At 70.0% G+C, this 57,671-nt stretch carries 47 protein-coding genes (1 of these 47 running past the window's edge); 30 read left to right on the top strand and 17 right to left on the bottom strand.

The features are described from left to right. The 3 genes in view from ACFVKT_RS38745 to ACFVKT_RS38735 are tightly spaced (at most 58 nt apart) and all read left to right on the top strand, a layout consistent with a single transcriptional unit that may run on beyond the window. On the top strand, nt 1-607 hold the 3' portion of the coding sequence (locus ACFVKT_RS38745; protein ID WP_385741180.1) for a hypothetical protein. Its footprint begins 494 nt before the window's first position; the window shows 607 of its 1,101 coding nt (coding positions 495-1,101); its start codon lies beyond the left edge, outside the window; its stop codon occupies nt 605-607. A 32-nt stretch (nt 608-639) separates the two neighbouring features. Then, on the top strand, nt 640-1,752 hold the full coding sequence (locus ACFVKT_RS38740) for a hypothetical protein (RefSeq protein WP_385741253.1): 1,113 nt from the start codon (nt 640-642) through the stop codon (nt 1,750-1,752). A gap of 58 nt (nt 1,753-1,810) precedes the next feature. Further along, entirely contained in the window at nt 1,811-3,082 is a 1,272-nt protein-coding gene (locus ACFVKT_RS38735; RefSeq protein ID WP_385741250.1) for a hypothetical protein, read from the top strand. Between the two features lie 117 nt (nt 3,083-3,199). Here the strand turns inward: ACFVKT_RS38735 and ACFVKT_RS38730 are convergent, their stop codons facing one another. Next, nucleotides 3,200-4,696, bottom strand: a complete 1,497-nt coding sequence (locus ACFVKT_RS38730) for an oligopeptide:H+ symporter (RefSeq protein ID WP_385741177.1) — start codon at nt 4,694-4,696, stop codon at nt 3,200-3,202. 488 nt (nt 4,697-5,184) lie between these two features. Between ACFVKT_RS38730 and ACFVKT_RS38725 the strand changes: the two genes are divergently transcribed. After that, complete coding sequence (locus ACFVKT_RS38725; RefSeq protein ID WP_037748267.1) at nt 5,185-5,862, top strand: response regulator transcription factor; 678 nt, start codon at nt 5,185-5,187, stop codon at nt 5,860-5,862. Nucleotides 5,863-5,993: 131 nt separating this feature from the next. Then, nucleotides 5,994-7,271 carry an ATP-binding protein gene (locus ACFVKT_RS38720; RefSeq protein ID WP_385741174.1) on the top strand — a complete coding sequence of 426 codons (1,278 nt, stop codon included), beginning with the start codon at nt 5,994-5,996 and terminating at the stop codon, nt 7,269-7,271. Between the two features lie 62 nt (nt 7,272-7,333). Here ACFVKT_RS38720 and ACFVKT_RS38715 read toward each other — a convergent pair whose 3' ends face one another. After that, nucleotides 7,334-7,897 carry a GtrA family protein gene (locus tag ACFVKT_RS38715; protein ID WP_385741171.1) on the bottom strand — a complete coding sequence of 188 codons (564 nt, stop codon included), beginning with the start codon at nt 7,895-7,897 and terminating at the stop codon, nt 7,334-7,336. A 195-nt stretch (nt 7,898-8,092) separates the two neighbouring features. Here ACFVKT_RS38715 and ACFVKT_RS38710 point away from each other — a divergent pair, with 195 nt between their 5' ends. The 4 genes from ACFVKT_RS38710 to ACFVKT_RS38695 all read left to right on the top strand — a co-directional run bounded on the left by ACFVKT_RS38710 (nt 8,093) and on the right by ACFVKT_RS38695 (nt 12,262). After that, on the top strand, nt 8,093-9,232 hold the full coding sequence (locus ACFVKT_RS38710; RefSeq protein WP_385741168.1) for a 5-(carboxyamino)imidazole ribonucleotide synthase: 1,140 nt from the start codon (nt 8,093-8,095) through the stop codon (nt 9,230-9,232). Continuing rightward, nucleotides 9,229-9,753, top strand: coding sequence for a 5-(carboxyamino)imidazole ribonucleotide mutase (purE, locus tag ACFVKT_RS38705; protein WP_385741165.1), 525 nt, complete (start codon nt 9,229-9,231; stop codon nt 9,751-9,753). Before ACFVKT_RS38710 ends, purE begins: the two co-directional genes overlap by 4 nt. 5 nt (nt 9,754-9,758) lie before the next feature. After that, nucleotides 9,759-10,943 (top strand): dipeptidase, encoded by a 1,185-nt coding sequence (locus ACFVKT_RS38700; RefSeq protein WP_385741163.1) that lies wholly within the window; start codon nt 9,759-9,761, stop codon nt 10,941-10,943. 170 nt (nt 10,944-11,113) lie between these two features. Further along, nucleotides 11,114-12,262 (top strand): dipeptidase, encoded by a 1,149-nt coding sequence (locus tag ACFVKT_RS38695; protein ID WP_385741160.1) that lies wholly within the window; start codon nt 11,114-11,116, stop codon nt 12,260-12,262. A gap of 3 nt (nt 12,263-12,265) precedes the next feature. Here the strand turns inward: ACFVKT_RS38695 and ACFVKT_RS38690 are convergent, their stop codons facing one another. Then, entirely contained in the window at nt 12,266-12,655 is a 390-nt protein-coding gene (locus ACFVKT_RS38690) for a VOC family protein (protein WP_385741157.1), read from the bottom strand. A gap of 26 nt (nt 12,656-12,681) precedes the next feature. Next, nucleotides 12,682-13,041: a VOC family protein gene (locus tag ACFVKT_RS38685; RefSeq protein WP_385741155.1), complete on the bottom strand. Its 360-nt coding sequence runs from the start codon at nt 13,039-13,041 to the stop codon at nt 12,682-12,684. A gap of 82 nt (nt 13,042-13,123) precedes the next feature. Between ACFVKT_RS38685 and ACFVKT_RS38680 the strand changes: the two genes are divergently transcribed. Continuing rightward, nucleotides 13,124-13,630 (top strand): CGNR zinc finger domain-containing protein, encoded by a 507-nt coding sequence (locus tag ACFVKT_RS38680; protein ID WP_385741153.1) that lies wholly within the window; start codon nt 13,124-13,126, stop codon nt 13,628-13,630. 182 nt (nt 13,631-13,812) lie between these two features. Here the strand turns inward: ACFVKT_RS38680 and ACFVKT_RS38675 are convergent, their stop codons facing one another. Then, on the bottom strand, nt 13,813-15,156 hold the full coding sequence (locus tag ACFVKT_RS38675) for a UDP-glucose dehydrogenase family protein (protein ID WP_385741151.1): 1,344 nt from the start codon (nt 15,154-15,156) through the stop codon (nt 13,813-13,815). Nucleotides 15,157-15,364: 208 nt separating this feature from the next. Here ACFVKT_RS38675 and ACFVKT_RS38670 point away from each other — a divergent pair, with 208 nt between their 5' ends. The 3 genes from ACFVKT_RS38670 (at nt 15,365) to ACFVKT_RS38660 (ending at nt 19,346) form a co-directional block, all read left to right on the top strand. Continuing rightward, nucleotides 15,365-16,522 carry an acyl-CoA dehydrogenase family protein gene (locus ACFVKT_RS38670; protein ID WP_385741149.1) on the top strand — a complete coding sequence of 386 codons (1,158 nt, stop codon included), beginning with the start codon at nt 15,365-15,367 and terminating at the stop codon, nt 16,520-16,522. 702 nt (nt 16,523-17,224) lie between these two features. After that, a complete protein-coding gene (locus tag ACFVKT_RS38665; protein ID WP_385741147.1) occupies nt 17,225-18,265 on the top strand; it encodes a tyrosine-type recombinase/integrase in 1,041 nt (346 codons plus the stop codon). A 1,006-nt stretch (nt 18,266-19,271) separates the two neighbouring features. Further along, nucleotides 19,272-19,346, top strand: a complete 75-nt coding sequence (locus tag ACFVKT_RS38660; protein ID WP_385741247.1) for a four-helix bundle copper-binding protein — start codon at nt 19,272-19,274, stop codon at nt 19,344-19,346. Between the two features lie 66 nt (nt 19,347-19,412). On the opposite strand, the gene ACFVKT_RS38655 is transcribed toward ACFVKT_RS38660, so the two are convergent. Next, on the bottom strand, nt 19,413-20,687 hold the full coding sequence (locus ACFVKT_RS38655) for an LCP family protein (RefSeq protein ID WP_385741144.1): 1,275 nt from the start codon (nt 20,685-20,687) through the stop codon (nt 19,413-19,415). A 120-nt stretch (nt 20,688-20,807) separates the two neighbouring features. On the opposite strand from ACFVKT_RS38655, the gene ACFVKT_RS38650 reads away from it, so the two are divergent. Further along, nucleotides 20,808-21,356, top strand: coding sequence for an acyl-CoA thioesterase (locus tag ACFVKT_RS38650; protein ID WP_385741142.1), 549 nt, complete (start codon nt 20,808-20,810; stop codon nt 21,354-21,356). Nucleotides 21,357-21,442: 86 nt separating this feature from the next. Here the strand turns inward: ACFVKT_RS38650 and ACFVKT_RS38645 are convergent, their stop codons facing one another. Beyond that, the gene (locus ACFVKT_RS38645; protein ID WP_385741244.1) at nt 21,443-22,804 is read right to left on the bottom strand and encodes an LCP family protein; all 1,362 of its coding nucleotides are present in this window, start codon (nt 22,802-22,804) and stop codon (nt 21,443-21,445) included. Nucleotides 22,805-23,019: 215 nt separating this feature from the next. Between ACFVKT_RS38645 and ACFVKT_RS38640 the strand changes: the two genes are divergently transcribed. Next, the gene (locus ACFVKT_RS38640; RefSeq protein ID WP_385741139.1) at nt 23,020-24,063 is read left to right on the top strand and encodes a glycosyltransferase family 2 protein; all 1,044 of its coding nucleotides are present in this window, start codon (nt 23,020-23,022) and stop codon (nt 24,061-24,063) included. A gap of 66 nt (nt 24,064-24,129) precedes the next feature. Here ACFVKT_RS38640 and ACFVKT_RS38635 read toward each other — a convergent pair whose 3' ends face one another. From ACFVKT_RS38635 to ACFVKT_RS38620, 4 genes are all read right to left on the bottom strand, one after another. Further along, nucleotides 24,130-25,911: an LCP family protein gene (locus ACFVKT_RS38635; RefSeq protein WP_385741136.1), complete on the bottom strand. Its 1,782-nt coding sequence runs from the start codon at nt 25,909-25,911 to the stop codon at nt 24,130-24,132. A 123-nt stretch (nt 25,912-26,034) separates the two neighbouring features. Next, nucleotides 26,035-27,792: an LCP family protein gene (locus tag ACFVKT_RS38630; protein ID WP_385741133.1), complete on the bottom strand. Its 1,758-nt coding sequence runs from the start codon at nt 27,790-27,792 to the stop codon at nt 26,035-26,037. A gap of 248 nt (nt 27,793-28,040) precedes the next feature. Further along, complete coding sequence (locus ACFVKT_RS38625) at nt 28,041-29,333, bottom strand: LCP family protein (protein WP_385741130.1); 1,293 nt, start codon at nt 29,331-29,333, stop codon at nt 28,041-28,043. 231 nt (nt 29,334-29,564) lie between these two features. Continuing rightward, nucleotides 29,565-30,320 (bottom strand): TIGR03089 family protein, encoded by a 756-nt coding sequence (locus ACFVKT_RS38620; protein ID WP_385741127.1) that lies wholly within the window; start codon nt 30,318-30,320, stop codon nt 29,565-29,567. Nucleotides 30,321-30,459: 139 nt separating this feature from the next. On the opposite strand from ACFVKT_RS38620, the gene ACFVKT_RS38615 reads away from it, so the two are divergent. Beyond that, a complete protein-coding gene (locus ACFVKT_RS38615) occupies nt 30,460-31,866 on the top strand; it encodes a peptidoglycan recognition protein (protein ID WP_385741125.1) in 1,407 nt (468 codons plus the stop codon). A 118-nt stretch (nt 31,867-31,984) separates the two neighbouring features. Next, a complete protein-coding gene (locus ACFVKT_RS38610; RefSeq protein WP_385741123.1) occupies nt 31,985-33,067 on the top strand; it encodes a sugar phosphate nucleotidyltransferase in 1,083 nt (360 codons plus the stop codon). 306 nt (nt 33,068-33,373) lie between these two features. Here the strand turns inward: ACFVKT_RS38610 and ACFVKT_RS38605 are convergent, their stop codons facing one another. From ACFVKT_RS38605 to ACFVKT_RS38590, 4 genes are all read right to left on the bottom strand, one after another. Beyond that, nucleotides 33,374-34,375 carry a DNA-3-methyladenine glycosylase family protein gene (locus ACFVKT_RS38605; RefSeq protein WP_385741121.1) on the bottom strand — a complete coding sequence of 334 codons (1,002 nt, stop codon included), beginning with the start codon at nt 34,373-34,375 and terminating at the stop codon, nt 33,374-33,376. A gap of 234 nt (nt 34,376-34,609) precedes the next feature. After that, on the bottom strand, nt 34,610-35,923 hold the full coding sequence (locus ACFVKT_RS38600) for a coenzyme F420-0:L-glutamate ligase (protein WP_385741118.1): 1,314 nt from the start codon (nt 35,921-35,923) through the stop codon (nt 34,610-34,612). Between the two features lie 65 nt (nt 35,924-35,988). Then, nucleotides 35,989-36,948 carry a 2-phospho-L-lactate transferase gene (gene cofD / locus ACFVKT_RS38595; RefSeq protein ID WP_385741116.1) on the bottom strand — a complete coding sequence of 320 codons (960 nt, stop codon included), beginning with the start codon at nt 36,946-36,948 and terminating at the stop codon, nt 35,989-35,991. Nucleotides 36,949-36,990: 42 nt separating this feature from the next. Continuing rightward, on the bottom strand, nt 36,991-37,539 hold the full coding sequence (locus ACFVKT_RS38590; RefSeq protein ID WP_385741113.1) for a cysteine dioxygenase: 549 nt from the start codon (nt 37,537-37,539) through the stop codon (nt 36,991-36,993). Nucleotides 37,540-38,229: 690 nt separating this feature from the next. Here ACFVKT_RS38590 and ACFVKT_RS38585 point away from each other — a divergent pair. From ACFVKT_RS38585 to ACFVKT_RS38575, 3 genes are all read left to right on the top strand, one after another. Continuing rightward, nucleotides 38,230-38,493 (top strand): WhiB family transcriptional regulator, encoded by a 264-nt coding sequence (locus ACFVKT_RS38585; protein ID WP_003975777.1) that lies wholly within the window; start codon nt 38,230-38,232, stop codon nt 38,491-38,493. A 256-nt stretch (nt 38,494-38,749) separates the two neighbouring features. Next, the gene (locus ACFVKT_RS38580; protein ID WP_385741110.1) at nt 38,750-42,421 is read left to right on the top strand and encodes a glycosyltransferase; all 3,672 of its coding nucleotides are present in this window, start codon (nt 38,750-38,752) and stop codon (nt 42,419-42,421) included. Further along, nucleotides 42,418-43,902 carry a DUF5719 family protein gene (locus tag ACFVKT_RS38575; protein ID WP_385741107.1) on the top strand — a complete coding sequence of 495 codons (1,485 nt, stop codon included), beginning with the start codon at nt 42,418-42,420 and terminating at the stop codon, nt 43,900-43,902. The genes ACFVKT_RS38580 and ACFVKT_RS38575 overlap by 4 nt, the downstream gene beginning before the upstream one ends. 55 nt (nt 43,903-43,957) lie before the next feature. Here ACFVKT_RS38575 and ACFVKT_RS38570 read toward each other — a convergent pair whose 3' ends face one another. Further along, nucleotides 43,958-44,407: a metallopeptidase family protein gene (locus ACFVKT_RS38570; RefSeq protein ID WP_385741241.1), complete on the bottom strand. Its 450-nt coding sequence runs from the start codon at nt 44,405-44,407 to the stop codon at nt 43,958-43,960. Between the two features lie 458 nt (nt 44,408-44,865). Here ACFVKT_RS38570 and ACFVKT_RS38565 point away from each other — a divergent pair, with 458 nt between their 5' ends. The 9 genes from ACFVKT_RS38565 to ACFVKT_RS38525 all read left to right on the top strand — a co-directional run bounded on the left by ACFVKT_RS38565 (nt 44,866) and on the right by ACFVKT_RS38525 (nt 55,137). Continuing rightward, nucleotides 44,866-45,294, top strand: a complete 429-nt coding sequence (locus ACFVKT_RS38565) for a DUF3499 domain-containing protein (RefSeq protein ID WP_385741238.1) — start codon at nt 44,866-44,868, stop codon at nt 45,292-45,294. Between the two features lie 182 nt (nt 45,295-45,476). Continuing rightward, nucleotides 45,477-47,093, top strand: a complete 1,617-nt coding sequence (locus tag ACFVKT_RS38560) for an L-lactate permease (RefSeq protein WP_385741105.1) — start codon at nt 45,477-45,479, stop codon at nt 47,091-47,093. A 199-nt stretch (nt 47,094-47,292) separates the two neighbouring features. After that, nucleotides 47,293-48,657: a phosphomannomutase/phosphoglucomutase gene (locus ACFVKT_RS38555; protein ID WP_385741102.1), complete on the top strand. Its 1,365-nt coding sequence runs from the start codon at nt 47,293-47,295 to the stop codon at nt 48,655-48,657. Nucleotides 48,658-48,922: 265 nt separating this feature from the next. Beyond that, nucleotides 48,923-49,093, top strand: coding sequence for a Trm112 family protein (locus ACFVKT_RS38550; protein WP_385741099.1), 171 nt, complete (start codon nt 48,923-48,925; stop codon nt 49,091-49,093). 30 nt (nt 49,094-49,123) lie between these two features. Beyond that, nucleotides 49,124-50,251, top strand: a complete 1,128-nt coding sequence (locus tag ACFVKT_RS38545) for an SIS domain-containing protein (protein ID WP_385741096.1) — start codon at nt 49,124-49,126, stop codon at nt 50,249-50,251. 90 nt (nt 50,252-50,341) lie between these two features. Beyond that, nucleotides 50,342-51,493, top strand: a complete 1,152-nt coding sequence (manA, locus tag ACFVKT_RS38540) for a mannose-6-phosphate isomerase, class I (RefSeq protein WP_385741093.1) — start codon at nt 50,342-50,344, stop codon at nt 51,491-51,493. A gap of 112 nt (nt 51,494-51,605) precedes the next feature. Continuing rightward, complete coding sequence (locus ACFVKT_RS38535; protein ID WP_385741090.1) at nt 51,606-52,586, top strand: cation diffusion facilitator family transporter; 981 nt, start codon at nt 51,606-51,608, stop codon at nt 52,584-52,586. A gap of 378 nt (nt 52,587-52,964) precedes the next feature. Then, on the top strand, nt 52,965-54,422 hold the full coding sequence (ahcY, locus tag ACFVKT_RS38530; RefSeq protein ID WP_385741087.1) for an adenosylhomocysteinase: 1,458 nt from the start codon (nt 52,965-52,967) through the stop codon (nt 54,420-54,422). Between the two features lie 100 nt (nt 54,423-54,522). Beyond that, entirely contained in the window at nt 54,523-55,137 is a 615-nt protein-coding gene (locus ACFVKT_RS38525) for a hypothetical protein (RefSeq protein ID WP_385741085.1), read from the top strand. 21 nt (nt 55,138-55,158) lie between these two features. Here ACFVKT_RS38525 and ACFVKT_RS38520 read toward each other — a convergent pair whose 3' ends face one another. Beyond that, nucleotides 55,159-56,178, bottom strand: a complete 1,020-nt coding sequence (locus ACFVKT_RS38520) for an RDD family protein (RefSeq protein ID WP_385741082.1) — start codon at nt 56,176-56,178, stop codon at nt 55,159-55,161. A 119-nt stretch (nt 56,179-56,297) separates the two neighbouring features. Here ACFVKT_RS38520 and ACFVKT_RS38515 point away from each other — a divergent pair, with 119 nt between their 5' ends. Beyond that, the gene (locus ACFVKT_RS38515) at nt 56,298-57,305 is read left to right on the top strand and encodes a stage II sporulation protein M (protein ID WP_385741079.1); all 1,008 of its coding nucleotides are present in this window, start codon (nt 56,298-56,300) and stop codon (nt 57,303-57,305) included. Nucleotides 57,306-57,671 lie beyond the last annotated feature (366 nt).

Here is a 57,671-nt window from a genome sequence, read left to right as displayed (position 1 = left end):
ACCGGCGTTGTCGGCACTCACCGTCGAGCACGTCTCCGTCCGCGCGGGCCGGATCTCGTACGAGCTGGTCAACCGCGGCACCACCGTCCTCACCCCGAAACTCGCCGTCCACGCCGACGGCGCCCTCGGCGAGCTCCTCGACCGCGCCCCGCGCACCCTGCCCGTCGAACTCCTGCCGGGCCGCCGCATCACACTCAGCGAGCCGTGGCGCGACACCCCGGCGCTGGACTCGGTCGACGTGCGGCTGACGGTGACGGCGGCGGGCGGGGCCCGCGACACGGCGTCCGCGTCGGTGCGGTTCGTGCCCTGGGGCGCGGTGGCGGGGGCAGGGTGCGCACTCGTGGCGGTCGCCGCGCTTCTCGTCGTACGGCGTCACAGGCGTCGTCCGACCGATGGCGGGCGGGGTCTTGGGCGTCGCGAGGCGGTTGGCGTACGTCGTCCCGGGCGTCGAAAGCCTGTCGGTGTACGGCGGTCCGAGCGTCGCGTGGCAGGCGCTGTACGGCGTTTCGGGCGCCGTGCGCCGGTCGGTTTCGGGCGCCGTGCGCCGGTCGCTGAGGTGTGTGAACAACCGCGTACGGAAGCGGAGTTGACGGGAGCGGTGTCGTGAGCGGATTCACGGGCGGGGTCATGGGCGGGGTCATGGGCGGCAAGGTGCGGATGACGGTGCTGGCGGCGGTGCTCGCGCTCCTCGTGCTGCCCCTCGCGGGCGCGCCCGCGGCCGGTGCGGACAAACCCTCCGTCAAGCTGTCCAAGTCCCAGGCCGGGACGGGCGGTTCGATCACCGTCACCGGCGCCGGATGGCGGCCGAAGACGCTGCTGATGATGCTGATCTGCGGCCAGTCGGTGCCGTCCCGTGGCGTGATCGGCGGCACCAACTCCTGTGCCAACGCGGACGGCCGGGCCGTCACCACCGACGCAAAGGGCGGCTTCAGCAGAGAGCTGCCGGTCGCCGAACCGCCCGAGCCGTGCCCGTGCGTGGTGCATGTCGCCACGGTCACGGGGGAGAAGGCGGAGGCGGACGCCATCTTCATGGTCGCGGGGCACTCGGTCGAACCGCTGCCAGAGGAGGAGAGCGGCGCACGGCTCTCGGTGCTCACGGACACGCGGCTCGACGGATCGAGCGGGCTGCTCACCTCGTTCGGCGCCCCGCCCTCCCGCACGCTCGTCTTCACGGTCGGCAACGTCGGTACCGCCGCCGTCAAGGACCCCGTCTTCCAAGTCGGCACCTCCCACGGCGTGTTCGCCCCGCAATGGGAGGAGCAGCAGTGGCGCGGCACCATCGCGCCGGGCAAGCGGGCCCAGATCGAGCTCCCCGTCGAACTCGCGGCGGGAGCGCACGGCGACTACACGGTCTCGCTGAAGTACGGCGGGAAGATGCTCGCCGAGCAGCCGTGGGGTGTGGGCCGCCCCTGGGGCGTGACGCTGTTCTGGATCCTGCTCGGCGTGGTCGTGCCGGCCGCGGTGTTCCGCGTCGGGATGGCCGCGGTGGACCGGCTGCGGCCCCGCAGGTCCGCCGGACGCGGCATCCGTCGCCAGAGCGTACGGCTTCCCGAACTCACCCTCCGCATGCCGAGGTTGAGCCCTTCCCCGGCGCCGGGACCAGCGACGGCCCCTGAGCCCCGTACGCCTTCGACTCGGCCCCTTCCGTGGTTCACGCCGGACAGCGATCCGGGGAACCCGGCGGCCGGTCAGCTCTCCGCACCGCACGACAACAGTCCGACGACCCCACGAGGAAGGGCAACGCGTGAGTAGGCAACGGAGAGTGGTACCGCAGACGGGACGGAGAGCGAGCGCCGCCGGGGTCGCGCTGATGCTCGGCGGCGCGGGCATCCTGCTGGGGGTGGCCGCGGCCCCGGCCCAGGCCGCCGAGGTGTCGTACCTGACGGAGTGCATCCCGCCCGCGATCTCCGGTCTGCCGCCGGTCGAGGGCACGACGAAGGCGGACATCACCGCGCCCCCCGAGGCGAAGGTGGGCGACGAGGTCACCATCACCTGGAAGTCCGTCCAGGCAGCGTCCAAGAACCCGGACATCCTCGACCTGGAGAAGGACACGGTCATGCCCACCGGCACGCTGAAGGCGGCCGGCGCGCAGACCGCCGACATCGCGATGGCGGGCCCGCGCCAGAACCCGGCGATCCCCAAGAACAGCGACATGAAGCTGTCCGACATGACGGGCAAGCTGAAACTGACGACCGCGGGAGAAGTGACGCTGACGCCGGACGCGTACGCCATCAATGTCAGCAAGCCGATCTCGACGGACACCAAATGCGCTCCGAAGGAGACGGTGCCGCCGGCAGTGACGATCAAGGTGACGGAGGGTGGCGGGACTTCGGGCGGCACGACGGGCGGCGAGCCGACACCGACACCGACACCGACACCGCCCACGGGTACCCCGACGCCGACCGGGAGCGAAGGCGGCTCCACCGGCGGCTCGACCGGCGGAGACGACGACGGCCAGACCGACTTCACCGGCAAAGAGGTCTCCGTCTCCTACGCCTGCAAGACGCCCATCGGAGACAAGAACGCCACGTCCCGCGTGCAGATCAACGCCAAGAAGAACGGCGGGAGTTACGGCCTCACGGTCCAGTTCAAGGGGTCCGTGATGGACAGCCCGGCCGACATCCCCGCGGACTCGGTGAAGCCCTCCATGGAGGTCACTTTGGGCGGCTCCGACACGGGCAGCGTCCATGTCGAGGGCCCGACCAACGCCGAGGCGATCAAGACGGGCGACCCGATGACGATCTCCGACATGACGGGCACGTACAAGCCCGGCGCGAGCGGTGAGTCGACGCTGTCACCGGGTGTGCTGACGGTCGAGGCGCTCGGTACGACCACGACCTGCACCCCCGCCGAGACGGCGGTCTCGCTGACCCTGGACACCACGGAACAGGCGAGTGGCGCTGCAGGAGGTTCAGGATCCTCGGGCGGCGACTCCGCCGGAGGTACGTCGTCCAGCGGCGGCCTCGCGGAAACGGGCGCCGAGAGCCACAGCTCCCTGAAGGCCCTCGGGCTGGTGGCGGGGACGGCCGTCCTGCTCGGCGGCGCGGTGTTCACGTTCATGCCGGGGCGGCGCGTGCGCTGAGACATCCACCCCGACCGTGCGTGGGAAACACCGAAGGGCCACCGCACCAGGAGCGGTGCGGTGGCCCTTCGTACAACGAACTCGGTCGGCTCGTGCAAGGGACTCGGTCGGCGTACGTCAGCGCACGCTGCCCATCAGCTCCTTGACCTTGTTGCGGTACATCCACACCGCGACACCGGCGACCACGGCGAGCGTGGCCTCCAGGGCGACGATGCCCATCTTGTTCAGGTCGACCCCGGCGATGGAGAGCAGACCGGTCGTGGCGTCACCGGCGGTGACGGCCAGGAACCAGACGCCCATCATCTGGGAGGCGTACTTCGCGGGCGCCATCTTCGTGGTGACGGAGAGGCCGACCGGGGAGAGCAGCAGCTCACCGACGGTCTGTACGAAGTAGATCGCGACCAGCCACATCGCGGCGGCCTTGGCGCCTCCGTCGGCGATGGACAGCGGGGCGAGGAAGAGGAAGAACGACGCGCCGATCAGCACGAGACCGGACGCGAACTTCACGATGGTGCTCGGCTCCTTGCCGCGCTTGTTCAGTGCCAGCCAGAACCAGGCGAAGACCGGGGCCAGCGCCATGATCAGTACCGGGTTCACCGACTGGTACCAGGAGACCGGGAACTCCCAGCCGAAGACGGTGTTCTCGGCCGAGCCGTCGGCGAAGATCGACAGGGTCGAACCGCCCTGGTCGTAGATCATCCAGAACACGGCGGCGGCGACGAAGAACCAGATGTAGCCGGACATCTTCGACTGCTCGGCCCGGTCCAGGTCCTTGTCGCGCTTGATCCGCACCAGGACCATGACCGGGATGATCACGCCGAGGAGGGTCAGCGGAACCAGGATCCAGTTCAGCGTGTAGTGGCCGGTGGTGCCGACGATGGCGTAGAAGACGACGGCGATGCCGGCCCAGATCGCGGCCTTGCGCAGCGTCGAGGACTTCTCCGCGGCGGACAGCGGCGTGGGGACCACGGTGGAGCGCTCGGCGAGGTTGCGGCTGCCGATCAGGAACTGGCCGAGGCCGAGCGCCATGCCGAGCGCGGCGAGGGCGAAGCCCAGGTGCCAGTTGACGTTCTCACCGATGGTGCCGATGATCAGCGGCGCGGCGAACGCGCCGAGGTTGATGCCCATGTAGAAGACCGTGAAGCCACCGTCGCGGCGCGGGTCGTCCGGGCCGTCGTACAGGTGGCCGACCATCGTGGAGATGTTGGCCTTCAGCAGACCCGAGCCGATCGCCACCAGGCCGAGGCCCGCGTAGAAGGTGCCCGACGACGGCAGCGCCAGCGTCAGGTGGCCGAGCATGATGATTCCGCCGGCGACGGCGACGGTCTTGCGGGGACCCCAGACCCGGTCGCCGAACCAGCCGCCGGGCAGGGCGAGCAGGTACACCATCGACACGTAGACGGAGTAGATCGCGGTCGCGGTGGTCGCGCTCAGGTGCAGGCCACCCGGTGCGACCAGGTACAGCGGGAGCAGGGCCCTCATGCCGTAGTAGGAGAAACGCTCCCACATCTCGGTCATGAAGAGAGTGGCCAGTCCGCGGGGGTGGCCGAAGAAGGTGCGCTCGAAACCGGGGGTGCCCGGTTCTGTCGAGCCCTTCGTCAGGCTGGACGCCATGGTCGTTCCTTGCTGGTCGGGACGCGCGGGAAGTGGGGTCGCGCGCCCGGTGGGGGCGGCCGGCACCGGCGGGTTCCGGCCGTCCGTCCCCACGCCCACGGGGAGTCCGCTCCGGATTGCGGAGCGAAGGAGGCCGACCACCGGGATCCACGCCCTTCACGCTTCGGTGCGCTCGGGCCCGGCCACAGGTCATTCCTTTCAAGGCTGGCGAATACCAGCCCGCACACAAAAGAGACCTTCAGCGTCAAATGCTGGCCAAAGGTCCCCGTGGTGCTACAGGCGTTCAGTCACCATACGACATGCCAATGTGGCATATGGAAGGACTTGAGAGATGGATCACAGGTGACAATGGAACCACAGGCGCCTATTCGAAGGTTGCTGTCAAGATCACCCCCACACCCGCAGGCCACTCTGTTCGCCGGCGCGGGTAAGAATCACGGAGGCCGATCACCCCGCGAGTGTCGTCCGCGGCGGACTACCATCACCCCATGACCCGTGTACTGCTCGCCGAGGACGACGCGTCCATCTCGGAGCCACTGGCCCGCGCCCTGCGCCGGGAGGGCTACGAGGTCGAGGTGCGCGAGGACGGACCCACCGCGCTCGACGCCGGCATCCAGGGCGGCATCGACCTGTGTGTCCTGGACCTGGGCCTGCCCGGTATGGACGGCCTTGAAGTGGCCCGCCGACTGCGCGCCGAGGGCCACACCGTCCCGATCCTCATCCTGACCGCACGCGCCGACGAGGTGGACACCGTCGTCGGCCTCGACGCGGGCGCCGACGACTACGTGACCAAGCCGTTCCGGCTCGCCGAACTGCTCGCCCGCGTCCGGGCCCTGCTGCGGCGCGGTGCCGCCGAGCCCCAGCAGCCGCCCGCCACACACGGGGTGCGTATCGACGTCGAGTCGCACCGCGCCTGGATGGGCGACGAAGAACTCCAGCTCACCGCCAAGGAGTTCGACCTCCTGCGGGTCCTCGTCCGGGACGCCGGCCGCGTCGTCACCCGCGACCAGCTCATGCGCGAGGTCTGGGACACCACCTGGTGGTCCTCCACCAAGACCCTCGACATGCACATCTCCTGGCTCCGCAAGAAGCTCGGCGACGACGCGGCGAACCCTCGCTACATCGCGACGGTCCGTGGCGTCGGGTTCCGCTTCGAGAAGAGCTGAGGGGCCCTTCCACCGGGCGGCGGCGGGTGTCGGCGCCGGAGACCTTTCGGCCACACTGGTCACCGTAGGAGCCTGTGCCTGATCCTCAGCCGGATCGGCACAGGCTCTCAGCAACCCGCCCGGAGGGCCTCGTGCGTCGCCGTCTCATCCAGTCCACCCTCGCCGTCGTGCTCGTGGTGATCGCCGTGTTCGGCGTCTCCCTGGTGATCGTCGAGACACGGACGATCAGCAGCAGCGCCCAGGAGAGGGTGGATTCCGAGGCGCTGCGCCTGGCGAGCATCGTGGACAGCCGGATCATCGGGCACGAGGACATCACCGCGGAGATCCTGAAGGACCAGGTCACGGACGAGCGGTACGCCGTGATCAGGATCCCGGGCAGGGATCCGATCGAGATCGGCACCAAGCCCAGCGGTGACGTCATCCACTACACGGCCCCCGGCGAGGAGGGCGAGACGGTCACCGTCCAGGAGCCGCGCTCGTCCGTCACGAAGGAGGTCGGCCGTACGCTGCTGATCATCGCGGCGGTCGCCCTGCTCGCCATCATCGCCGCCGTCCTCCTCGCCGTACGCCAGGCCAACCGCCTCGCCTCCCCCCTCACCGACCTCGCGGAGACCGCGGAACGGCTCGGTTCCGGCGACCCCCGCCCGCGCCACAAGCGGTACGGCGTCCCGGAGCTGGACCGTGTCGCGGACGTCCTGGACGGCAGCGCGGAGCGCATCGCACGGATGCTCACGGCGGAGCGCCGGCTCGCGGCGGACGCCTCCCATCAGCTCCGTACGCCCCTCACCGCCCTCTCCATGCGGCTGGAGGAGATCACCCTCACCGACGACCCGGACACGGTGAAGGAGGAGGCGACGATCGCGCTGACGCAGGTCGAGCGGCTCACGGACGTCGTGGAGCGGCTGCTGACCAACGCCCGCGACCCGCGCACCGGCTCCGCCGTCTCCTTCGACCTGGACGAGGTCATCAAGCAGCAGCTGGAGGAGTGGCGCCCGGCCTACCGCAGTGCGGGCCGCGCCATCGTCAGCTCCGGCAAACGCCGTCTGCGGGCCGTCGGAACCCCGGGCGCGGTCGCCCAGGTGCTGGCCGCGCTCATCGAGAACTCCCTCATGCACGGCGGCGGCACCGTCGCCCTGCGCACCCGCGTCACCGGCAACCAGTCCGTCGTCGAGGTCACCGACGAGGGCCCTGGCGTCCCCGCCGACCTCGGCGCCCGCATCTTCGAGCGCGCGATCAGCGGCCGCAACTCCACGGGCATCGGTCTCGCCGTCGCCCGTGACCTCGCGGAGGCCGACGGGGGCCGTCTGGAGATGCTTCAGGCGCAGCCGCCGGTGTTCGGCCTGTTCCTGTCCCGTACGCCCCTGAAGAAGCCCCTGGCGGGCGAGGAGCCGGAACCCACGGTCAGGTAGCGGACCAGGTTCAGGCAGCGGCCCAGGTTCAGAGAGCCGCCCAGGTTCAGTGAGCGGCGCGGTCAGTTGCTGCGCGCCGGTGCGGCCCGCTTCCCGGGCTCGGCTTCGAGGAACGATTCCGCACTGGCCACCGCCTCGCGCGCGGGCAGTGCGCGGAACACCCAGGTGCGGTACGACCAGAAGCGGAACAGGGTCGCCACGCCGATGCCGAGGAACTTGAACACGTTGCTCTGCAGCGGGCTGTCCCAGCCGAAGCCGTACGTCGCGACGTACAGCACGCCGTTCTCGATCACCAGGCCCACCGCGCTGAACAGCAGGAACAGCGTCAGTTCCTTGGTGCGGCCGCCCTTGTCGCGGTCGCGGTACGTGAAGTAGCGGAACCCGACGTAGTTGAAGATGATGGCCACGACGGTGGCGATCACACTGGCCCGGACGACCTGCAGACCGGTCCCGTGGCGCACCAGGTTGAAGGTGATCAGGTTGACGAGCAGCCCCACGCCGCCGACCGCGCCGAACTTGACGACCTCCCGGAGGAGCCGGTCGAAACGGCGCCGCACCGCGCTGCGAGGCTGTTTGGTATCGCTATGAGGCTGCTTGGTGGAGGGCCCTGAAGAACCACTGCCCATGGTGTCGCAAGCCCCCGTCGGTCGCCGTCAGTCGGATATGTCAACCCAGCCATGCTAACCAGCGGCCCCCGTCATCGCCTGTGCAAGAACTCACAGGTAAGAAAAGTGGTCGTGACCCGGACAGTCTTTTGCCCGGAAATACCGACTCACAGGAGCGGAAACCGGCCGCCGTGGCGTGGCCGATACTCTTGGGGGGTGACGTTCCCGGTAGTCGGCATGGTCGGCGGGGGGCAGCTCGCTCGTATGACACACGAGGCGGGCATCCCGCTCGGCATCAAGTTCAAGCTCCTCAGTGACTCCCCTCAGGATTCCGCGGCGCAGGTCGTCAGCGATGTCGTCATCGGCGACTATCGCGACCTCGGCACGCTGCGTGAGTTCGCGCGGGGCTGCGATGTGATCACCTTCGATCACGAACACGTACCCACCGAGCATCTGCGTGCCCTGGAGGCGGACGGCATCCCCGTCCGCCCCGGGCCCGACGCACTCGTGCACGCCCAGGACAAGGGGGTGATGCGCGCGAAGCTCGCCGAGCTCGGTGTGCCGTGCCCGCGGCACCGGATCGTGAGCGACGTCGAGGACGTCGCCGCCTTCGCGGCCGAGGGCGACGGTTTCCCGGTCATCCTCAAGACCGTCCGCGGCGGCTACGACGGCAAGGGGGTGTGGTTCGTACGTTCCCTCGCGGACGCCGCCGACCCCTTCCGAGCCGGAGTCCCCGTCCTCGCCGAGGAGAAGGTCGACTTCGTGCGCGAGCTCGCGGCGAACGTCGTCCGCTCGCCGCACGGCCAGGCGGTCGCCTACCCCGTCGTCGAGTCCCAGCAGGTCGACGGCGTCTGCGACACGGTGATCGCCCCGGCCCCCGGCATCGCGGAGGAGCTGGCCCTCCAGGCGAGTGAGCTGGCCCTGCGCATCGCCAAGGAACTCGGCGTCGTCGGCCACCTCGCCGTGGAGCTCTTCGAGACGTCCGACGGGCGCATCCTCGTCAACGAACTGGCCATGCGCCCGCACAACTCGGGCCACTGGACCCAGGACGGCGCGATCACCTCCCAGTTCGCCAACCACGTACGCGCGGTCCTGGACCTCCCGCTGGGCGACCCGCGCCCGCGCGCCAAGTGGACGGTCATGGCGAACGTCCTGGGCGGCGACTACCCCGACATGTACTCCGCGTACCTGCACTGCATGGCCCGCGATCCCCAGCTCAAGATCCACATGTACGGCAAGGACGTGAAGCCCGGCCGCAAGGTCGGCCACGTCAACACCTACGGCGACGACCTGGACGACGTACTGGAGCGCGCCCGGCACGCAGCCGGATATCTGAGAGGCACGATCACCGAATGAGCCCTGTCGTTGGAATCGTCATGGGGTCGGACTCCGACTGGTCCGTCATGGAGGCCGCCGCGCAGGCCCTGGACGAGTTCGAGATCGAGTACGAGGTCGACGTCGTCTCCGCGCACCGCATGCCGCGCGAGATGATCGCGTACGGCGAGCAGGCCGACGGCCGCGGCATCAAGGTGATCATCGCGGGCGCCGGCGGCGCGGCCCACCTGCCCGGCATGCTGGCGTCCGTGTCGCCGCTGCCGGTGATCGGCGTCCCGGTCCCGCTGAAGTACCTCGACGGCATGGACAGCCTGCTCTCGATCGTGCAGATGCCGGCCGGTGTGCCGGTCGCGACCGTCTCCGTGGCCGGCGCGCGCAACGCGGGCCTGCTGGCCGCCCGGATCCTCGGCGCCCATGACGAGGAACTCCTCGCCCGGATGCGGGAGTTCCAGCAGGAGCTGAACGACCAGGCCACCGAGAAGGGCAAGCGGCTGCGCACCAAGGTCGAGGGCGCGGGCAGCGGCTTCGGCTTCGGGAAGTGACCGCCATGACCTCCCCGTCCCTCGACGAAGCCCTCGAACTCCTCGCCGAGTTCCCCGTGGTCGACGGCCACAACGACCTCCCCTGGGCGCTGCGCGAACAGGTCCGCTACGACCTTGACGCCCGCGACATCGCCACCGACCAGAGCGCCCACCTGCACACGGACCTGGCGCGGCTGCGCGCGGGCGGGGTCGGCGCCCAGTTCTGGTCGGTGTACGTCCGCTCGGACCTGCCGGGAGCGGTCACCGCGACGCTCGAACAGATCGACTGCGTACGGCAGTTGATCGACCGTCACCCCTCCACCCTGCGGGCCGCGTTGACCGCCGCCGACATGGAGACGGCGCGCAGCCAGGGACGTATCGCATCGTTGATGGGCGCCGAGGGCGGCCACTCGATCGACAACTCCCTCGGCGCGCTACGGGGGTTGTACGCACTCGGCGTGCGCTACATGACCCTCACCCACAACGACAACATCGCCTGGGCGGACTCGGCGACCGACCACCCCGCCGTCGGCGGCCTGTCGGCCTTCGGCCGTGAGGTCGTACGGGAGATGAACCGCGAGGGCATGCTCGTGGACCTCTCCCACGTGGCCGCGACGACCATGCGCGACGCGCTCGACACGACCGCCGCGCCGGTGATCTTCTCGCACTCCTCCTCCCGCGCGGTCTGCGACCACCCGCGCAACATCCCGGACGACGTCCTGGAGCGGCTGCCCGCCAACGGGGGAGTGGCGATGGTGACGTTCGTACCGAAGTTCGTCCTTCAGTCGGCGGTCGACTGGACGGCCGCGGCCGACGAGAACCTGCGCGCCAACGGCTTCCACCACCTCGACACCACCCCCGAGGGCATGAAGGTCCACCGCGCCTTCGAGGAGTCCAACCCCCGCCCGGTCGCCACGGTGTCGACGGTGGCGGACCACCTGGACCACATGCGCGAGGTCGCCGGCATCGACCACCTCGGCATCGGCGGCGACTACGACGGCACGGCCTTCACCCCGGACGGCCTGAACGACGTGTCCGGCTACCCGAACCTCATCGCCGAGCTGTACGACCGCGGCTGGTCCCGCGCCGACCTGGCCAAGCTGACCTGGCAGAACGCGGTACGGGTGCTGGGCGCGGCCGAGGACGTGGCCCGCGACCTCCGGGCTCGGCGGGCGCCGTCGAACGCGACGCTGGAGCAGCTGGACGGCTGACAGCCGCAGGAGGATGCCTGGTGGGGTGGGGTGCGCCGGCTACATGCCTGGGGGTGGGCCGTACCGGGGGCGGGGGCGTACCCCCAAACGCCCCATCCACCAGGAAGCCCCCCGGCCTCCGTGCAACGGTGACGGTACTGCGATCACCGTCCACCCAACGGAGCCCCGTCATGGCAGACCTGCGCGACGAACTGCACACGACCGCTGAGGTGGGCGAGCTGGACCGGCCGACTGTCTGGCCGGAGTCCGGGCCGCTGCCACTGGACACCACGGAGACCGTCCCGGAGGCCGGTTCCGACCTGGAGGCCGGCGCCGGCCCGCTGGAGCGGGCGCACGCCTTCCTCGTCGGCCACCCCGTCGCCGACGGCTACAGCGGTCTGCCCTGGGCGCTGCGCCACCTGCCCTGGTTCGACCTGGAGCTGGGCGAGAGCGCGGTGGACACCGATGTGCCGCGGATGCGGGAAGGGCACGTGGGCGCCCTGTTCTGGTCGCTGCACCTGCCCGAGGGGCTCGCCGGGGACCGTGCCGTCGGCGCGACCCTGGAACAGCTCGACCTGGTGCAGACGGTGGTCCAGGCCCACCCCGAGGGCCTGCGCATGGCCCACACCGCGGCGGAGATCACCGACGCCCACCATTGCGGCCGTGTCGCTGTCGTCCTCGGGCCCGCCGGAGCGGGCGCGCTCGGCGACTCGCTCGGCATCCTGCGCAACCTGCACGCGCTGGGCCTGCGCATCCTCACGCTCTCCGGCACGACCTGGGCGAGCGGGACGGGCCTGACCCGGTTCGGCGAGGAGGTGCTCCGCGAGATGAACCGCCTCGGCGTGCTCGCCGACCTCTCCGGCACCTCGGACGCCACGATCAGCCGCGCGCTGGCCGCCTCCAAGGCCCCGGTCCTGTTCACCCGCTCCGCGGCCCGCGCCCTGCGCCCCCACCCGGCCAACCTGCCCGACGACGTCCTCACCGAGCTGGGCATGGCCAAGGGCCTGTGCCTCGTCCCGCTCACCGCCGAGCAGACCGGCCCCTCCGTACGGGACGTCGCCGACCACCTCGACCACGTCCGCGCGCTCGCGGGCGCGGAGTGCGTCGGCCTCTCGGGGACGTACGACTCCGGGGCCGCCCACCCGCAGGACCTCGCCGACGCGTCCTGCTACCCGCACCTGATCGCCGAACTCCTCACCCGCGGCTGGACCGAGACCGACCTCGCCCTGCTCACCTGGGGCAACGTCCAACGCGTCCTGCGCAGCGCGGACTTCACCGCCCGCGCGGCCCAGCAGCGCCGCGAGCCGTCCTCGGCGAAGATCGCGGAACTCGACGGCTGAGTCCTACTGCGGGTGCTCGATCCGGCAGAGGCAGAACGGATGCCCCGCCGGATCCGCGTACACCCGGAAGTCCTCCTTGTCCTCCTGGTGCAGCGCCCGGGCGCCGAGGGCGAGCACCTTCTCCTCGGCGGCTTCGACCGCCTCCCAGGTGCTCCCGGCGTCGAGGTCGAGATGGAACTGCTGCGAGTTGCGGTCGGACCGCGGCCACTCGGGCGGGACGAATCCGGGGGCCCGCTGGAAGGCCAGCCGCGGCCCCTCCGGGACCTGTAGGACAACCCAGTCGTCGTCCTCGCCCTGAGGTGTGCCGCCCACCACGCCCCCGTAGAACTCGGCGAGCGCGCGGGGGTCGGGACAGTCGAGTACGACGGAACGCATGCGTGCCACGGGTGCCATGACGGGTCCTCTCGGATGGATGGGTTTCAGCAGGCGCACAGACAGAACGGGTGCCCCGCCGGATCGGCGTACACACGCCACCCGCGCGACCGGTCCTCCGCGTCGAGTACCCGCGCCCCGAGCGCCAGCACCCCCTTCTCGGCCGCGTCCAGGTCGCTCACGGTCAGGTCCAGATGGAACTGCTGCGAGTCGTCGCCCGCGGGCCACTTCGGCGGTACGTGTCCGGGGGCGGCCTGGAACGCCAGCGACCGTCCGCCGGGCAGCTCCAGGTCGACCCAGTCCCCCTCGCCCCGGACCGTGCCGCCGAGCACCTCGGCGTAGAACCCGGCCAGGGCGCGGGGGTCGGGACAGTCCAGGACGACGACACCGAGTTCGGCGAGAGCCATGACTTCCTCCGGGGTTACCTGTAGATGCTGTCAACCAGTAACGGTTACTGCATGCTCCCGCATTGGAGGTAACGTCGCAAGCATGAGTGAGAGAGTGCCGGCACCGGGGGGCCTGTCCCTGGTGGAGGCCCTGGTGAACACGGTCGACCTGGAGTCGGGCACCGACAAGCTGGACACCGCCGAGGGACGCGCCCGCTTCGGAATCGCGGAAGCGGAACAGGACCTGGCGGCGGCGCGCGAGCTGCGGGAGTCGCTGCGCGCCGTATGCCTGGCCCACGCGGGCCACCCCCCGCACCGAGCGGTGACACCGCTCGACGAACTGCTCGCCGCGGCCCCGCTCCTCGTCACCGTCTCCGCCGCGGACGGCTCCGCGGCCCTGAGCCCCGCCCACCCGGCCCCGCTCGCCTCCCGCGTCGCGGCGGCGATCGCGGAGGCACTCGTTGACGGCACCTGGCCGCGCCTGAAGGCCTGCGAGGCCCCGACCTGCCACTGGGCCTACTACGACCGCTCCCCGGCCGGACGCGGCCGCTGGTGCTCGATGTCGGTCTGCGGGGCACGCGCGAAGATGCGCCGGTACCGGGCGAAGTAGCCGCCCAACCGTGCCCGCCGGGCTTGGCGGACCGTCGGGCTCAGTCCTTGCCACCTGAAGTGGCCCGTCCGGCCCCACCCGGCGGCAGGACGGTGGAGAATGTACGACGACGCCGATCCGGCCGACTGAGCCTCGGCCGGATCGGCGTCTTTGAACAACTACGCGAATGACTACGCGAATGACTACGCGGTGGGCCGCCCCATCGCCCGGTACGTCCACCCGGCCCGTCGCCACACCTCCGGGTCGAGGGCGTTGCGCCCGTCCAGGACCAGCCGCGTCGTGACAGCCTCGCCGAGCACCGCCGGGTCGAGCTCGCGGAACTCGAGCCACTCCGTCAGGTGCAGTACGACATCCGCGCCGCGTACGGCCGCTATGGCGGAGTCGGCGTAACCGAGCGTCGGGAAGAGCCGGCGCGCGTTGTCCATGCCCTTCGGGTCGTAGACGGTGACCTGGCCGCCCTGGAGATGGATCTGCCCGGCGACGTTCAGCGCGGGCGAGTCCCGTACGTCGTCCGAGTCGGGCTTGAAGGTGGCGCCGAGCACGGCGACCCGCTTGCCCAGGAACGACCCGCCGCCGAGCGCCTGCCGGGTCAGCTCCACCATCTGCCCGCGCTGGCGCATGTTGATGGAGTCGATCTCCCGCAGGAAGGTCAGCGCCTGGTCGGCGCCCAGTTCACCGGCGCGCGCCATGAAGGCGCGGATGTCCTTCGGCAGGCATCCGCCGCCGAAGCCGATCCCGGCCCGCAGGAACTTCCGCCCGATCCGGTCGTCGTACCCGATGGCCTCGGCCAGCTTGGCGACATCGCCGTCGGCCGCCTCGCACACCTCGGCCATCGCGTTGATGAAGGAGATCTTGGTCGCGAGGAAGGAGTTCGCGGACGTCTTCACCAGCTCGGCGGTCGGGAAGTCCGTCACCACGAACGGCGACCCGGCGGTGACCGGCGTCGCGTACACCTCGCGCAGCAGCTTCTCGGCGCGCTCACTGCGTACCCCCACGACGATGCGGTCGGGGTGCAGCGTGTCATTCACGGCGAAGCCCTCGCGCAGGAACTCCGGGTTCCACGCGAGCTCGGCGTCCTCGCCGGCGGGCGCGAGCTCCGCGAGCCGGGCGGCCAGGCGCGCAGCGGAGCCGACGGGCACGGTCGACTTGCCGACGACGAGGGCGGGGCCGTGCAGGTGCGGGGCGAGCGACTCGAAGGCGGCGTCGACGTACGACATGTCACACGCGTACTCGCCGTGCTTCTGCGGTGTGTTCACGCAGACGAAGTGGACATCGCCGAACTCCCCGGCCTCGGCCCAGTCCATGGTGAACCGCAGCCGCCCGCTGGACCCCTCGATCCCGGCGACATGCTTGCGCAACAGCTCTTCGAGTCCCGGCTCGTACATCGGGACCTGGCCCCGCTGAAGCATCTCGATCTTCTCTTCGACCACATCCAGCCCGAGCACCTCGAAGCCGAGCTCGGCCATGGCGGCGGCGTGCGTGGCGCCGAGATAGCCGGTGCCGATCACGGTGATCTTGAGGGCCATGGGGTGCTCCTGGGGGTACGAGGGGGGATGCGCGCCCGAGCATAACCGGGGCATGTGGCGCCCCCTCAACGGGCAACTTTCCCTCTGTCGCCAAGCTCACGTATCCCTGTAGTCGGCAGACCCCTAAAATTTGGGTTACTTAACGGTAGTTAGCGTCAGTGTCACAGTGTTCAGCACCCCTGTTCGCATCCTTGGAGCGTGAGAGACCTTGGCCGGATCGGCTGATTTCGACCTGTACCGCCCGTCCGAGGAGCACGACATGCTCCGTGACGCGATCCGTTCGCTGGCCGAGGCGAAGATCGCGCCGTACGCGGCCGCGGTGGACGAGGAAGCCCGTTTCCCGCAGGAGGCCCTGGACGCCCTGGTCGCCTCCGACCTGCACGCGGTGCACGTACCCGAGTCGTACGGCGGCGCGGGCGCGGACGCGCTCGCCACGGTCATCGTGATCGAGGAGGTGGCGCGAGTGTGCGCGTCCTCCTCCCTCATCCCCGCGGTCAACAAGCTGGGCTCGCTCCCCGTGATCCTCTCCGGCTCCGAGGACCTCAAGAAGAAGTACCTGGGCCCGCTCGCCAAGGGCGACGCGATGTTCTCGTACGCCCTCTCCGAGCCGGACGCGGGCTCGGACGCGGCCGGCATGAAGACCAAGGCGGTCCGCGACGGCGACTTCTACGTCCTCAATGGCGTGAAGCGCTGGATCACCAACGCGGGCGAGTCCGAGTACTACACGGTGATGGCGGTCACCGACCCGACGAAGCGCTCCAAGGGCATCAGCGCCTTCGTGGTCGAGAAGTCGGACGAGGGCGTCTCCTTCGGCGCCCCGGAGAAGAAGCTCGGCATCAAGGGCTCCCCGACCCGCGAGGTCTACCTCGACAACGTCCGCATCCCCGCCGACCGCATGATCGGCGAGGAGGGCACCGGCTTCGCCACCGCCATGAAGACCCTGGACCACACCCGCATCACCATCGCGGCCCAGGCCCTCGGCATCGCCCAGGGCGCCCTGGACTACGCCAAGGGCTACGTCCAGGAGCGCAAGCAGTTCGGCAAGGCGATCGCCGAGTTCCAGGGCATCCAGTTCATGCTCGCCGACATGGCCATGAAGCTGGAAGCGGCTCGCCAACTGACCTACTCGGCGGCGGCGAAGTCGGAGCGCGGTGACGGCGACCTGACCTTCTTCGGCGCCGCAGCCAAGTGCTTCGCCTCGGACGTGGCGATGGAAGTCACCACGGACGCGGTGCAGTTGCTGGGCGGCTACGGCTACACACGGGACTATCCGGTCGAGCGGATGATGCGCGACGCCAAGATCACGCAGCTGTACGAGGGGACGAATCAGATCCAGCGGGTCGTCATGGCCCGCAATCTGCCGTAAGGCTCCGCGGGCAGGGAGGCGTCCTTCGGGGCGTCTCCCTTTGTTCGGTGCAGCGGAAGACATGAAACACGGAACATATCGTGTTTCATGTTCTAGGCTTTGTGTGTGTCCGGGAATCCCCGGCACGTGGTGGCTGCCGTGTGTCGCGCTAGGTTCGACGGGTGACCAGTGAGCGCGGAGACTTTGAGCTTCCCGAGGGATGGCGTGTGGACGGAGAACAACTCGTCCATGAGGCCGAGTTGCATGGCTGGAGGTTGACTGTGGTGAGTGTCCTGGGCGCACCGTGGGACGGCCCTTCCAGTCTTCGTATCGATCCTCCCGCCGATCTCGCTGCCGAGGTCGGGACGGACGGCATCACGGCGGAACTCATGCGGTCCATCTCCATGGGAGAGATCCGCAGAACTACGAAGGAGCTCCGCGCGCGACTGGGCTATGCGATCGACGGGTCCCGGGCTGGGGCCTTGCTCGACAGGGTCGAGACGGATCGCGACTATGCCCTGATGTCCCGCGAGTACGTGCGCTTGGTGGAACAGGGATACCGGAGCCCGATCACGCGATTGGCAACAGCGTGGGGGATGAGCCGGAACACCATCAGCGGCCGTATTCGGCGGGCGCGCGCCATGGGTTTCCTCGACGGACCGCCAGGTAAGCCCGCTGACCGTCTGACCAGCAAGGCCAGACGGTGTCTGGAGGGGGGAGAACATGAACCGGACCGAGGCCGACCTGATCGAGAATGAGTCACTTGTCGTGGTGTTCGAGCGATGGGCGACCACACGCGGTGTGGAAAACAGCAGCGTCAAGCAGTACAGGACGCTGCTGAGTCGGAGCGTGGCGCCCTTCTTCGGGACGAGAGCCATCAGGACGATCATTCCGTCGGACATCGAGGAATGGATCGCGTGGATGACTCACGCGCGGCAGTACAAACCGTCCACGACGAGGTTCCGCTTCAACATCCTCAGGTCGGTTTTCGCGTGGGCGATGGACGAGGGGATGACTGAGACCAATCCCTGCAAGGGGGTCCGCCTCCCGACCAGCCGGGCCAAGGTGCATCGCGACCAGCGGGCCGAAGTGCACGTCCCCACTGCAGAGGTGGTGCACGCCGTTATCGCTGGGGCGCCCGAGCGATATCGGGGAATGTTCTGGCTCATGGCGGGCTGCGGTCTCCGGCTGGGTGAGGCCATGGGTATCGGGCGTGACCGGATCCACTTCCAAGTCAGGACGATCACGGTCGACCGGCAGGTCGCCTGCGACGGGGATACCGGATCAGGCAAATACGGCAGGATGCGGCTTCGCCACATCAAGTGGCGTGAGGAAGGGGAAAGGGGGCGAGAAGTCCCGCTTCCCGAAGTCGTGTCCATGGCCGTGCGTAGGCACCTCACGGAGTATGAGCCCTGGGGTGCGGAAGAACTGCTTTTCAGCAACGTCACGCGCACCGGCCTGCTGTATCCGTACTACTGGTATTCCAGGATCTGGAAGCCCGCCTTGGCTGCAGCCGACGTCGACTACTTCAAACCGCACAGTTTCCGGCACTTCTACGCTGCGTCCCTACTGTCCCAGGGGGTACCGGTGACAGAGGTCTCCGCCTGGCTCGGTCACTCATCCGTCAGTTTCACGGAGCGGTACTACGGTGACCTCATGCCGGACGCCCCGGACCGTGCCCGACTGGCCATGGACGGCACTCTCGGACTTCTGCACCTGCCCGATGGTGAGCGTCGTAGGCCAGGGCTGTTCGGTGTGGCATGACGAGGCGTTGATGGCGAAGCTGCGGAGGGTCGAAGCAGGTGATTTCATTCGTCTCTTGCCGGGGACCCGCAGCCGTCTCTTGCCGGGGGCCCGCAGCTGGGTGACGGCCAGGGCGGCGCCGGTGATCGCGGCCAGCAGATGGGCGGCTGGACTGTCGCCGTGGCGCGAGCCGCGGGCGCTCTTGCCGTCCACCCCGAGAGTGTCCGCCCCGTTCAACTCGCTTGACGTCCCCCATGTTCACGCTAAGGTGATCACCCTCAGTAGCAATTAACTCGGGAGGCCCCATATGCGTAAGAGGCGCATAGCCGCAGTTATCACTGCCGCAGCGGGAGCTTTTATGCTCCTTTCCACTCAGGCGTCTGCAATAACATGGGAGGAGAACAGTGCCACCGCACTATCTCCATCCTCTAGCGGCCCGGCTGTTTGGGCCTATGGCCCCTATGAAGACGCAAATGCGGCGTTCCAGGAGAACGGCGATTGGTTCTTCATCTCCGACAATAGGGCAGACGGATTTTCTGCTGCCGCCCAATGGCAACTCAAAAACTCAAGTGGCACACTCGTGCGGGGTGGAACTATCTGGATGAGGCTGGGTGCTGGCGAATCCCGGTGGCAAGACAAGGATTTCACGGAAGGGTATAAGCTGCAGTTCAGGATATGCCGGGGAGTTTACGGCGGCACTTCCGTTGATCATTGCAGCAGTTGGGTTTACACAACAGCTTAATCACCAGCTACAGCTCACTCGAGTGCTGTCTTGAAGGTCGAAGAATTTCAGGATCGTCTGTGCCAGAACGGGGAGTGTAACCGTTCATGCGACCCCTCCGATTCTTTCCCGCGGTTACATGTGCCGTGGTAGACATGTGTGCTGACTTTCTTGAGTAGCCGTCAGAAGACCAGCCCGTGAACGACAATAAGACCTGAACAGGCCACCGAGCGGTAGAATTCGGCACACATGCGGCTCCTCTCGGAGCAGTTTATGAGCGCGCGCATGATCTGCATCTGAGCCCACATGGTGCTGCGCTGCGCTGAGTCCTGTCGCCGCTGCGCGGAGATGTGCCGTGAGATGGCGGTCGCCACGATGTGACCGCCGCCCGAAGCTGGTGATGGGTACCCACTGGGTGTCCATCACCAGCTGCGCTACGAGTCCGCCTCAGTCCCCCGAAACCGTCACCTTCTCGTCGTTCTTCAGTTCGTTCACCAGCGTCTTGACCTTCGCCTCGTCCCAGACGAGGTTGCTGCCGGTGGAGCCGGAGATCGGCATGTTCATGGAGGTGCCGTCGCCGCCGCTGACGCTCTTCATGGCCCAGAACATGTCGGCGAGGTCGAACAGGCCCATGTCCTTGTCGACGATGAGGCTGTCGAGGCCGGCGCCCATGGTCGGGTAGAGCTTGAAGGGGTTCAGGACCGTGCCCGGCGTCGCGACCTGGTTGGCCAGGGCCGAGAGGAACTTCTGCTGGTTCTTCGTGCGGTCGAGGTCACTGCCCGCGAGCGCGTAGCGGGTACGGACGAACGCCAGGGCCTGCTCGCCGTTGAGGGTCTGCTTGCCCGCCTCGAAGTCGGCGCCGGACTTGGTGTCCTTCATGCCGCCCTTGGGGATCTCGATCTCCACGCCGCCGACCGAGTCGACGATGTCCGCGAAGCCCGCGAAGCCGATCTCGACGTAGTGGTCGATGCGTAGACCGGTGTTGAACTCGACGGTGCGCACCAGCAGTTCGGGCCCGTCCTCCGCGTACGCCGCGTTGAGCTTCACCTCGCGGCCCGTGCCCTCGTACGTCTTGCCCGACTCGGAGCCCACGAAGGTCGGGATCTCCACGTTGGAGTCACGCGGCAGCGAGATCAGCGTCGAGCCGTTGCTCCCGGTGTGCAGGATCATCATCGAGTCCGTGCGCTTGCCCTCGGCGGAGCCGGTGTGCAGTTCCTTCTTCTCTTCCTCGGTCATGCCTGCGCGGCTGTCGGAACCGACGATCAGGTAGTTCGTGCCCTTGCCCGCCTCGGGGCGGTCGATGACCTTGGAGAGATCCACGTCACGGTTGAGCTTGGAGTCGGCCCAGAAGTACGTGCTGACGGAGACCACGACGAGCAGGGTGACCAGCGTGATGGCGGTCCACTTGATCCGGCGGCCCCAGTTCGGCGCGCGGCGCGGCCCGCGTCCGCCGCCCGGCCCGCCGGGTCCCTGCGGGCCGCCGCCGTTCGGCGTCCCGTAGACCTGGCCCGAGTTGTAGCCGCTGTTGTCGTACTGGTCGCCGTACCCCTGCCCGTCGACGTATGTCGGTTGCTGGGGCACCCCGCCGTACGGGGGCGCGGACGGACCGGGGCCCGGCTGGCCACGGCGGACCTGCCGCATGACGCGCGCGCTCTCGGGCTGCGAGCCGGCGCTGCCGCGTCCGTAACGGTCGTTGCGGTTCTCGTCGGGCCAATCGTTCATGCGGACCAGTGTGCAGTGCAGCGCTGTGCGCCATACAAGAGAGTGAGCAGATTCATGGCAGGCCTGTTGCAGATCTGATGCAAAGCGGACTTTGTGCGCCCCCGGCATAGGGTGGACGCCATGACAGACCAGGCCACCACCCCGGAATCCGATACTCCGGGCAAGCCGACCTCCGCGTCCCGAACCACCCTCAGCCACATCATGGGCCACAACGACACCAACCTTCTGGGCACGGTGCACGGTGGCGTGATCATGAAACTGGTGGACGACGCGGCGGGTGCGGTGGCCGGACGGCACTCCGGCGGGCCCGCCGTCACCGCTTCCATGGACGAGATGGCCTTCCTGGAGCCGGTCCGCGTGGGCGACCTTGTCCATGTGAAGGCTCAGGTGAACTGGACCGGCCGGACGTCCATGGAGGTCGGCGTCCGCGTCCTGGCCGAGCGCTGGAACGAGTCCACCCCGGCCCAGCAGGTCGGCACGGCCTACCTCGTCTTCGCCGCGGTCGACGCCGACGGGAAGCCGCGCCCGGTACCGCCGGTACTCCCGGAGACCGAGCGCGACGAACGCCGTTACCAGGAGGCCCAGATCCGCCGCACCCACCGGCTGGCCAGGCGCCGCGCGATCATGGACCTGCGCGAGAAGCGCGCGGCGGAGGGCCTGGACGAGTAGCACGACGTGCGCACGAGTGGTGACGACGGGCACTACACGTGGTGACGGCGAGCATCACACGTGGTGACGACGGGCACCGCACATGGTTACGGGCAAACCACCTGGTCCCCGGTAACCACCCCGAACTCCCCCTGCTGCTGATCCTCCGCCCGCACCTTCCGCACCTCCTTGAAGTCCGCCCCCGCGGTCACCTTCAGCAGCGGCCCCCGCCCCTTGACGGCGCGCAGTTCGCTGCCCCGCAGAGCCGCCGCGAGGGACTTCGCCGAGCGGTCCCAGCGCGGGTCGTACCAGACGACGGTGCGCCGCACGGTGCGGTCCTTCGCGTTCACGGGCTGCCGGGTCGTACGGAAGCCGGTGGCGGCGAGTGCGCTGTCGACGCGTTTGCCGAGGCCTGCCGTGGCCGTCCCGTTCTCGACCTGGACACGGATCTGCTGCGGGGCCACGTCGACGCGCAGGGCGTTGCTGCGCGGCTTGTGCACCGCGAGCGGCTTGTCGTCGCGCAGGGCCTGGAAGAGCTTCGCGGACTTGGCGGGGTCCCACTTCAGGGTCGAGCCGACGCCCTTGACGGCGTATCCCATCTGCCCGATGGGCACGGTCGTGAACTCGGAGGAGGAGGGCGAGAAGTCCCGCATCGCCCGCCCGAGGTCGAGCAGTTCGTCGGTGCCGAACCCCTTGTCCGCGCGGACCGAGCCGAGCACGGCTCGCGTGACGTCGCGGAACTTCATCGGGTTCAGCAGTACGCCGGAGGAGGTGGCCCGCGAGATCAGCGCCGCCAGGAACCGCTGCTGGCGCTGCATCCGGCCGAGGTCGGAGGAACCGTCGGCATGGCGGGAGCGGACGTACTGGAGCGCCTGCCCGCCGTTCAGCTTGTGTGAGCCGGCGGGGAGGTCGAGTCCGGTGTAGGAGTCCTTCAGCGGCTTCACGGTGCAGATCTCCACGCCGCCGAGCTCGTCCACCGTCTTCATGAAGCTGGTGAAGTCGACCTCCAGATAGTGGTCGATCTTCACGTGGGTCATGCTCTCGACCGTGCGCACGGTCAGCTGCGGGCCGCCCTCTGCGTACGCCGCGTTGATCTTGATGGGGTGTGCGCCGTGCTGCTTGCCGGTGGTCTGGTCGGTGTGCGCGGGCGCCTCGGCGTACGAGTCGCGCGGCAGGCTCACGACGCTGGCCCGCTCCCGGTCCTCCGAGATGTGCACGATCATGATGGTGTCGGTGCAGTGGCAAGGCGCGCCGCCCAGGCGGTACTTGCGCCGTTCCGCCTCCGTGATCCTGTCCCGCCCGTCGGTGCCGACCAGGAGCACGTTCATGCCGTGGCCCGCCTCGGGACGGTTCTTCATGTCCTTGAAGGGGTCGACCCGGGAGATGTCCGCGTCCAGGCTGGTGACCACCGCGTGCCCGATCCCCGCCGCGGCGAGCACCACCACCGAGAGCGTGGTCACCGCCCGCATGGCCCAGCGCGGCTTCTTGCGCCGTACGGGGGGACGCGGCGGGCGACGGCCTGGCGGGCGTGCGGGGGAGCGGGGCGGTGTGGGCAAGGGGGGAACACCTCCGCGAGGGCCGGCCGTGGGATCCGTGAGCACCGTAGGCCCATACGATCTGCGGCCCGGGGCGGAGGCAGGGCGGCGCGCGACCGTGTCCCCCATTCGCGGTAACGTGACGTCCGATGAGCGAGAAGTCTGACGTGCGGTCTCCCGCCGTTTCTGTGATCATGCCCGTCCTCGACGAGGAGCGGCATCTGCGCGGGTCCGTCCAAGCGATCCTGGCGCAGGAGTACGACGGCGAGATGGAGGTGGTGCTCGCCATCGGCCCGTCCTCGGACCGTACGGAGGAGATCGCCGCCGAACTCGTCCGTGAGACCGCGTCCAATGACAACAAACGCGTGCACACCGTGCCGAACCCGGCCGGCCGCACTCCCGCCGCGCTGAACGCCGCGATCAAGGCGTCCAGCCACCCCATCGTCGTCCGCGTCGACGGGCACGGGATGCTCTCGCCGAACTACATCGCGACGGCCGTACGCCTGCTGGCGGAGACCGGTGCGCAGAACGTCGGCGGGATCATGCACGCCGAGGGCGAGAACGACTGGGAGCACGCGGTCGCCGCCGCGATGACCTCGAAGATCGGCGTGGGCAACGCCGCCTTCCACACGGGCGGCGAGGCCGGGCCCGCCGAGACCGTGTACCTCGGCGTCTTCCGGCGCGCGGCGCTGGAGCAACAGGGCGGCTACAACGAGGAGTTCATCCGCGCCCAGGACTGGGAGCTGAACTTCCGGATCAGGGAGGCGGGCGGCCTCATCTGGTTCTCGCCCGAGCTGCGGGTGTCGTACCGCCCGAGGCCCTCCATGCGTGCCCTCGCCAAGCAGTACAAGGACTACGGGCGGTGGCGCCATGTCGTCGCCCGCTTCCACGAGGGTTCCATCAACCTGCGCTACCTCGCCCCGCCGACCGCGGTGTGCGCGATCGTGGCGGGTGTCGTGGTGGGCGCGGCGCTCACGCCCTGGGGGTTCGTGATCCCCGGCGGCTATCTCGCGGCCATCGCGCTCGGCTCGCTGTTCACCGGCAAGGGGCTGCCGCTGAAGGCGCGGCTCCAGATCCCGCTCGCCCTCGCGACGATGCACATGTCCTGGGGCTGGGGCTTCCTCACCAGCCCGAAGTCGCTCGCGAAGAAGGTCATCGCGTCCCGGCGCCCGGCGGTGCTCAGCTCCAACTGAGGTGATGTGCAAACGAGTTGGGGCCCCTCTCCGGTACGGCAATGGAGAGGGGCCCCAACTCGTGCGCTACCAGGTGTAGTTCGGGTTCACGTGCATGCAGGCCGTGTCGTCGGCACCGTTGAGGGCCTCCGCCGTGTCCGGAGTCTTGTTGTCCTCCGCCTCGGCCTTGTACGTCGTTCCCTCGCGCCAGTCGGCGCCGACCACGAGCGTGACGCCCGAGACGCTCGTCGACTTCTCCACCGAACTCACCGGAATCCCCAGCGCCTTGGCGACCCGCTGGGCGTCACCCTCCAGGTCGGCGCTCGGGTAGCGGATCAGCGTCTTGTCCTCGGCGGTCGCTTCCGTCTGCTCGGCCGAGGCCTGGGTGAAGCCCTTGCCGACCAGCAGCTCGCTCACCTCGCTCGCGCGCCCGCTGACCGGACCCAGCGTGTCGGTCCGTGTGCCGTTCAGCACGGCCACGCCGATCTTGTCGTCCGCGGCGGCCGGGTCCGAGGGAGGCTCCTCGGTCGCCGTCTTCTCCTTGTCCTGGCCGTCGAGCGCGATGTCCTCGCGGACCAGGCGGAACAGCTTCGTCGCGTCGTCCGTGGGCTCCACGCGCGCGCCGACGTATCGATTCGGCATGGTGGTCATCGTGATCCGCTTCGGCTCGACCTTCCGCAGCTCGTTGCTGAGGTCGTAGAGCTCCTTCACGGTGCCGAGACCCGTGTCGACGGTGAGCGCCTTGGTGGCCGTCTCGGCGAGGCTGCGCAGCTTGGTGGGGTTGGAGATCGTGGCGTTGTCCCGCAGCTCGCGCACCATCGAGTTCATGTACTGGTGCTGGGCCTCGGCGCGCGCCAGGTCGCTGCCGTCCTCGAAGCCGTACCGGGTGCGCAGCCACTGCAGGGCCTGCTCGCCCTTGACGTACGTGGTGCCCTCCTCCAGCTTCAGCCCGGAGCCGTGGCCCTGGCTGTCCTTGGAGTAGACGTTGGCGTCCACGCAGACCGGGACGCCGCCGATCGCGTCCGCCATCGAGACCACGCCCGAGAAGTCGATCTGCATGAAGTGGTCGATGTGGATGTCGGTCAGCTTCTCCCAGGTGGCCACCGTGCAGCCGGGGCCGCCGCGGCCGAGCGTCTGGTTGGTCATCGTGGGAACGGTGCTCGCCTCGTACACCTTGCCGTCGTCCGGGTCCGTGCACTTGGGGATGTCCACGAGGGTGTCGCGCGGCATGCTGACCACCGACATGTTGGTGCGGTCGGCGGAGAGGTGCAACAGCATCTGGACGTCCGCGAGCGGGGTGCCGCCGAACGTCTCCTTCGCGCCGCCGAGTTCCTGGTTCTCCTCGGTGTCCCGGGCGTCCGAGCCGATCAGCAGGATGTTCAGCGGCGTCTGGCCGGCCGCGTTCGCCTCGGACTCGGCGGCGCGGTCCTTCTCGTCGCCGATGTTCAGATCGTCCTTCTTGATGTTGGCGTTCAGGTGCTGGTAGTAGAGATAACCGGCACCGGCGGTGCCAAGTATCAGGACCGCCAGGACCATCGCCGACCAGCGCAGTATCCGGCGTCTGCGGCGCGGGCGGGCCGCGCCCCCACGTCCGCCACGGCTCCCGCCGATCCCCTGCGGCGTGAGGGCCATGGTGTCCTCGGCCGTCCGGCCGTCGCTTCCCTGCGGCGTGAGGGCCATCGTGTCCTCAGCCGTCCGGCCGTCGCTTCCCGCCGGAACCGGGGCAGTGCCGGCGCGCTCACCGGAGTCGCCGTCCGCCTCCTGAACGGGCTCGCCGCTCCCGTCGTACAGACTGTCGTCCCAGCCGTGCTCATCGGCCCCCCGGCCGCTTGAGCGTGTTCCCTCCCCGCGCACACCACTTCGCGCCATCTCCCTGCCCCTCCCCACCCTGCGCCTGACAAACGGGCCCGTCCCGCGTCCAGTTGAACGTTTCTCGCGCCCAAGTCGGACGCGCTCTCGTCCTGTTGGACGCATGACGGACCCGTTAGGTCATCAGCTGGCGCACACTGTTTTGTCCGCGGTGGACTTCTCGACCGTCTCCGGCGCCTTTGTCGGAGCGGTCATGGACACCCCCGCGCCCTTGAAGTCCTTGCCCAGGGTCAGCACGATCGCGGGCAGACCCTGATCATTCGTCTCGCTCTTGCCAGGCTTCATCGCCGAACCGGACAACCCCATGAGATCCGCCAGCTTGCGTGCCTGATCGGCCTGGTCGGGCGAGTACTCGAGGGTCGTCTTGCTGAGCGTTTCGTCGGCGTTGCCGAGCTGGCTGGACTTGAGCACGCCCTCATCATTCTGCAGCCAGTTAAGTGTTTCCTGTGCGGAGCCGGCCTTGGCGCCGCCGTTGTAGATGTTGACCCGCACGTCGGCGGCCGCGGACTGGGTGCCTTCGAGACGGGCGGCGACCGCGGCCGCCTCCTCCTTCTCCTGCGCCTTCACCTCGGTGAACGACACGTCGTCCTTGATCATGTCGAAGACCGGCTGAGCGTCCGACGGGTGGACGACGACCGTTACCGGGGTCGGCTCGTCCGGGTTGTCGATGACCGGCGTCGTGAGGAAGGTGATGTTCTTCGTCGGCACCTTCTTCAGCTCCAGGGCCACGTCCTTGAGCGTGCTGACCTTGCCGATACCGGTGTCCACGGTCAGCGCCTTGGTGGCCGCCTCGGCCAGGCTCAGCAGCTTCGCGGGATTGGTGAGGGTGTCGCTGGAGGCCATCTTGCGCATCAGCGAGGCCAGGAACTGCTGCTGGACCTTGATGCGGTCGAGGTCGCCCGAGTTGCCGAAGGCGTGCCGGGTGCGCAGGAAGGCGAGCGCTGTCTCGCCCTCGATCGTGTGTGTGCCCGCAGAGAGCTTGAGATGCGAGTCGGGGTCGTCGACGTCCTCGGCGAGACAGACCTCGACGCCGTCCACCGCGGTGGTCAGCGTCTTGACGGCGTTGAAGTCGGCCATCATGAAGTGGTTCGGCGTGATGCCGGTGACCGCCTTGACCGTGAGCATCGTGCAGCCCGCGTCCCGGCCGTACTGACCGAGGCTGGTGTTGAAGCGGACGCCGGTCGTTCCCGAGATGATCTTGGTGCTGCCGTCGGCCTGCTTCGTCGGGCAGTCCGGAATGTCGACGATCAGGTCGCGCGGAATGCTCAACGCGGTCGCGTTCGTACGGTCCTTGGAGACGTGCAGCAGGATCGTGGTGTCGGCGTGACCCACGCTGCCCGAGTCGCCGTAGTCCTCGTTGCCCTCACCGGTGCGCTTGTCCGTACCGATGATGAGGATGTTGAAGGCCTCGTCCTTGCTGAAGCTGCTGGAGGCCGCGCTGCCGACGTCCGTCGTCTGGACGTTGCCCTCGAGGTGCTTGATGTAGAAGTACCCGGCGGCGGAGACGGCGACCAGCACGAAAGCCATCGTGCCGCCGGTCCACAGCAGGATCTTCTTCGCCTTGGACTTCTTCGGCTTCGTACGCCCCCGCCGCCGCCCGGGAGGAGGTTCGGAGGGCGCAGGAGCGCCGCGGCGCCTGCGCGGCCCCGGTACGTCGGTGTCGGGAACACCGCCCGGAGCGTCACCGGGCTCCCGGACGGGCGCGGAGCGGTTGCCCGTTGGGGTGCCTCCCGCGCCACGGGCGGATCTGCGAGGACCGGGGACTGGTGGTTGCGGTGCGGAAGGCCGCAGTCGCAGTTCGTAGTCGCCGGTGTTCGGGTTGAGTACCCACTGGTCTGCGGGGTCGATATCGTCCGCCCGCCCACGGCCTTGCGCGTCCACGGTTCTTGAGTCCTCCGTCGGGGCCACGCGGCGCCTTATCCCCCTACATAAAGGCGCTCGGTCACTCGGTCCAGCAGTGCACGACCGCAGGACAGACCTGGAGGCCGGGTGCACCGGATCGCTCACACTATCCGCCCAGTTCAGCGGCAAGCGACGACAGTGACAAATTCCACCCGCCTACACCTGGGCAATCCGCCCTATTTCTCAGAGAGTTCTAAGCCGGGCCGTTCCCCGCCTTGACGTGGGTTTTACCCGCACGCGTCCTCGGCCGCCGTGTTCCCCCGAAAAGTCGGCGCCGGGTCGGGAGTCCGCGCGGCTCCGACGGGCCCCTTTCCGCCCGGTTTCCCGTCTTCGTACCAGGAGTCGAAGGCGTCCGTGTCATCGCTCCCGCCATCGCTCTCTCCATCGCTCCTGTATGAGCTGCTTGTGGCGGAATTTCCCGAATCCTCCGGAAGGCCCTTCGCGACCGCCACCGGCGCGTCCGCCCGCAGCCGTGAGAAGAGCTTCTCCGCCTCGGGCTTCACGAGCTGGTCGCGATTGGCGTTGTAGACGTACGACGTCCGGGGCACCGTCAGGAACTGGACCCGTTCCGTGGGGATGTCACGCATCCCGCGCACGAGGTCGTACAGCCCGCGCAGACTTGCCAGCGCAGGGTCCGTGGTGAGTGACGAGGTGGCCGCGTCGAGCACGGGATAGAGCTTCGTGGGATTGAGCAGGACGTCGTTGCTGCGCACCTTGTTGACGAGCGCACCGAGGAAGCGCTGCTGACGGTCCATCCGGTCGGTGTCACTGCCGTCGCCGATGCTCTTGCGGGCACGGACGTAGCCGAGCGCCTGTTCGCCGTTGAGCGTCACCTTGCCCGCGGGCAGTTTCAGCATGGCTTCCTTGTCGTCGATCGGCTCCTTCAGGCACACCCGGACGCCGTCGACCGCGTCGACCATCTCCTTGAAGCCGTTGAAGTCGACGACCATGTGGTGGTCGACGCGGATGTTCGTGAGCTTCTCGACGGTACGGATCGTGCAGGCCGAACCGCCCGTCTGGAAGGCGTAGTTGAACATCGCGAACATCGGCTCGGTGCGCGTGCCGTCCGGACGGCGGCAACCGGGCACGTCCACCATCAGATCGCGGGGGAGCGAGACGGCGGTCGCACTGCGCCGGTCCGCGGCGAGGTGCAGCAGGATCGTGGTGTCGGACCGCTCGGTGCCGGAGTCCCGCCCGTACTGCGCGTTGCCGTCACCGGCCCGCGAGTCCGACCCGATCAGCAGGATGTTCTGCGCGCCGCGCACCAGCGCGGTCGGCCGTTCCTTCTCGTACCGGGCGAGCTCGGTCGCGGCGTCGTTGTCCGCCGTGATGTTCCCGTTCAGCTTCTCGTACGCCGCCCACCCCGCCCCCGCGGCACCCAGCACCGTCACCGCGACACCGATCGCGGTGTAACGCAGCCAGCGCCTGCGACGGCGTATGAGACCGGCGCCGGTAGGAGAGGCGCCGATTTCGGGACCGAGGGTGCCGCGTCCGGAGGGCGAGCCTGCGGTGTCGGTCACGTCTGGGTCCACCCCTCATGGCGTACGAGCGTGTCCTGCTCCTACGACCATGGCGTGGGGCGGGGGCGGGGGCTGGGCGCTGATGGGCCGAACGGGGGATGCACAGGGGATGCACGGGACCTCCGGCGGCGCCCGTCCCAAAGGAGCGGCACCCGGCAAGCGCCGGCAAGCGCACCCACCCCGACGGCAACCCGCACTGAGGGTGCCGAGCAGTGGACGTACCCCCAGGGGCTACCGAGCCGTCGCCGTCACCCGCTCGCTCTCGATCCGCTTGGCGAGGGCGTCCTCACCCAGCTCCTCCAGGTGACGGCACAGCACCACGGACCCCCCGGTCGCGAGCGCCGCGTACAGCCCGGCGCTTAGCCCCTCCCACGTGTCGTACGCCAGCGCGGACAGGATCCGGGACCCGGGCCCCGTGAGCCCGAGCGCGGGCGCGTCCGCGCGGGCCCGCTCGACGACCTCCGCGCTCGTGTACTCCGCCCCGGCGACGATCAGCGCCGGCACCTCCGGGTCCACGGGCGCGTACGGCTGGAAGCGGTCCCCCTGCGTCGGCACCTCGACGGCGTAATCGGCGTACCCGGCGGGCGGCGTGGGGAAGCGCCGCCCAAGGGGGGCGAGCGAGAGTGCGATCCGGTCGCCGGAGCAGGCCAGGCCGGCCTCGAACTCGCCGGGCCCGGCGACAACGTGGTCCGCCGCGGCCGGGTCGCCCCCGACATCCGCGACGACACCCGCGGAGGAGCACGCCAGCAGCCACACCGCCGTCTGCCAGTGCGCGGGCAGCAGCAGCGCGACCCGGTCGCCGGGCTCGGCGGACAGCTCGTTCTGGAGCAGGTTGGCGGTCTTGGCCACCCAATTGGCGAAGGTGGCCACGGACAATTCGATCCGTTCGCCCGTGGCATCGTCGTAGAAGGTCACCAGGGGGCGCGCGGGATCCGTGGCGAGCGCGGATCGCAGCAGGTCGGCGGGGGTGCGGTCGGTGGCGTTCACGCGGGCAAGCGTACGCGGGGGAGGGCGTGGGGCGGGTGCGGGTCCGGCCTGCCGGGCCACCGGTTCGGACGAGTGATGCCCGACGGTCCGTCAATTCCCCGATGGACAGATATGTATGACTATGTCCAGGATCAGGGGCATGCATGGACTCCTTGCTTCCTCGGTCGGCGTCACCTGCGCTGCCGCTCTCGCCCTTCCGCTGGCCCTGTCCGCTCCGGCGCAGGCCGGCCCGTCGGCGGTGAGGTCCGAGCTCGCCGCCCCCGGCAGTACCCAGTCACTGCCGCTCGTCCCGCTCACCGGCGAGCGCGCCCTCGGCTCCGCGGCCCCCGGACAAGGGCTCACCCGACGCGACGTACGCCCCTTCTCGCTCGTCGGCATCGTCTGGGACAACCCGGACAGCGAACTGCACGGCCGGGTCCAGGTCCGTACCCGCGCCGCCGCCACCGGCAACTGGTCCGGCTGGCAGGACGTCGAGACGCACAACCACGAACACGCGGCCGACCCGGACACCGCCGAGGGCGATTCGGGCCGGGTGCGCGGATCCACGGCGCCGCTGTGGGTGGGTGACTCCGACGGCGTCGAGGTGCGCGTCGAGGCGGAGGTGGACGAGCGCGCCACGACGTCGGGCGATTCGCCGCTCCCCAGGGGCCTGCGTCTCGAACTGGTCGCGCCCGGCACGGACGCCGCCTCCGCGGGCGCGCAGCCGTCCGCCCCGCACACCGGCGCACGGCCGGGGCTTTCGCGCGCCGACGCACAGGTGCGCGCCCCACGGGCCGGCGCACTCTCCGCCGCGTACGCCGCTGTCGACAACGGCCGCCTCGACCCCACGAGCGCCACCGAGATCCCCGAGCTCGCCCCGAACGTGATCCCCGCGCTCTCCCAGCAGGAGACGGAGCGCGAATTCCTCGCCGAGCACCCGGGCGGGCAGCGCGTGAAGCCGTACATCGGCCCGCGCCCGCGCATCATCACGCGCAAGGGCTGGGGCGCGAACGAGAAGCTGCGCGAGCGCGGTTTCGTCTACTCGAAGAAGGTCAAGGCCGCCTTCGTGCACCACACCGCCTCGGGCAACAACTACAGCTGCTCGCAAGTCCCTTCGGTCATCCGCAGTATCTACCGCTACCACGTAGTGAGCAGCGGCTGGCGGGACATCGGCTACAACTTCCTCGTCGACAAGTGCGGAAACATCTACGAAGGCCGCGCCGGGGGCGTGGCGAAGGCCGTCACGGGCGCACACACTCTCGGTTTCAACACCGACAGCATGGGGATCGCCGTCCTCGGCAGCTTCGGCAAGACGAAGCCGTCCGCATCCGCCGTCAGCGCGATCGCGAAGCTCACCGCATGGAAGCTCGGTCTCTTCGGGGTCAATCCGCGCGGAAAGACATATCTGAAGTCCGGCGGTGGCAATCTCTACAAAAAAGGAAAGAACGTACGACTGAATGTGATCTCCGGCCATCGGGACGGGTTCAGCACGGAGTGCCCGGGCTGGCAGCTCTACAGCAAGCTCGGCACGGCCCGTAAGGCGGCGGCCAAGTATCAGGGCAGGTAGACGGCCGGGCAGCACGGGAGGACCGCACCGCCGGCCGTCGAAAGCGCCATCGAACGGTCTGCATACACTGGCCGGCCGAAACATTTCGGCCGGTCCCGGCAGGAAGCAGAGACGACAGGTGACAGAAGCGATCCTCCTGGTCGGCGGCAGAGGCACCAGACTGCGCCCGCTCACGGTGCACACCCCCAAGCCGATGGTTCCGGCGGCCGGGGTCCCGTTCCTCACCCACCAGCTGGCGCGGGCGAGGGCGGCGGGCGTCGAGCACGTCGTCCTGGCGACCTCCTACCTGGCCGAGGTCTTCGAGCCCTACTTCGGCGACGGCTCCTCGCTCGGCCTCCACCTCGAGTACGTCACCGAGGAGGAGCCCCTGGGCACCGGCGGCGCCATCCGCAACGTGGCCTCCCGCCTGCGCTCGGGCCCCGACGAACCGGTCCTGATCTTCAACGGCGACATCCTCACCGGGCTGGACATCCCGGCCCTGGTCCGCACCCACGAGACGACGGGCGCGGACGTCTCCCTCCACCTCACCCGTGTCGAGGACCCGCGTGCGTTCGGCCTGGTGCCCACGGACGCCACCGGCCGCGTGACCGCCTTCCTGGAGAAGCCCCAGACCCCCGAGGAGATCGTCACCGACCAGATCAACGCGGGGGCGTACGTCTTCCGCCGCTCGGTCATCGACACGATCCCCGAGGACCGCCCCGTCTCGGTGGAGCGCGAGACCTTCCCCGAACTCCTCGCCGGCGGAGCCCACCTCCAGGGCATGGTCGACTCCACCTACTGGCTCGACCTGGGCACCCCCCAGGCCTTCGTACGCGGCTCCGCCGACCTCGTCCTCGGCCGCGCCCCCTCCCCGGCCGTCCCCGGCCGCTGCGGCGACCGCCTCGTCCTCCCCACCGCCACCGTCGCCCCGGACGCCAAGCTGACCGGCGGCACGGTCGTCGGCGACGGCGCACACATCGGCGAAGGCGCCCGCATCAACGGCAGCACGATCCTCTCCGACGCCGTCATCGAACCCGGCGCCGTCATCACCGACTCCCTCATCGGCGCCCGAGCCCACATCGGCGAACGCACGATCCTGGAGGGCGCGGTAATCGGCGACGGAGCGATCATCGGCCCGGACAACGAACTCCGCGAGGGCGTACGGGTGTGGTGCGACGCCAGGATCCCGGGGGGTTCGATCCGCTTCTCGTCGGATCAGTAACGCCGGCGAGCGGTGCGGTGCGCCGTCACGATCCCCCACCCGCCCATGGGGGCTTGATTTTCCCCGCGGGGGCGGCGCTCTTCAGCTCCGGTCGGGGAGGCTATTTCAGCCCATCCGGCGCCGGAGGACGAGGCGATGCCGTCCCGATCCCCCACCCACCCACGGGGGCGGCGTTCTCAGCCCGTCCGGCGTTTGAGGACGAGGCCGTCCAGGCCGACAGCGGGGGTCTGGGATCGGCAGCCCCCAGGAGGCAAGGGACGGGTAGGGGCGGAGGGGGCGAAAAACCGCTCGGCCCCAACCCACCGCTCAGAGCCGCCCGATATCCCCGCGGGGCATCTTCGGCACACGCCGAGCCGGCGCCCGCCCGGACAACAGAATCAGCCGAGCCGCCCGATGCCGCTGCCCCGCATAGGGCGCCAGCAGCGACAGCATCACGGAGTCGTCCGCGTCACGATCACCGGCCAGCGCATACCCCACGATGCCGGGCAGATGAAGATCCCCGACGGTCACGGAATCCGCGGCCCCGTGACTGCGCTGCACAACCTCCGCCGACGTCCACGGCCCCACCCCGGACACCAACTCCAGCCGAGCCTGCGCCCGCACAGGATCGAACAGCACCGCTTCCTCAAGCCGCGCAGCAACCCGTACGGCCCGCAAAATCGTAGAAGCCCGCTTGTTGTCGACCCCGGCCCGATGCCACTCCCAGGACGGAATCAACGCCCAGGTCCGCGCCGTCGGCATGACGAACATCCGCTCCGGCGCGGGCCCCGGCGCCGGCTCCCCGTACTTCCGTACGAGCAACCGCCACGCCCGGTACGCCTCATCCGTGGTGACCTTCTGCTCCAGCACGGACGGAATCAGCGACTCCAGCACGAGCCCGGTACGCGTCAGCCGCAACCCCGGCCGCCGATGCCGGGTGACCGCGACCAGCCGGTGCCGCGGTTCGAAGGCCTCCGGGTCGTCCAGGGCGCCGAGCAGTTCCGGGAGCCGGTCGAGCAGCCACTCGCCCCCCGCTCCCCACGCCGCGCCGTGAACCACCCCGCCGCGCATCGCGACCCGCAGCGTCCCGGGCCCGGCAGGCGTCCGGCAGGCCCGCCACACGGACCCGTCCGGCGTCGTACGGAAGGTGGGATCGCCCGGCCCACGCCGCAACGGGCCGAGCACGAGCCCGAGATCGAGAGGCCAGGGCGGCGTCCACGTGCGCGTGCGCCCGGGTGCGGCCGCGGGCCGCGGCACACCACCGGGCACCACGACATGCCCGCCGCGCACAGTCGTACGCGTCGGCCGAGGAGCGAATCGTCCAGCCACGAATGAGGTCCTAGGGGTGCTTGGGATGCGTTACGAGACTAGTGCCCCAACAGGCAACGTTCGCCCCGTCGCGACGCCCGGCACGCACTCTCGCCGCACCGGGCACAAACCCAAGTACGTCCAGTACGAGGACTTGCGCCCGGCACGCCGAGAGCACGCACCGGACGCCGCTCCTTGACGGGCAAACGTTGCCTGCCGGGGCACTAGGCGCTCCGCCGGCTTCAGACGCAGGGGTCACCGCACCTCGATGAACGCCCCGGCATCCCGCTCGGGCCGCGCCCTGGGTTCCTCCGCCGCATGCCCCACGGCGACCGCTCCCATCGGGTCCCACCCCTCCGGCAGTCCCAGCACCTCCCGCACGACCTCCCGGCAGAACATCGTGGACGACACCCAGGCGGAGCCGAGCCGTTCCCCGGCCAGCGCGACCAGGAAGTTCTGCACGCCCGCCCCGGCGGCGACCACGAACATCTCGCGCTCGGCACCGTCTCGCCGTACGTCGCCGTACGTATGAGCGCCGTCCATCACCAGGCACGGCACGACGAGGTACGGCGCGTTGCGCAGGACATCCCCGCGTCGCACCCGCTTGGCGATGGACTCCTCGGCCTTCCGGTCACCCCGCAGGTCCGCGATCCACGCGTCCCGCATGGCGTCGAGCAGCCGCGTCCGGGACTCGGCGGATTCCAGGAGGACGAATCGCCAGGGAGTGGTGTGGTGCGGCGCGGGCGCCGTGACGGCCGCGGCCACGGCCCGTCGTACGGCGCCGGGGTCGACGGGCTCGTCGGTGAAGGCCCGTACGGTACGCCGCTGGGTCACCGCCTCCCGTACGGCCTCCGAGGTGCCGAGCCGGAACATGTCGTCGCGCCCGCCCCGCACCATCGCCCGCGCTCCCTCCCCGTCGTCCTCGGCCACCACATGCGGCAGCCCGCGCACGACGGCGACGGGCAGCCCGGCGGACTTGCCCTTGACCAGGTCACCGGCCGCGGCCAGTTCGTCGGCGGTGGCGACGACGGTCGCGCTCAGCGGATTGCCGTGCGCGTCCGTGCCGCCGCGCAGATCGTCGAGGACCCGTACGCCCGCGGCCCCGATGGCGACATCGGTGAGCCCGGTGCGCCAGGGCCGCCCGAAGGTGTCGGTGATCACGACACCGACGTCCACGCCGAGGGTGTCCCGCAGCCCGTCCCGAATCGTCCGCGCGGAGGCGTCGGGGTCCTCGGGGAGCAACAGCACGGTCCCGGCAGGGGTGTTGGAGGCGTCGACCCCGGCGGCGGCCATCACGAGCCCCTGCCGGTTCTCGACGATGCGCAGTGCTCCTCGGCGCGCCACGACCCGTACGGTCTCGGCGTCGATGGCGGCCTCACGGTCGGCGGCCTCGACGATCCGCCCCTCCGCCTTGGACACGATCTTGGAGGTGACGAGGAGCACGTCACCGTCGACGAGCCCCGGCTCGGCCGAGGCGACGAGCTTGGCGAGGTCATCGCCCTCGCGCACCTCGGGAAACCCGGCGGGCGCCCAGACCCGATACCCGGGCGTGGCACCAGAGGCACTCACTCCAGCGGACCCCTCCGAACCTTCACCACCCGCGAACCGCTCCCCAGGAGGGAGCCCCGTGCCGCTCAAGACGCCCGCACCTCCTCCGCCAGCGTCAGGGCCTCACGCGCCATCTGCGCGGTCGCGTCGAGGCCGGACATCATCAAGGGCACCGCCCGGCAGCGGATCCCGGCGCTTTCCACCCGCTCCACGGCGGAGGCGTCCACCGTGTCGACGAGCCAGCCGTCGAGGAGCCCCGAGCCGTAGTGCTCGGCGACCGCGGCGGCCGTGGACTCGACGCCCACCGCTGCCAGCACCTTGTCGGCCATGCCGCGCACGGGCGCGTCCCCGACGATGGGGGAGAGGCCGACCACGGGAACGCCCGCGTCGGCGATTGCCTCCCGGATGCCGGGCACGGCGAGGATCGTGCCGACGGAGACGACGGGGTTGGACGGCGGGAAGAGGATGACGTCCGCCTCGGCGATGGCTTCGAGCACCCCGGGCGCCGGCTTCGCCTGCTCCGCGCCGACCGGCACGATGGCCTCGGCCGGCACGGAGGCCCGCAGCCGCACCCAGTACTCCTGGAAGTGAATGGCCTTGCGCTCACCGTCGATCTCGACGGCTACATGGGTCTCGATACGGTCGTCGGACATCGGGATGAGGCGGACGCCCGGCTTCCACCGGTCGCACAGCGCCTCGGTGACGGCACTGAGCGGAAAACCCGCCCCGAGCATCTGCGTCCGCACGATGTGCGTCGCGAAGTCCCGGTCGCCGAGCCCGAACCACTCGGGCTCCACCCCGTACGCCGCGAGCTCCTCCTTGAGGTGGAAGGTCTCGTTGTCCCGACCCCAGCCCTGCTCCTCGTTGATGCCGCCGCCGAGGGTGTACATCACCGTGTCGAGGTCCGGGCAGACCTTCAGCCCGAAGAGGTGGATGTCGTCCCCCGTGTTGCCGATGACCGTGATGTCCGCGTCCGGCGCGGTCTGCTTGAGACCACGCAGGAACCGGGCACCACCGATACCGCCTGCCAGAACCACAATGCGCATGGGAATCAGTCTTGCAGGCGGGTACGACAACGCGGCAGGCGGTTACGAGACCTCAGCCGTACGGGACGGGTCAGCCGTACGGGACTGGGCTGCAGGCGGTCCCGCGACCTCGGCGACCGCGCAGCGGGCGGCGGCGTGCATCGGCATCTCGGTCAGGCCCGGGTAGTACACGTGCAGGCTCACCGCCGGTTCGAGGGAGTCGTTGACGACCTCGTGGACATAGCCGGGCGCGAACACCCGCTGTGAACGTGTGCCCAACGCGCGCGTGCCGCGTTCCGTGCGCTCGGTCAGTGCGCCGTCCAGGACGGTCAGTACGCCCGAGGAGCCCCCGTGGTCGTGCAGCCCGCTGCCCTGTCCGGGCACCCAGGAGAGCAGCCACACCTCGTAGCCGGGCCCGGTGCTCAGCCGGTGGTACCAGCGCGAGGTGGCGTCGTACCGGACGAGGTGCTCCCACTGGGAGCGGTCGGCGGCGATGGAGCGCGCCAGGCCGGCGAACTCGGCCACGGTGGACGGGTGCTCGGGCGGCGGCTGGAGCAGGTGCGGTACTTCGAGGATGTCGCCGGCGATCTGGAGGTCGCTGTCGCTGTTCATGGGGTGCGGTGGTTCCTCGGCGGGAGAGTGCTGGGGTGTCGCGGACCATTTCCGCCCGGGTCACGGACGGGGGATGTCGCCCGGGTGCGGGCGGGGGGTCGCTCCGTCACGGAGCGCCGGCTGGAGCGCGGTACGGCTCAACAGCTGGAACAGCAACAACAGCTACAGCGAGCGCGGACAGCACCGTGGGACCCGGCAGTGCGGGTCGAGGTGAGCGCCAAGTTCGCGAGCATGCCCACAAGCACATCGGTTCACACCTCGGCTGTCAACTTCGGGCCCGCCATGTGGGAGATGTTTCACCACATCCGGTTCATCTGTGAGGCGAAAGGTTTGTTCAGGAGCCGCCCCGGACACATGGCGCACAACCGGGCGCACAAACCTCGCCGCGGGCCCGTGATCCGAATGTGATCCGGTTCGCTTCGTCGTTCGCGTCGGAACGAGATCGAACTCCTGGGCGTCCTCCCCTGTGCAGGGGGCGGGGGTCTGGCCTGGGCACCTTGGGCTGTCAGGGTTTATGCCGATTTGAACACTTTCCGCATAGCCTTGGTTCCGCAGAGTGAATAAGGGGCCCAATAGCAGATCTCGGCTTGACTGGCCCGGATCGGCACACTTGTAATTTCACTCGTGTCGTTCAGCCGAAATCGGTAACGGCAGCATCACGGGGACGCGAAAGACAGACGAGGGGCGCACATGACCGAGCTGGTGCAGCAACTGCTGGTCGACGACGCGGACGAGGAACTCGGCTGGCAGGAGCGCGCGCTGTGCGCCCAGACCGACCCCGAGTCCTTCTTTCCCGAGAAGGGCGGCTCCACCCGCGAGGCCAAGAAGGTCTGCCTCGCCTGTGAGGTCCGTTCCGAGTGCCTCGAATACGCGCTCGCCAACGACGAACGGTTCGGCATCTGGGGCGGTCTGTCCGAGCGCGAACGCCGCCGCCTGAAGAAGGCCGCCGTCTGAGCGTGAGCGACGCTGCCTGAGGAAGGCCGCCGTCCAAGCGTGAACGACGCTGCCTGAAGACGGCCCGTTTCAGGCCAGAAGGCGCACACCCCTACGTACCGATACGTAACGAACGGCCCGTCGCAGGTGGGTTATCCACAGGCGGCGGGCCGCTGTGTTGCCCAGCCGTTAGTGTGGGCCTCCGTCCGAGACGTCCCACTGCTCCCCGCGGGCACAGGCGTCCACCGCAGTCCATCGAACCGGGGCCCGTACCTCGATGTCCGTGCACAGCCATACGGCAGGCCAACACGACGCTGCCACTCCTGAGTTCCCGCGCCACGTGGTGACCGCGGTGCTCGTCTCCCATGACGGCGCCCGCTGGCTGCCCGAGGCGCTCGCCGGGCTGCTCGGCCAGGAGCGCCCCGTGCAGAACGCGGTGGCGGCCGACACCGGCAGCGCGGACGACTCCGCCCAGCTGCTCACCGAAGCGCTCGGCGCGGACCGCGTGGTGCACCTCGCCCGGCGCACCGGCTTCGGCCAGGCCGTCGAGGAGGCCACCCGCACCGCCGGTGTGCTCACCCCGGACGATCTGCCCTACCTGAAGCGCCCCAGCGGCTGGGACCCCGTCACCCGCACCTGGCGCGACGACGCGTACGACATGCCGGACCTTCCGTACGGCGAGCCCGAGCAGTGGCTCTGGCTGCTGCACGACGACTGCGCACCCGAGCCGGACGCCCTGGCCCAGCTGCTCCGGGCCGTGGAGAACGAAGCGGAGCTCGGCAAGGAAGTCGCCGTGATCGGGCCCAAGCTCCGCGGCTGGTACGACCGCAGGGCGCTGCTCGAAGTCGGCGTCACCATCGCCCACTCCGGCCGCCGCTGGACCGGCCTGGACCGCCGCGAGCAGGACCAGGGCCAGCACGACCACGTACACCCGGTGCTGTCCGTGTCCACTGCCGGAATGCTGGTCCGGCGCGATGTCTTCGAGGAACTCGGCGGCTTCGACCGCCGGCTGCCCCTGATGCGTGACGACGTCGACCTGTGCTGGCGCGCCCAGTCCGCGGGGCACAACGTCCTCGTCGCCCCCGAAGCGGTCGTCCGGCACGCCGAGGCCTCCTCCCGCGAGCGCCGCACCGTCGACTGCGTGGGCCGCACCGCCGCCTCCCCGCACAAGGTCGACAAGGCGGGCGCCACCTACACCCTCCTCGTCAACGCCCGTACGGCGCAGCTGCCCTGGATCCTGTTCCGCCTGGTCCTCGGCACCCTGCTGCGCACGGTCGCGTATCTCGTCGGCAAGGTCCCCGGACAGGCCGTCGACGAGATCCGCGGGCTCCTCGGGACGCTGCTGCGCCCCGAGCGGATCCTCGCGGGCCGCCGCACGCGCGGCCGCCCGCAGGTCGACAAGGACGAGCTGCGCCCGCTGTTCCCGCCGCCCGGCGCGACCGTGCGGGCCACCATCGAGCAGGCCGCGAGCAGCTTCGTGGGCCGCTCGGACCCCGAGGCCCCCGGCGGCGCCGGACGGCACGGTGGCGCGGTCGAGTCCGGACCCGGCGGTGACGACGCCGACTTCCTGGAGGTCGAGCAGTTCGGCAGGGTCAAGCGCGTCGCGCGCAAGCCCGGACCCGTGCTCTTCGTCGCGCTGCTCTTCGTCTCGCTCATCGCCTGCCGCGCGCTGCTCGGCACCGGGGCGCTCGCGGGCGGTGCGCTGCTGCCCGCGCCCGGCGACTCCTCCGAGCTCTGGTCGCGCTATCTCGACGGCTGGCACGCGGTGGGCACGGGCGGCACCCAGACGGCTCCGCCGTATCTGGCGATCGTCGCGATGCTGTCCTCCCTGCTCTTCGGTTCCACCGGGCTCGCGGTCACCGTGCTCCTGGTGGCCTCCGTACCGCTGGCCGGCTTCACGGCGTACTTCGCCTCACGGCCGCTCGTCGAATCACGCCTGCTGCGCGCCTGGGCGTCCATCGTGTACGCCTTCCTGCCGGCCGCCACGGGCGCGCTCGCGAGCGGCCACATCGGCACCTCCGTCCTCGCGATCCTGCTGCCGCTCCTCGCGCGCGCGGGCATCGCCGCGAGCGGGCTGACGAACTCCTCCGGTGCGCGCGGAAGCTGGCGCGCCACCTGGGCGTACGCCCTGCTGCTGACGCTCACCACGGCCTTCACGCCGATCATGTGGCCCATCGCGCTGGTTCTCGGAATCGCACTCCTCGTGGTGCGCAGAAACGAGATCCCCGCCTACGGACTGCGTTTCCTGGCCCAGCTCGGCACCCCGCTGCTGGTCCTCGCCCCCTGGTCACTGACGCTGCTCCCGTTCGGCTTCTTCCAGGAGGCCGGTCTGGAGTACGGGAGCGGCGCGGCCTCCGCGCTCGACCTGCTCGGCGCCGGACCCGGCGGCCCCGGGACCGTCAGCGGGCTGATGCTCATCGGCGTCGTGCTGGCCGCGCTGGCCGCCCTGATGCGCACCGAGCGCCAGGCGGGGATCTGGACGGCGTGGGCCGTCGCCCTGGTGGCGCTCGTCTTCGCCGTGCTGTCCAACAGCTCCGCCTGGGCCGGCCCCGCGACCCTCGTCTACGGCCTCGCGCTGCTCGCCGCCGCCGCACTCGGCGCCGACGGGGCACGCTCGCGCGTGGCCGAACAGAGCTTCGGCTGGCGCCAGCCGGTGGCGGTGCTGATCGCGTTCACCGCCGCCGCGGGCCCCCTTCTCGTCGCGGCCGGCTGGATGATCGGCGGCGCCGACGGACCGCTGGAGCGCCGCGACCCGGTACAGGTGCCCGCGTTCGTCGCCGAGGAGAGCGGCACCCGCGACCAGGCCCGCACCCTCGTCCTCGACAGCAAGTCGACCGCCGAGGTCGGCTACACCCTGGTCCGCGGCTCCGGCGCCCGCCTCGGCGACGGCGAACTCGCGGCGGCGGGCGGTGAGAACGATCAGCTCGCCAAGGTCGTCGCCAACCTCGTGGCGGGCTCCGGCGCCGACCAGGCCGACGAACTCGGCGGCTTCGCCGTGCGCTATGTCCTCGTCCACGAGGGCGCGCCCCGCGAAATGACCAGCGTCCTGAACGCCACGCCAGGCCTGAGCCGGCTCAGCCGCCAGCAGGACGGCAGCGCCCTGTGGCGCGTGGACCGGCAGGTCTCGCGCGCCGCCATCGTCCCCAAGACCGGCGACCCGCTGTCCATCGCCGCCGGACCCGTCGAGGTGCACACCACCATCCCAGCCGGCGCCGACGGCCGCGTCCTGCGCCTCGCCGACACGGCCGACGAGGGCTGGACGGCGACCCTGGACGGCGAGCCGCTCACCCGCACCACGGTCGACGGCTGGGCGCAGGGCTTCGAACTGCCCACCGGCGGCGGCAAGCTGGACATCACCTTCGACGCCCCGCTGAGCCACACCGCATGGCTGTGGGCGCAGGGCGCCCTCGCCGTCGTCCTCGTGGTGATGGCCCTGCCCGGACGCCGCCGGGACGTCGACGACGACCTCCCCGAGGAGGAGGAAATCCTCGCGCAGGACGTCACGGGCGACGGCCGCCGCGCCCGCCGTCTGCGCGCCCAGGCGGAGGCCGAGCAGACCGCACAGGACGGCGACACCCTTCCTCCTCCGGAGGAGGAGGTCCCATTGGAGCCGGCGGCGGTCCCGCAGCAGCAGGCGTACGGCGAGTGGGACACCCCGAGCTACGCGGCCGCCGAGTACGGCAGCTACGGCGCCGAGCAGTACCAGGGCCAGCAGCAGTATCAGACGGGCACTTACGAGCAGCCCTACCAGGCGGACCCCTACCAGAGCGGCCAGTACGACCCGTACGCCTACGGGGGCCAGACGTCGTACGACCAGACGTACAACCAGGGCTACGACACGAACGGCCAGGGCTACGACCCCGCGTACGACCCCTCGGCGCAGCCTCCGATGCCCCCGCAGCCGCCGTACGGCCCTGACAGTGAGCGCCCCGACGGGAGCCAGCAGTGAACCGCACCACCCTGTCCCTGATCGTCGGCACGACAGCGCTGGCCGCCGTGACCGGCTTCGCCGTGCTCAGCGCGCCGGACGCGTCGGACGACACCGCGGTGAAGGCGGCCGCGCTGCTGCCCGTCGAGCGCAGCAGCCTGCTCTGCCCGCAGCCGAGCACCTCCGACCTCGCGGAGACGGCGTACACCTCCTTCACGCCCGTCTCCGAGGGCACGGGCGACAGCGGCAAGGCCGAACTGCAGGTCGCGACCGAGGAGTCGGCGGACGGCGGCGCCGACGACAAGGCCGAGAAGCCCGTTCTGGAGGTCAAGGAGCCCGGCAAGCCGGCCACCGGAGACAACTCGGGCGCCGAGGCACCCGCCCTGGTCGGCACCGCCGAGGGCAGGTTCGCGCCCGGCTGGACCGTCCAGGAGACCACGCAGGTCGCCGCGGGCACCGGACGTGGGCTGCTCGGCACCAACTGCACCGCTCCGGACACCGAGTTCTGGTTCCCGGGCGCCAGCACCGCCGACGACCGCACGGACTATGTGCACTTGACCAACCCGGACGACTCGGCCGCCGTCGTCGACATCGACCTGTACGGCAAGGACGGCGCCCTCAAGTCCACGCTGGGCGAGGGCATCACGGTCCAGCCGCACTCCAGCGACGCGCTCCTCCTGAACACGCTGACGGGCGACCCGCAGGCGGACCTCACCGTGCACGTCACGGTCCGCAGCGGTCGCCTGGGAGCCGCCGTACAGGCCCTGGACGACAACACCGGCGGCGACTGGCTGGCCGCCTCCACCGACCCCGCGGGCAGCCTCGTGCTGCCCGGCATCCCGAAGGACGCCACGGCGGTGCACCTGGTCGCCTTCGTGCCCGGCGGCGCCGACGCCGACCTGAAGGTGCGCCTCGCCTCGCCCACGGGACTGATCACACCCGCGGGCAACGAAACCCTGCACGTGAAGTCCGGCATGACCGCCGCCGTCGACCTCGGCGATCTGACGCGCGGCGAAGCGGGCTCCCTGGTGGTCACCCCCACCGGCACCTCGGTGCCGGTCGTCGCCGCCCTACAGGTCGTACGCGGCAAGGGCGACAAGCAGGAGACCGCGTTCATCCCGGCCACCAGCCCGGTGGGCACGCGCGCGACGGTCGCCGACAACACCTCCAAGGCCTCCACCCTCGCCCTGACCGCCCCCGGCGAAGCCGCCGAGGTCAAGGTCACCGCGTCCGCGGGCAGCGAGGGCGGTACGGCGGTGACGAAGACGTTCACCATCAAGAGCGGCACGACGGAGAACATCGAGGCGCCGGTCCCGAGCGGCCTCAAGGGGACGTACGCGCTCACCGTCGAGCCGGTCTCCGGGGGCTCCGTCTACGCCTCCCGGATGCTCACCGCCGGCGTGAACGGCATCCCGGGCTTCACCATCCAGACCCTCCCGGACGACCACGGGACGGTGGAGGTACCGGAGGCCAAGCAGGATCTTTCGGTGCTGCAGAAGTAGGCGGGCCGCAGAAAGCGGGTGCCACGCGCACGTGGCACCCGGTCCCCGGGGAGTGTCATTCCTCGCCGTACCGCGGATCCACCGTCTCCGGAGTGAGCCCCAGCAGCTCCGCGACCTGCTCCACGACGACCTCGTGCACCAGGGCGGCGCGCTCGTCGCGGCCCTTGGTGCGGATCTCGACGGGGCGGCGGTAGACGACCACGCGCGCGGGGTGGCCCTCGCGCTCGGGGATCGTGCCGCCCAGGGGCACCGACTCGTCGGTCCAGCCGTCTCCCGAGCCCTCCAGACGGGGCACCTCGAGAACGATGAAATCGATGTCGGCGAGCTGCGGCCAGCGCCGCTCCAGCCGCTCCACGGAGTCCTGCACCAGGTCGGCGAACACCTCGGCGCGGCTCGCGGCGAGCGGCACCTGGGGAGGCGCGACGGGGCCACGCATGCCCCTGCCATGGCGGTCACGACGGCGGGGCCCAGGTGCGGCGGCGCGGGGCGGTACGGGGTTGTCCATCACTGACGAAGAGTAGTCCTCGTCAGAGGCGTGCGCCCGACCCCCACGCGGCAGGCCCGCAGCGGCGCGGGATCTTGCCCGGCGGCCGTCCGGGATCCCGGTCCGATCGAGGTCCGATCCCGGCCCGTGACGTGCCGGACGCGATGCGTGGCTGTTCGGGGCGCCGGGTGTGACCGTTCCGGATACCGAGTGCGGCCGTTCCGGATGTCGCGCGTGGCCGTCGCGGATGTTGCGCGGCGATCACTCTTGATGTCGCCGGATGACCATTCCAGCCAAGGTCGGGCTCGATTCCGTATCCCTCCAAGACCGCCCCTGACATGGCAATTGACATGGTTTGCACCAAGTGGTGACCGGTTTCAGGTCTGTTCGGCATCCCGGCACCCGATGTCGCCCCAGGTCAGGGCCGGGTGTGCGGAGGTTCATGTGGGCGTTCTCACAGCACGACACGGTGGGGTGACCTGGGAGAGAGTCGTCGCGGCCCGCTCAGGAGTGCGGTACCGTCCAACGTCGTGAGCCCTGTACGTCGCTGTTCGCGCACCGCTTGCGGCCGCCCCGCCGTCGCGACGCTGACGTACGTCTACGCCGACTCGACCGCGGTCCTCGGCCCGCTCGCCACCTACGCCGAACCCCACTGCTACGACCTGTGTGCGGAGCACTCCGAGCGCCTCACCGCGCCGCGCGGCTGGGAGGTCGTCCGGCTCGCCGACTCCTCCGGTCCCTCCCGCCCCACCGGTGACGACCTGGAAGCCCTCGCCAACGCGGTACGCGAGGCGGCCCGTCCGCAGCAGCGTGCCGCGGGGGCCGGTGGCGGCAGCGCACGCTCCGCGGACCCGATGGAGGTCGCGCGCCGCGGCCATCTGCGGGTGCTGCGCTCGCCGGACTCCTGAGCTCGTCGCTCCTGTTCGCCTGGCCGAACCCCCTTTCCCTGAGGGCAACTTCACCTCGGTGCACGTTCGGTGCACATTTCACTCGGCGGTGCAGAAGTCTTGACGCGCACTTGTCGCGGACACGACCATTCCTCCGCCCGTGAGAAACCGCTTTCCGCATCGCGGAATCGGAGGAGGCGCCCGTGTACGTCCAGGAACTGGAACCCGTGGCCGGTTCACTCGGCCTGTCCGCCCTCGTCGCGACCCTGCCCCTCGTCATCGTCCTGATCCTGCTCGGCGGCGTCCGCATGAAGGCGCACCGGGCGGGTCTGATCGGCCTGGTGGCCGCCGCGTCGGTCGCCTGGCTCGCGTACGGCATGCCGGTCGGCCAGACGCTGTCCAGCGCCGCTCAGGGGGCCGTCTTCGGCCTCTTCCCCATCCTGTGGATCGTCGTCAACGCCCTGTGGGTGTACCGGATGACGGTCCGTACCCAGCACTTCGACATCCTCCGCCGCTCCTTCGGGCGGCTGTCCGACGATCCGCGCATCCAGGCGCTCGTGATCGCGTTCTGTTTCGGCGCCCTCCTTGAGGCGCTCGCGGGCTTCGGCGCCCCGGTCGCGATCTGCTCCGTGATGCTGGTCGCGCTCGGCTTCGACCCGGTGCGCGCGGCGGTGGTCGCGCTGGTCGCCAACACCGCTCCGGTCGCCTTCGGCGCCATGGGCACCCCGGTCGTCACGCTCGCCCAAGTCACCGGCCTGCCACTGGATTCCGTCGCCTCCGTAGTGGGCCGCCAGACACCCCTGCTGGCCCTGGTCGTACCGCTCCTGCTCGTCTTCCTGGTCGACGGGCGGCGCGGACTGCGCGAGACCTGGGTGCCCGCCCTCGTCTGCGGAACCGCCTTCGCCGTCGCCCAGTTCGCCGCCTCCAACTACGTCTCCGCGCAACTCGCCGATATCGGGGCCGCCTTGGCCGGCGCGGGCGCCCTCGTCGCCGTACCGGGGGCGCGCAGGCCGGCCGCCGAGCCCGTACGGGTGGCGGTGCTGACCGGCGTACGGAGTGAGGACCTGGACGAGGAGGACCCGCGGCCCGAAGTCGTGCGTGCCTACGCCCCGTACGCGCTGATCGTTGTCATCTTCTCCATCGCCCAGATCCCCGCGGTGAAGGACTGGCTGGCCGGAGCGACCCGCGTCTTCGACTGGCCCTTCCTGAACGTGGTCAATCCCGACGGCGAACCGGTCGGCGGCAATGTCTTCACGCTGCCCCTGGTGTCGACCGGCGGCACGCTCGTGCTGCTCGCCGGGCTGTGCACCGCCGCCGTACTCGGGGTCCACGCGCGCGTGGCGGTGAAGGAATGGGCCGCGACGGTGCACGAGTTGAGGTTCGCGATCCTCACCGTGACGTCCGTGCTGGCGCTCGCCTACGTCATGAACCTCTCCGGGCAGGCCGCCACGATCGGCCACTTCGTCGCGGCGGCCGGCGCCGGACTCGCCTTCCTGTCACCGGTCCTGGGCTGGTTCGGCGTAGCCGTGTCCGGCTCCGACACCTCGGCGAACGCCCTTTTCGGCGCCCTCCAGGTGAGCGCGGCCAGGGAGTCTGGCCTGTCTCCGGAGCTGCTCGCGGCCGGCAACAGCTCGGGCGGCGTCCTCGGCAAGATGATCTCGCCGCAGAACCTGACCATCGCCTGCGCGGCGGTCGGGCTCGCGGGCCGCGAGGGCGACCTGCTGCGCAAGGTGCTGCCGTGGAGTCTCGGGCTGTTGCTGATCATGTGCCTGATCGTGGCGGGGCAGAGCACGCCGGTCCTGGGGTGGATGCTGCCGTGACCGAACGAGGGGGCGGCTGTCGTGCCGGAACGAGGCTGACGCTACGCGGTGCGTTACTGCCACGTGACGGATGAGTCCCCACAGGTGACGAAAGAAGCCCCCAGGTGACGGATACGCATCCGCTGAGCCACGGCACACCGGACTGTCAGTCCGGGCAGGTAGTTTGAGGCGACCTAAGTGGACTTCTGGAGGGTTGGCCGTGACTGCTGATCTGTCGCAGCTCGTGAAGGCGTACGACGTGCGCGGTGTGGTCCCCGACCAGTGGGACGAGCCGCTGGCCGAGCTGTTCGGGGCGGCCTTCGTCCAGGTGACCGGTGCGGACGCGATCGTGATTGGGCACGACATGCGGCCCTCGTCGCCCGGTCTGTCGCGCGCCTTCGCGCGCGGTGCGGCGGCGCGAGGCGTCGACGTCACCGAGATCGGGCTGTGCTCGACCGACCAGCTCTACTACGCGTCGGGCGCGTTCGACCTGCCGGGCGCCATGTTCACGGCCTCCCACAACCCCGCCAAGTACAACGGGATCAAGATGTGCCGGGCGGGCGCGGCCCCGGTCGGACAGGACACCGGCCTCTCCGAGATCCGCGAACTCGTCGAGTCCTGGCTCGACTCGGGGGCCCCGGCCCCCGCGGACGTCCCGCCGGGAACGATCACGCAGCGTGACACGTTGAAGGATTACGCGGCGCACCTCCGCGGCCTTGTCGACCTGACCTCCATCCGCCCTCTGAAGGTCGTCGTCGACGCGGGCAACGGCATGGGCGGGCACACGGTCCCGACCGTCTTCGACGGACTGCCCCTCGACCTGGTGCCGATGTATTTCGAGCTGGACGGCACCTTCCCCAACCACGAGGCGAACCCCCTCGACCCGGCGAACATCGTCGACCTCCAGAAGCGCGTGCGCGAGGAGGGCGCCGACCTCGGCATCGCCTTCGACGGCGACGCCGACCGCTGCTTCGTGGTCGACGAGCGGGGCGACCCGGTGCCGCCCTCCGCGATCACGGCCCTGGTGGCCGCCCGCGAGCTCGCCAAGCACCCCGGCGGCACGGTCATCCACAACCTCATCACCTCCTGGTCGGTGCCCGAGGTCGTACGGGAGCACGGCGGCACCCCCGTCCGCACCCGCGTCGGCCACTCCTTCATCAAGGCCGAGATGGCCACGTCCGGCGCGATCTTCGGCGGCGAGCACTCCGCGCACTACTACTTCCGCGACTTCTGGAACGCGGACACGGGCATGCTCGCCGCCCTCCACGTCCTCGCCGCGCTCGGCGGCCAGGATGCCCCGCTCTCCCGACTCGTCGCCGAGTACGACCGCTACGCCGGCTCCGGCGAGATCAACTCCACGGTCGACGACCAGAAGGCACGCCTCGCCGCGATCAGAGCCACCTACGAGGGCCGCGAGGACATCGCCCTCGACGAACTCGACGGCCTCACCGTCACCGCCGAGGACTGGTGGTTCAACGTCCGCCCCTCCAACACCGAGCCACTGCTCCGCCTCAACACAGAGGCCCGCGACGAGGCGACGATGGCGAAGGTGCGGGACGAGGTGCTGGAGATCATCAGAGGCTGACGGTCGCACCCTCCGGCGCTGGAGATCTTTCAGCCTGTCCGGCGCTTGAGGACGAGCGCGTTCAGCGCGATGCGGGGGTCTGGGGGCGGCAGCCCCCAGATACAAGGGTCGGGTAGGGGCGGAGGGGACGAAAAACCCGAAACCCCCACCCGCCCCCACCCCGTCGCCCCGAGCCCAGCGCACCCCCCCCCACAAGCCAGCGCCGCGCCCCCGCCCGCAGCGGTACCCTGACCAGGCCGCATCCACCTGTTCGGAAGGACACCCCATGCCGCTCGAAGCCGGCCTCCTGGAGATCCTCGCCTGCCCGGCCTGCCACGCCCCGCTCAAGGAGCAGGAGAGCGAGCTGGTCTGCACGAGCACGGACTGCGGCCTCGCGTACCCCGTCCGCGACGGCATCCCCGTACTGCTCGTCGACGAGGCCCGTCGCCCCGCGTAACGACGACCCGGCGATCGGAGGCTGCCGCACATGCTCGACGAATCGCTGTTCGACGCACCCGAGGCACTGGCCCAGGCGGACCGCCGCGGCCTGCTCAGGGGCGCCGCCGAGGCAGGCGCCCACGTGCGCACCGCCGCCCGGCACGCCGTCGAGGCCGGCATCCCGGAGCTCAAGCCGGACGGCCGCCCCCGCGCCGTCCTGATCGCGGGCCCGGGCACCGCGGCCACCTGTGTCGCCGACCTGCTCGGCACCCTCGCCGGGGCCGGCTGCCCGGTCACCCGGCTGAGCCCGACGGGCGTCGCCGCCGACGCGGGCGCCCTGCGCTGGGAGCTCCCCGGCTGGGCGGGCCCGGTGGACCTGCTCCTGATCGCCACCCCCGACGGTTATGAGCCGGGCCTCTCGCTCCTGATCGAGCAGGCCTACCGGCGCGGGTGCACCGTCGCCGCCGTGGCCCCGGCCCACTCCCCGCTGCCCGAGTCGGTGGACGGTGCGCACGGCCTGTTCGTACCCCTGGCGACCACCCCGTACGAGCGGGAGGAGGTCGCTGCCGCATCGGCCCCCGGCGTCATGTGGGCGCTGCTCACCCCGCTGCTCGCACTCCTCGACCGCACCGGCCTGCTCACCGCACCCCCGGAGGCCGTCCAGAAGGTCGCCGACCGCCTGGACCGCATCGCCGAGCGCTGCGGCCCGGCCATCGCGACGTACAGCAACCCCGCCAAGACCCTCGCAGCCGAACTCGCCGAGGCGCTCCCGGTGATCTGGACCGAGGGCACGTCCGCCGGCCCGGCGGGCCGCCGCTTCGCCGCCGCGCTCGCCGAGCTGGCCGGACGCCCCGCGCTCACCGCCGAGTTGCCGGAGGCGCTCGCCGAGCACGCCGCGCTGCTGTCCGGCGCGCTGGCCGCCGGCGCCGACCCGGACGACTTCTTCCGCGACCGGGTCGAGGAGCAACAGGCCATCCACGCGCGCGTGGTGCTCCTGCGCGACCGCCCGACAGGCGGCCTGACCGCCGCCCCGGCCGCCCGCGAACTCGCCCTCAGCCACGACACCGCGATCAGCGAACTCGAACCCGAGGAGGGCGGCGAACTGGAGACCCTCGCCGAACTGATCGCCATCACAGATTTCGCCGCCGTTTACCTGGCGCTCGCCTCAGGCGCCTGACCTTGACACACACGGTGTAGCCCGACACCGGACCTCCGCGTGGTGAGAAACGCCCGCTGAGCAGCGTATGTACGGAGAGAACGACACACTATGGACCGCCTCGGCAACACCATCCGCCCCTACGCCTGGGGTTCGACCACCGCCATCCCGCGGCTGCTCGGCGTGGAGCCGACCGGTGAACCGCAGGCGGAGATGTGGATGGGCGCCCACCCGGGCGCACCCTCGCGCACCGAACGAGGTCCCCTCACCGAGGTCATCGACGAGGACCCCGAGAAGGAACTGGGCCGCGCGGCCGTCGCCAAGTTCGGCCCCCGCCTGCCGTTCCTGCTGAAGATCCTCGCCGCGGGCGCCCCCCTCTCCCTCCAGGTGCACCCCAACCTCGAACAGGCGCAAGAGGGTTACGACGACGAGGAGCGCCGGGGCATCCCGATCGACGCCCCGCACCGCAACTACAAGGACGCCAACCACAAGCCCGAACTGATCTGCGCCCTCACCGAGTTCGACGGCCTGTGCGGCTTCCGCGCCCCCGCCGAGGCCGCCGAACTGCTCGCGGGCCTGGACGTCGACTCCCTCAAGCCGTACGTCGACCTCCTGCGCGCCCACCCCGAAGAGGCCGCCCTGCGCGAGGTCCTCACGGCGCTGCTCTCCGCCGACCGCGACGAACTGGCCCACACGGTGACCGAGGCCGCGGCCGCCTGCGCCCGCCTCGGCGGCTCCTACGCCCCGTACGCCGACATCGCCCACCACTACCCGGGCGACCCCGGCGTCATCGCCGCGATGCTCCTCAACTACGTCCAACTCCAGCCCGGCGAGGCCCTGTTCCTCGGCGCCGGCGTCCCGCACGCGTATCTGAACGGCCTGGGCGTCGAAATCATGGCCAACAGCGACAACGTCCTGCGCTGCGGCCTGACCCCCAAGCACGTCGACGTCCCCGAACTCCTGCGCATCGTCCGCTTCGAGGCGAGCGACCCCGGCGTACTGCGCCCGGAGGCGTCCCCCGACGGCGAGGAGGTCTACGAGACCCCCATCGACGAGTTCCGCCTCTCCCGCTACGCCCTGCCCCAGGACGCGGCCCCGCACGACCTCACCGCCACGACCCCGCAGATCCTGCTGTGCACGGCCGGTGCCGCGCGCGTGGACGGCAGCACGCTCGCCCCCGGCCAGTCCGTCTTCGTACCCGCGGGCGAAAAGGTCGAAGTGTCTGGCCCTGGCACGATTTTCCGGGCGACAGTAGTGGCCTGATGTGACCACTGTGACGGCCTGACGCGCTGTTGTCGGGGCAGCCTGCAACAATGACCCACTGGCAAAAGGCAGGCAAAGCCCTGGACGGCGTACGAAGGGACAGCAGGAGCACATGAGCGCTTCAGGCGGCACCAAGGCGATCGTGGCGGCACTCGGCGCCAATCTCGCGATCGCGGTAGCGAAGTTCGTGGCGTTCCTCTTCAGCGGTTCGTCATCGATGCTCGCCGAATCCGTGCACTCGCTCGCCGACTCCGGCAACCAGGGACTGCTCCTGCTCGGCGGCAAGAAGGCCAAGCGCGAGGCGACCCCGCAGCACCCCTTCGGCTACGGCCGCGAGCGCTACATCTACGCCTTCCTCGTCTCGATCGTCCTCTTCTCGGTCGGCGGCATGTTCGCGATCTACGAGGGCTACGAGAAGATCAAGCACCCGCACGAGATCGAGGCCTGGTACTGGCCGGTGGGCGTCCTCGTCTTCGCGATCATCGCGGAGTCCTTCTCCTTCCGGACGGCCATCAAGGAGTCCAACCCGCTGCGCGGCCAGAAGTCGTGGAAGGAGTTCGTCCGCCATGCCAAGGCCCCGGAGCTGCCGGTCGTGCTCCTGGAGGACCTCGGCGCGCTGGTGGGCCTGGTCCTGGCGCTGGTCGGCGTCAGCATCGCCCTGGCCACCGGCGACGGCGTGTGGGACGGCATCGGCACGCTCTGCATCGGCATCCTGCTCATCCTGATCGCGCTGGTCCTCGCCGTGGAGACCAAGTCCCTCCTCCTGGGCGAGTCCGCGGGCCTCGAAGAGGTCAAGAAGATCGAGGCCGCCATCGTCGACGGCGACACGGTCACCGGCATCATCCACATGCGCACCCTCCACCTCGGCCCGGAGGAGCTCCTGGTCGCCGCCAAGATCGCCGTCCAGCACGACGACACGGCCACCGAGGTCGCCACCGCCATCAACGCCGCCGAGTCCCGCATCCGGGAAGCGGTCCCGATCGCCCGCGTCATCTACCTCGAGCCCGACATCTACAACGAGGCCGAGGCGGCGAAGGGCCCGGATCCAGAAGCGACACCGGGCGGCCCGGCACACCCCGCCGCCGAGCACTGACCTCAACCTCTACGTCACTGGGGCCCGCCTGGAGTTCAGGTGGGCCCCTTTCCGTCAGATCTGTGAGCCCCGGCAGACCTGACCCATGCGTCTGACCTGCACGGGCCGCGGCCGGCACAGTCGGATCATGCCTTTCCCGGTCGTACGCGGACTGGGGAGGGCCGGTCTCACCGGTGTAGCTTGGTGGTTGAGCCAGACGTCGCTGCTGATGGCGGTCGGTCGGTCCTTTAGCGGGCCGGCCGAGGGAGAGAGGGCCTCCGACGGACTGCGTTGCGCGCACCGGGCACTCCTGTGCCCAGCGGGGCATGCGTATGCCCGCCGCCGCGCAGACCAGCCGTACCACCTCGCCCCAATCCCGATCCCGAGGAGCAGCTCGACATGACGACTGTCGACAACCGACAGGACTTCAAGGTCGCCGACCTCTCCCTGGCCGCCTTCGGCCGCAAGGAGATCACCCTCGCCGAGCACGAGATGCCCGGCCTGATGTCGATCCGCAAGGAGTACGCCCAGGCGCAGCCTCTCGCGGGCGCCCGCGTCACCGGCTCCCTGCACATGACGGTGCAGACCGCCGTCCTCATCGAGACCCTGGTCGCCCTCGGCGCCGAGGTCCGCTGGGCCTCCTGCAACATCTTCTCCACCCAGGACCACGCCGCCGCCGCCATCGCGGTCGGCCCGAACGGCACGCCCGAGAACCCGCAGGGCGTCCCGGTCTTCGCCTGGAAGGGCGAGACCCTGGAGGAGTACTGGTGGTGCACCGAGCAGGCCCTGACCTGGCCGAACACCCCCACCGGCGGCCCGAACATGATCCTGGACGACGGTGGTGACGCCACCATGCTCGTCCACAACGGCGTCCAGTTCGAGAAGGACGGCAAGGTCCCCTCCCTCGACACCGCCGAATCCGACGAGCACCGCGTCGTCCTCGGGCTCCTCGCCCGCACCATCACCGAGGGCTCGCAGAAGTGGACCCAGCTCGCCTCGGAGATCCGCGGCGTGACCGAGGAGACCACGACCGGTGTCCACCGTCTCTACGAGATGCACCGCGACGGCACCCTCCTGTTCCCGGCGATCAACGTGAACGACGCCGTCACCAAGTCGAAGTTCGACAACAAGTACGGCTGCCGCCACTCCCTGATCGACGGCATCAACCGCGCCACCGACGTCCTCATCGGCGGTAAGACCGCCGTCGTCTTCGGCTACGGCGACGTGGGCAAGGGCTGCGCGGAGTCCCTGCGCGGCCAGGGCGCCCGCGTGATCGTCACCGAGATCGACCCGATCTGCGCACTGCAGGCGGCGATGGACGGCTACCAGGTCACCACCCTCGACGAGGTCGTCGACAAGGCGGACATCTTCGTCACCACGACCGGCAACAGGGACATCATCATGGCCGCGGACATGGCCAAGATGAAGCACCAGGCGATCGTGGGCAACATCGGCCACTTCGACAACGAGATCGACATGGCCGGCCTGGCGCAGGTCGAGGGCATCGTCAAGGACGAGGTCAAGCCGCAGGTCCACACCTGGACGTTCCCCGACGGCAAGGTCCTCATCGTCCTGTCCGAGGGCCGCCTGCTGAACCTGGGCAACGCCACCGGTCACCCCTCCTTCGTGATGTCCAACTCGTTCGCGGACCAGACGCTGGCCCAGATCGAGCTGTTCACCAAGCCCGAGGAGTACCCGACCGACGTGTACGTGCTGCCCAAGCACCTGGACGAGAAGGTCGCCCGCCTCCACCTCGACGCGCTCGGCGTGAAGCTGACGACACTCCGCCCCGAACAGGCGGCGTACCTCGGCATCGAGGTCGAGGGCCCGTACAAGTCGGACCACTACCGCTACTGAGCTCCCCCGCCGGGCAGCGGTACCACCGCTCGGCGTACGGATGTCAGCAGGCCCTCGCCCCCGTGGCGGGGGCCTGTCCCCGATGAGGACCTGAACTCCCATGCCCCGCGGCCGTTATTCGCTTCATGATCCGCACGATCACACCCCCCTGGCTGAAGAACACTTCCACTGCGCGCCCGGCCCCTCCGGCTGGCGCTATGTCTCCCAACTCACCACCCCCTCCGGCGATCACTCCGGCTCCGTCGACCTCGCCCTCGACGACCTCGGCCGCCCCATTCGTCTCGAACTCAACGCCGCGAGCTGGCAGGTCCGCGGCGCCGCGCTCGACGGTGTCACCTGGGTCCGCACCGACCCCGCGGGCACACAGGCCACCGAAGGCAATGTCCGCGCCCACGCCTTCACCGGCTCGTCTCCCGCGTTCCTCGTCGCCACCGTCCGCCTCCTTCGCCTCACCCCCTCCGCCTCCGCGACCCGCGTACGCCTCGTCGCCTTCACCGACCCGGTCCTGGCCCCGCGCACCCTCGACCAGTCCTGGGCCTTGATCTCGAGAGAAACACACGCCACTGACAACGGCCCCCTCACCGTCGACGAATACCAGGTCACAGCCCTGGACACCGGTGAGCAGCACGCCGTACACCTCGCGGGAGACGTGGTGCTCGCGGCACCCGGCATCGAACTGGAACACCTCGAGTCACCCCCGTCGGTATTCACCTGACGAGGCACCGACAGACGGGCCCTAGGCGGGCGGTGCGAAGCCGGTCGAGGGACGGTCACCCTGGTCGTGGGGCGGTGCGGCGGGTGGTGGCGGGACTGGCTGCGGGGCGGCGGGCTGTGGTGCCATGCCCGGCGGCGGCTGAGTCGCGCGAGGGGACGGAGTTCCCGGAGCGACCGACGTATAGGGGTTGGGGTAGGGATAGGCGCCCGGCTGCATGGGAGCGGGTCCGGTCCCACCCGGCATGGCGATCATCGGTCCACCCGGGCCGCCGCCGTACGGTGTCACGGCAGCCCCGCCGCCGTAGGACCGCCGGACCTCCCGCGACTGCCTCTCCTGCACCACCGCCGCCAGATACGCGGCCGGCGGAACCCCGGGCGGCGCCGGAGTACCCGTGCGGGCGGCCAGATCCGTGGCGAGCCGCTCCGCCATCACAGCACCCACGTGCGGATCCAACTGCCGCATCCGCGTCAGGTACTGCCGGATGGCCAGCCACAAGCCGTCCGGAACAGCGGACAGATCAAGCGCGGCGAACCGCCCCGCCAGCCAGGGCGGCGGTGGAGGAACGAACGGCGTACGGCCGGCCGGGATCCTTTCCCGTACGACAAGGGTCCCCGCGAACACGTCACCGAGCCGCCGCCCGCGCGCCGAAACGAGCGAGGCGATGCACGCGACGATCCCGAACGTCATCAGAAGCTCGACCACCCCGACGGCGCCGCGAACCAGCGCATGCCTGAACCGGATGGGCCCACCGTCGTCCCGCACAACCCGCAGCCCGAACGCCAGCTTCCCGAGCGAACGGCCGTGGCTGAGCGTCTCCACCGCGATCGGCCCGCCCACCAGGACGAGAAGGAAGCACGCGATCGACAGGGCGACCTGCGCAGCTTCGTCCAGCCCACCCGTCGCAGCCACCAAGCCGATGGTCACGATGACGTACACGGCCACCGCCACGATCAGATCCAGCAAGACGGCCAGCGCCCGGCTCGGCAATTTCGCGGGGCGCAACTCCAGCGCCACCGCCTCGCCCGTCACTAGCTCACTCACGCTCGCCGTCCTTCCCCTGACCTGCTCTGCGAGTGTCCAGTCTGTCAAGCTGAGGGCACATCGCGTCGCAGTACGACAAGCTGACACTCACGACGAGCAGCCGAGGAGCAGCTAACCAGATGGACCTCGACGTCTTCGTGTCCGCCCACCGAGCCGAGTGGGACAGGCTCGACGCGCTGATACGCCGCCAACGCCGCCTGACCGGAGCGGAGGCGGACGAACTCGTGGCCCTGTACCAACGCACCGCCACCCATCTCTCCCTGATCCAGTCAAGCGCTCCCGACCCTCAGCTGACGGGCCGCCTCAGCCAGCTGGTGGCACGCGCGCGTAGTGCCGTGACAGGCACCCGCCGCGCCTCCTGGCGTGATGTCACTCGCTTCCTGACGCACGGTTTCCCGGCCGCTGTCTATCGCTCGCGCCACTGGTGGGTTCCCACGGCTCTCCTGTCCACCGTGGTCGCGGCCCTCCTGGGTTGGTGGATCGGTACGCACCCCGAGGTCCAGTCCTCGATCGCGGCCCCCAGCGACCTGCGTGAACTCACCCGCCCCGGCGGCCAGTACGAGACCTACTACTCCACCCATCCCGCCGCGTCCTTCGCGGCTCAGGTGTGGACGAACAACGCCCAGGCCGCCGCGATGTGCCTGGTCCTGGGCATCTTCCTGGGTCTCCCGGTCATCTGGATCCTCTTCGAGAACATGCTCAACCTGGGTGTCGGCATAGGCCTGATGTCCTCGGCCGGCCGCCTCGACACCTTCCTGGGCCTCGTCCTCCCGCACGGGCTCCTGGAGCTGACGGCCGTCTTCGTCGCCGCGGGCACGGGCCTGCGGCTGGGCTGGACTCTGATCGACCCCGGCCCTCGTCCCCGCAGCACGGCACTCGCGGAAGAGGGCCGAGCCGCCCTTGGCATGGCCATAGGCCTGGCCCTGATCCTCTTTGTCTCAGGCGCCATTGAAGGCTTCGTCACACCGTCCGGACTCCCCACCTGGGCCCGCATAGGCATCGGAATCGCCGCTGAACTGGCCTTCCTGGCGTACGTCTATGTACTGGGCGGTCGTACGGCACGGGCCGGCGAAACCGGTGACGTCGACGAGACCGAGCGCAGTGCCACCGTCCCTACGGCTGCCTGATGTGCGACCACCTCCGCTGAGCTGCTAGTCTCCTCTTCGCCCCGAAGGAGCCGTTGACACGGACCGAACGGGGAGGTAGATTCGAACAGTTGCCTAGAAGCTGGACAGGTCCAGTGGCAGCAGTTCAGGGTCTGCCTGCTTCTGGAAACGTCGATTTCCGAGAGGCCCCTCCCGATGATTCAGAAATGGATGCCGGTCAATCCGGCCCAAGACTTCTGATAAAGTCGGAACCGCCGGAAAGGGAAACGCGAAAGCGGAAACCTGGAAAGCGCCGAGGAAATCGGATCGGAAAACGGTCTGATAGAGTCGGAATCGCAAGACCGAAGGGAAACGCCCGGAGGAAAGCCTGAGAGAGTCTCTCGGGTG

Origin of the sequence: Streptomyces sp. NPDC127595 (assembly GCF_042671685.1) — a bacterium.
In the GTDB taxonomy this organism is placed as follows: Bacteria; Actinomycetota; Actinomycetes; order Streptomycetales; family Streptomycetaceae; genus Streptomyces.
Note: the sequence above shows the minus strand (reverse complement) of the source record. Positions and strands in the feature narration are given on the sequence as shown.

Bases quoted from the DNA above. Each gene is read 5' to 3' on its own strand.
- ACFVKT_RS38675 (WP_385741151.1), bottom strand. From the start codon at position 15,156: ATGGCCCTCAAGATCACCGTGATCGGCACCGGCTATCTCGGCGCCACG.
- ACFVKT_RS38725 (WP_037748267.1), top strand. From the start codon at position 5,185: ATGACCCGTGTACTGCTCGCCGAGGACGACGCGTCCATCTCGGAGCCA.
- ACFVKT_RS38680 (WP_385741153.1), top strand. From the start codon at position 13,124: ATGAGTGAGAGAGTGCCGGCACCGGGGGGCCTGTCCCTGGTGGAGGCC.
- ACFVKT_RS38570 (WP_385741241.1), bottom strand. From the start codon at position 44,407: ATGGACAACCCCGTACCGCCCCGCGCCGCCGCACCTGGGCCCCGCCGT.
- ACFVKT_RS38730 (WP_385741177.1), bottom strand. From the start codon at position 4,696: ATGGCGTCCAGCCTGACGAAGGGCTCGACAGAACCGGGCACCCCCGGT.
- ACFVKT_RS38580 (WP_385741110.1), top strand. From the start codon at position 38,750: ATGTCCGTGCACAGCCATACGGCAGGCCAACACGACGCTGCCACTCCT.
- ACFVKT_RS38665 (WP_385741147.1), top strand. From the start codon at position 17,225: ATGAACCGGACCGAGGCCGACCTGATCGAGAATGAGTCACTTGTCGTG.
- ACFVKT_RS38615 (WP_385741125.1), top strand. From the start codon at position 30,460: ATGCATGGACTCCTTGCTTCCTCGGTCGGCGTCACCTGCGCTGCCGCT.
- ACFVKT_RS38535 (WP_385741090.1), top strand. From the start codon at position 51,606: ATGAGCGCTTCAGGCGGCACCAAGGCGATCGTGGCGGCACTCGGCGCC.
- ACFVKT_RS38640 (WP_385741139.1), top strand. From the start codon at position 23,020: ATGAGCGAGAAGTCTGACGTGCGGTCTCCCGCCGTTTCTGTGATCATG.
- ACFVKT_RS38590 (WP_385741113.1), bottom strand. From the start codon at position 37,539: ATGAACAGCGACAGCGACCTCCAGATCGCCGGCGACATCCTCGAAGTA.
- cofD (WP_385741116.1), bottom strand. From the start codon at position 36,948: ATGCGCATTGTGGTTCTGGCAGGCGGTATCGGTGGTGCCCGGTTCCTG.
- ACFVKT_RS38715 (WP_385741171.1), bottom strand. From the start codon at position 7,897: ATGGGCAGTGGTTCTTCAGGGCCCTCCACCAAGCAGCCTCATAGCGAT.
- ahcY (WP_385741087.1), top strand. From the start codon at position 52,965: ATGACGACTGTCGACAACCGACAGGACTTCAAGGTCGCCGACCTCTCC.
- ACFVKT_RS38695 (WP_385741160.1), top strand. From the start codon at position 11,114: ATGGCAGACCTGCGCGACGAACTGCACACGACCGCTGAGGTGGGCGAG.
- manA (WP_385741093.1), top strand. From the start codon at position 50,342: ATGGACCGCCTCGGCAACACCATCCGCCCCTACGCCTGGGGTTCGACC.
- ACFVKT_RS38700 (WP_385741163.1), top strand. From the start codon at position 9,759: ATGACCTCCCCGTCCCTCGACGAAGCCCTCGAACTCCTCGCCGAGTTC.
- ACFVKT_RS38515 (WP_385741079.1), top strand. From the start codon at position 56,298: ATGGACCTCGACGTCTTCGTGTCCGCCCACCGAGCCGAGTGGGACAGG.
- ACFVKT_RS38585 (WP_003975777.1), top strand. From the start codon at position 38,230: ATGACCGAGCTGGTGCAGCAACTGCTGGTCGACGACGCGGACGAGGAA.
- purE (WP_385741165.1), top strand. From the start codon at position 9,229: ATGAGCCCTGTCGTTGGAATCGTCATGGGGTCGGACTCCGACTGGTCC.
- ACFVKT_RS38690 (WP_385741157.1), bottom strand. From the start codon at position 12,655: ATGGCACCCGTGGCACGCATGCGTTCCGTCGTACTCGACTGTCCCGAC.
- ACFVKT_RS38645 (WP_385741244.1), bottom strand. From the start codon at position 22,804: ATGCGGGCGGTGACCACGCTCTCGGTGGTGGTGCTCGCCGCGGCGGGG.
- ACFVKT_RS38550 (WP_385741099.1), top strand. From the start codon at position 48,923: ATGCCGCTCGAAGCCGGCCTCCTGGAGATCCTCGCCTGCCCGGCCTGC.
- ACFVKT_RS38735 (WP_385741250.1), top strand. From the start codon at position 1,811: ATGCTCGGCGGCGCGGGCATCCTGCTGGGGGTGGCCGCGGCCCCGGCC.
- ACFVKT_RS38740 (WP_385741253.1), top strand. From the start codon at position 640: ATGGGCGGCAAGGTGCGGATGACGGTGCTGGCGGCGGTGCTCGCGCTC.
- ACFVKT_RS38685 (WP_385741155.1), bottom strand. From the start codon at position 13,041: ATGGCTCTCGCCGAACTCGGTGTCGTCGTCCTGGACTGTCCCGACCCC.
- ACFVKT_RS38545 (WP_385741096.1), top strand. From the start codon at position 49,124: ATGCTCGACGAATCGCTGTTCGACGCACCCGAGGCACTGGCCCAGGCG.
- ACFVKT_RS38650 (WP_385741142.1), top strand. From the start codon at position 20,808: ATGACAGACCAGGCCACCACCCCGGAATCCGATACTCCGGGCAAGCCG.
- ACFVKT_RS38635 (WP_385741136.1), bottom strand. From the start codon at position 25,911: ATGGCGCGAAGTGGTGTGCGCGGGGAGGGAACACGCTCAAGCGGCCGG.
- ACFVKT_RS38655 (WP_385741144.1), bottom strand. From the start codon at position 20,687: ATGAACGATTGGCCCGACGAGAACCGCAACGACCGTTACGGACGCGGC.
- ACFVKT_RS38525 (WP_385741085.1), top strand. From the start codon at position 54,523: ATGCCCCGCGGCCGTTATTCGCTTCATGATCCGCACGATCACACCCCC.